This is a genomic window from Bacillus sp. SH7-1 (genome assembly GCF_008042405.1).
GTDB classification, from domain to species: domain Bacteria; phylum Bacillota; class Bacilli; order Bacillales; family Bacillaceae_G; genus Bacillus_A; species Bacillus_A thuringiensis_N.
This window is the reverse complement of record NZ_QNUD01000050.1, coordinates 1-43,872: the sequence shown is the minus strand read 5'-3', so window position 1 is coordinate 43,872 and position 43,872 is coordinate 1. Positions and strand designations below refer to the sequence as shown.

The following is a 43,872-nucleotide window of genomic DNA, read 5'->3' as shown; positions in this document are numbered from 1 at the left end:
AAATGTACAAGATAATGTAAAAAATAATGGACCAGTAAGCAGTAATGCAAGTGTAAGTGGAACAACGGTTCAACGAGAAGTGTATGTTCAGGATAATGTGAAAGAGGTAAGGAAATCAGGTTTAAGACAGAGAGGTAGTAGACGAAATCGAACAGATCCATTACGAAGAAACTTATATTAGGAGGGATTAAGTTGAAAGTAATTGATATTGCTGACAGAAGAAGAATTTATTTTGAAATGAAAGAACGCGAATTACAATGCAGTATTTTAATGACATTAGCTGGATTTGTAGCAGCTGCAACTTTACTTGTTTTTCAGATAAGGTTTGATTGGGAGCAGCTATATCATTACATTATCACTTTTTTCCTTTTAATTTATTTTTCATTTAATCTGTATTCGAACAATAAATTATCAAAAGAATGTTCAAAACTAAATAATAAGCGGAAGGGATAACAATATGGATAATTGGTTATTTGCTATCTGCATGTTAGGAGTTGCGATTGTGATAAGCAGGATCGCAACTTTTTTAAAACAAATTTTTAGATTACTAAAGCGAAAAAAGAAGAAAGAACCTAAATGGGTTACGGTAATGAGTGCGGAGTATATCGATAAAGATTTTTTAGGTAGAACTTTTGAAAAGAAAAATGAAAGGTGAATTAAGGCATAAAATTATAAAATGAGGTGAATTTTATGGAAATGCTACGTAATCCGAAAAATACAAAGCAAGAAATTAAATTAGCATTCTTCTATATAATCGATGCAGGAATTGTTGGTTTAATGTTAATCTTAGCAAGTTATATGCCTAAAATCATTCCAGTCGGTGGGTTTGTAAAGATTATGTTTTATGTGCTATTTGGAATTGTTGGACTGTTCTTATGCATTAAACCTGCTAATAGTCCTACCAACCGAAATATAAAAGTTATATTAGATATGCTTAAACAGGATAATAAAAATTATCATCCAATCGAAGTAAATACGATAAGTAGTGAAACAGAAAAGAAATAAAAAAGAGAGTACTTAACTAGTACTCTCTTTTTTTATATCTCATGAAAGGATAGATGAATATGAAGGTTGCAACGGTCGAACCTAAAAAAATGAAACAGAAGAAACGGGGTGATTCTGAGGAGAGCAATGAAAAACAAGGTTTTATCTCAATAATTTTTGCATCTTTTAAAAGTGCAGATGTATCAATACTTGATGTATCACCTTATAAACGAATTGAGAAAGAGACTGGTATTTTAGTAGATAAAAGAGATCATTTACAAGTGTATTTAAAGGTGAAGACAACAGATTTGTACTCTATGAACGAAGATGATTTGAGACGTTATATGAATCAATTAACTAGTCTATGTAAGGTTTATCATGAGCCATTTAAAATTTTATCCCTAACATACTCTACTGAAACAACGGAACAACAAGTTTATTGGAAGAGAATGGCGGTACGATTTCAAGGGAGAATGAATCAGGAGGGGGTGAGTAAAGAACAAGAACGTGTTTATTATCAAAGGTATTCGTTAGCGATTGAAAACCTAAATAGGGCACTTTGGGTAGAAAAAAACTTGAAGGAATTAGCGTTCTTTATTGTTGTGTATGGAAAAGATGAAAAAGAGCTAGTGAAGAACGTGAAAGATATGAAACGCTATGGAGGTCGTCAATTTGATTTGCAGAATATGAGAGCACAAGAAGTTGAAAAACTAATATTTAAGATGCAAAACATGAACTCGGAAATGTAGAAGGAGTGATACTAATGGTGAAATTAGGAAGAAAAGAACAGCAAAAATATCGAAATAAAGGCTACGATTTAGAGTTTATACAGAGGGTGCAGCCACAAGGTGGAATTAAATTTAATGAAAGATATATAGCACAGGGGGACTGCTATGTGGCTTGTTTACATGTTTATTCCTTAGCTGAAGATATCCCTCCACTATGGCTAACTTCCCTTATGAATAATAAGGATACGCTCTCAAGTTTTGATTTAGCTACTGCTAATAAAGAAGAAGTAATTAAAGATATTAACCGTTCGATTGCTGAATTAAGAGATCGATCAGAAACTGAAAGACGTTCGACTGACCGTGATGATGCAAATTGGGAGTTGCAAAACCTGAAATTATTTGCTAATTCTATTACGCAGCAAGGAGAAATTGTAAAACTTGTAACGCTAAGAATTTTTATTTATGATCCAGTCTTGGAGCAACTTGAAAAACGAATTGGTGATTTGAAAAAAGAGATTGCAGGACAGAATTATAAAGCACAGGTATATGTATTTAAACAAAAAGAAGAGTGGCAATCATTGTTTACAAGTTACGATCAGCAAATTGAATACTTGGGAACAAGAGCAGGTACTCCTTTGCCATCTAAAAATATTGGGCATGGAGTACCGTTTCATCACCAGGATTTGAAAGATCCGAGAGGGATATATTTGGGGCAAACGAGTACAGGTGGAGCGTTTATTTTAGATCCATTTTACTCAACGAGTACAAGAACATCATTTAGTGGATTTGTATTTGGAAAGATGGGTGCAGGTAAGTCTACCTTCTTAAAACAACTTTTAGAAGGTTTATTAGCAAAAGATTGTTTTATTAGAGGGTTTGATAAGGCAAAAGATTATTACACAATTGTACAGCAGCAAGGTGGTAAAATTATTGATTTAAGTGGTGCGAAAAGTAGTGGGATTGTGGAGACTGGAATGATTAATCCTCTTGAAGTGTTTGCAACAATCATTAATGAAAGTACAGGGGAAGTTGATCAAAAAGGGTCTTTCTTACAGCATTTATCCAAACTAACTAACATGCTGCGGTTTCTAAGTGTAGATATTTCAGAACCAGCTATAAAAGAGTTTCGAACTTATCTTTTACAATTTTATAGGGACTATGGTTTGTATCCACAAAGCGGAAGTAATGAGCCAGTGAAAATAACAGGACTTTCTCCTGAGCAATATCCAACTATGGAGGAATTCTTTGAATATCTAAGTAACGTGAAACTGGAAAGAGGTGCAACGCAGCAACGACATCGAGATCTAGAAATCTTGCAGGGACAAGTTTACGACATGGTTAATGTGTATGGTGATATTTTTAATGGGCATACAACACTGAAAAATTTCGAAAATGAAAAAATTGTTTTCTTTGATATAGATGGAATTTCAAAAATAGATAAGCCAATTTTTAACTGTCAGCTATTTACTGCACTAACCCTAATTTGGAGCCATGCATTAAAAAATGGACGTAGAATGAAATATTTAAGAGAAGAGAAGAAGTTTCCATTCGAGGATCTTACTTACTTTATGGTGTTATTAGATGAGTGTCATAACGTTATTAACTCTGAAAATAAATTTGCTAATAGATATGTATTAGAATTTGAAAGAGAGATGCGAAAATTCTTTGCAGGGATCTTCTTTGCAACACAATCACCGCAAGAAATGTTACCGCCACCTGGAAGTAACGTGGATGTATCGGACATGAAAGCGATTTTTGAATTAACTCAATATAAGATCTTTTTGAACATGGATAACTCTGTATTAGAAACTTTAAAAAATGTTTTAGGTGAGAGTTTAACAGAGTCAGAGTTTCGTATTCTACCTGAATTAAAACGAGGAGAAGCAATTGTACAAGTCAGCTCGACTGAAACATATAACGTTATGTTTGATCCTGATGAGAAGCAATTAGAACGTTTTAAAGGAGGTCAGTAATATGCAGTCTACACAAGATGCACAAGGATCAATAGTAGATAAATATAAAAAAGTTAAGAAATTGAAAAAGTTATTTAGTTTATTAGGTACGTCAGGAGTACTAACTATTGGAATGGCTATTCTTTCCTTAGTTGTGATAATAGGAATATTTGGGGGAGGAGATTCCAAAAGTACTTCAGGTAGTGGTAGCATTAGTGGAATTGCATCAGTGCAAAATTTACCACCGGAGGTTATGCGCTGGAAGGAGATGGTTGAAAAGGAATGTGCAGCTCAAGGTGTACCCGAGTTAGTTCCTTATGTGTTAGCAATCATCATGGTAGAGAGTAATGGTATTTCAGAAAAATTGCCTGATATTATGCAGTCAAGTGAGTCGCAAGGTTGGAAAATGAACACAATTTCTAATCCAAAAGATTCTATTTATTATGGTGTTATGCATTTAAAGGGAGCTTTTGATGATGCAAAAATGCTAGGGATTAATGATTTGTTAGCCATTGTACAAACGTATAACTTTGGTCGTAATTATGTACATTGGTTAGCAGCGAATAATAAAACGCATTCCTTAGAAACTGCGGATAATTATTCTTTAACAGTTGTTGCACCTGCTGGTGGTAATAAAAATGGAACAAGAATTGGATATAGTCAAGCTGTAGCAGTTGCTTACAATGGTGGTTATCGCTATATAAATGGCGGTAACTTTTTTTATGCAGAAATGGTTAAACAGTATTTGAGTTTTGGTAATGGAACTGCACCAGTTAATGGATCAGAAACTTTTAAGGCAATAATGAATGAAGCTTTGAAATATAACGGAAACCCTTATGTTTGGGGCGGTAAAACTCCCGCACAAGGATTTGATTGTAGTGGATTAACTTCGTGGGCATTTAGGGCAGCAGGGGTTAATCTAAATGGTTCAGCAGCAGAACAATACGCTGCTACTGTAGAAGTTGATCCGAAAGATGCACAACCTGGCGATTTGGTTTTCTTTAGAGGGACATATGGTGGGCCAAATCATGTAAGTCATGTAGGGATATACGTTGATGCAAATACGATGTATGACTCTGAAAGTGCAGGGATTGGTTATCACCAATTCACGTCACCAGGATGGCAAAAATACTATGCAGGAATTAGAAGAGTTGCAAGATAAAAATAGAAATGGGGCGCAGAATAAATGAATATGCCAACGAAAATTTTAACAGGATTGCTAAGTATATCATTAGTTTTAAATGGGGTTATTATTTATAACACCATGAAAGAGTTTGATAAGAAAGATGAAAAATATCAAGTAGATATTGCTAAAAAGGATAAGACAATAGGTGAATTGAAAGCGAAAATGGATCGTTTAAATTCAAAAGCTGTTGCAAATAATGCTGATTCAAATAAAGGAAATGTGAATTCTGTAGTGGATTTACAAAAACAGTATAAAGAAGTATCTAATCAATTTATTCAAGCTTATTTAAACTATTCAGTGAAGAATAAAGGGGAAAGAAGAAACAATTTATTAAAAATGACAGATAAAAAAGTAGTGGATATGGTAGCCCCTGAAACAGAAGATATTGGAGATCCAAATTTTAAATCCACTGTTAATCAAACGGCAATGTTTGTGGATTCAGCGGATGATATTTCTAATCAGTGTAATGTCTTAATAGATGTTGATTACACAATTGAAGGATTGGAAAATAAACATACAAAGATTAAAAGCTTATTGAGAGTTACATTAGAGAAGAAGGGAAATGAAATTAAAGTAGTAGATTATAGTCCATATAGATTAGGTCGATAGCCTGAAAATAAAACATCCCCTGCATGAAAGAATGTATCAAGCGGGGGATTTTACTTTAGAGAGGGAGATATCAAAATGAAAGAACGTGTATTAAAAATGCAACCTTTAAGAGGAAATTTCAAGTTAATAGGAAAAGAAAAAGATTATCTTTTTCAAGCACTAGCTTACATGGGGGAAGCTAGTGCTCAAATAAGTTGGGCAAATACGGTGCTAGAAGATGTCGATAAAGTCCCAAGGGAATTGAAAGATTCGATGATACAAGTGAATCAAGTAATACATGATTTACAAGATAAATTAAGAAAAATCAACGCTAAATAAGTTTTTTTAGATGGAAAACAATTTTTACAAAATTAAAGAAAGGGGTTATATGTCATGCGTTTGAGTGATTTAAAACCGAATTATGATTATTCACAAGAGGGAAAATATATGATTATTAAACTTTGGAAACGGAAAAATGATTACCAAGAAATTATGATTGATTGGTTTGATTACAATCCAGGTAATAAATTCGACTGGCTAATCGTACGTGAATGTCAAAGCAATCAATCAGGAAAAAAGAAGTATACAAATTATAAATTAAAAAATATACATCCACTAGTTAGGGTGCAAGTTCAAGTTTTTAGAAAGGGAGGAAAAGAAGCATGCGTTTGAAATTTTGGGAGAATAAAGAAGGACGGAAGGCAGCAAATTCAAAAAGAAAAGCATATTTATTAACCCTTGGAAGCTTTGTGACAATGTTTTTTGTACTTTGTATTTCGCCAGTATTTAGCGGTGCAACATATAGATTTGAGGAAATGAAACCAGGTGAATATCAAAGTATTACACCATTAGTGAGAATGTCAATCGCAAAAAAAGAGTATAATCCAGCTAATAAAACACTTCGAATTGATTATGAACTGAAGGCTGATAATGATCCGCAAATTTTAAGTAACATGATATATAAAGTAGAAAACAAGTACATTAAACAAAAAGATAATGATGTTAAAACTAAAATATATCGTGCAAATGATAACTATATAGTTGTAATTAGTGAGAATGTCCCTGAAGGATTTGGTGTGGTTTTATCAACTATAAAGCCTGAATATATTCACCCTGAATTGCAAACAGATGCGAATGATCTAAAAGATAGAAGCGTAAATACATATGTTTTAGAGAGTAATAAGATTATTAATAAAGATTTAAAAGTAGAGTCAAAAGAATTTTATGAAAAAGATTATCTTGGTTTTTCTCAAAAAGAACTTGGTAAAGAAATCAAAGATATAAAGCAAAAAATTGAGAATAAAGGTTTTGCTATTGAACAATTAAAAATCAAAAATGACAAGTTAACAAAAGAGATGAACTTCCAAACTGAAGCAGAAAAAATGAAAACGCAAAATATAATTAACTCAAATATATCAGCAATTAATAAGCATGAAAAAGAAATTAATGAGTTAAAAGAAGATATTAAAATGAAAGAACAAAAAATTAAATTGTTGAATGAAAAGAAAAAAACGGTCTAAAAAAGGGGGGTTTTGGTGACCACTGAGTGACCACCGAGTGCCACCAAATGACCACTATCCTTAAAAAATGACCACTGAGTGACCACTCGGTGAAAAAATGCGTCCCAGTTAGAGAGCTTTAGAAACCCAATAGGCACAGCCTATTTCACCACTTTGCGCGCAAGGTGGGACGGGGTTTCCTTATGCTCTTTTCTTTTATTACATGTTTTTAGTAGAGTTTGTACTTCAATATTAGAAGGTACAAACGATCTGTGGATTTAGAATTTAAGTTTTTTATTTGTTGTATACGAAATTGAAACTAATAAGTTGGTGAGTTTATGGATATGCATGTTAGAAATGTTGATCCTCATTATGTAAAAGAAATAGATAAAAGGTGTAAGCAGATTAGTCAACGGTTAGGGAAACGTTATTATCGTTCGGATTACATTAATGATATGTTTGCGAAACATTTTGAAGAAGAGTATCAAAGAAATAAGGAAGATAAATTTGATGAAGCAATCGGCAATGTTACTGTAACGTTAGAAAGACAGGAGCAGAAAATCCAAGAGTATATAGATGCAACAAACGAATTGGTGATGAAGTTAGCTGAGCGTGAATAAGGAGAGGTAATATGAGTGAAGTGATTTTATCAGATACTGCTAAGTTTAAAATTACAAAAATCCATAATGATATTGTGGAGAGATACTTACAGATGCATCCTGAATATAAAACGAAAGCAGATGCGTTTAGACGTGCAATTGGATTGTTAGATGAAGACATGAGGAAGGAAAGAGGGGAAGATGATGTATCACTTTTGAAAAAAGAAGTGATAAATTTAACGCAATCTGTTAATACGATGAAGCAACAAATGGATGTGTTAATTAAATTGAATATGGAACTTATCTCACGGTCAGGAAGTGATTTGAGTATAGAAGAAATGCAGCAAGGAGTTAAAAAGAAAATTGGAGCTGCTGTTACAAAAAAATCGGAAGGGAATTTCTCGCGAAATTCAAATCGTGTATCGGTGGAAACAAAGAAAGAAGAAACGGTGCAACAAGAAATAGAAGTACAAAATGAAATTAAATCAACATATAAAACGGATAGGAACTTACCAATGGTTACAGATGATGAAGAAATATTAATGATTAATGATAAACCGCATAAAAAGATTTGGAAGTTTAATAGGCAGTTTAATGAAGAAATAAAGTGGGAACAAATACCTGAACATAGGCTGAATGGATTGAAATGATTTGAAGGAGAATTAATTTATGGGGAAGTCACCAGGTATTATATTAACGTCTCAATATACAATTCCAAAACAAAAAAGTTTTACAACGTACATTGATTATTGTACAAGGAAACAAGCGCTTTTGAAAGATGGACATACTCTAACGAGTACAGAATTACGAGAGTTAAACCGTCTTGATTTTGCTATTGATTCTTTTGAAATGGAGATGGATAGTGCATCTTCTAGCAAAGGGAAAAAAGACCTTTCAAAAAAAGAAGGAGAAGCAAAAGCAATTTTGACATCTCCTGAAAGTTTTAATACAGAGGCCGATTTTGTGAAATATGTTAGTTATATGGGTAGAAAGTATGCGCTGGAAAGTAAAAATAAAATATCGAAAACTGAAGAAGAAGAACTAAATCTTCTGAACAAATATATTGAAAATCTATCTCCTGAACAAAGTGAAGATGACCAGCGAATTGCAAATAAAACAGAAGAAATTTTGCCTGGCGTTTTTTCAAAAGATAAAAATGTAATTACGCAAAACGACTTAACTGATATTAAAGAATTGATGGAGAAAGCACAAAATAGCGGTTCAGTTTACTATCAAGATGTTATTTCGTTTAATACCGATTTTTTAGTGAAACACAAACTTTATGATCCAGAAACAGACACTTTAGATGAAAATCGTATCCGAATTGCCAGTAATAAAATGATGCAGCAGTTATTTAAAGATGAACAAATAGAAGAGAATAATGGTTTTTGGTTTGCATCGATACATCGGAATACAGATCATATTCACATTCACTTTGGAACTGTGGAAATAGAAAGTAGAAGGAAAGTTGTAAAGAAAGAAGTGAATGGAAAAACGTATTATGAACCAAAAGGGAAACGAAAACAAAATACGTTAGATCACATGAAAACTACGTTTTCAAATTCCTTAGTTGATCGGACAAGCGAATTAAGTCGCATCTCAAATCTAAGAAATGACTTGGTGCAAGAAGTTAAAGAACAATTTCAACAATCGAAAGAAAAGAAACAAGATAGAAAGCTAGTTTTATTACAAGAGATATACGATGGGTTACCAAGTAATAAAAAAGATTGGACTTATGGCAGTAAAAAGGTGCCGAAACAGACTAAGGATAAAATCGATGAGTTAACGGAATTGTTAATGAAAGATAATCCTATTTTCAAAGAATATAGAGAAGCAGTGGAGAAGGAATCTGATTTTCAAAAAGAATTATATGGAGAATCAGGTCGAGAAGATAAAGATTATGCAAAGAATCAACTGGAAGATATAAATAAGCGTATGGGGAATTCTTTGCTAAAAGAATTGAAGAAAAAGAAACCATATGAAGAAAATCCGTTGTATCAATTCCAACAAAAAAATGAACAGATAAAAAAGAAATATGAAAGGGGGCGGTCGAAAAATAGGGGGGCAAATTATAAGTATTCTCAATACAAAGAACCATTAATACGCAAGAGAGATGTACGAAACATTGAAGCAGCATTGAACGATGATTTATCAAAATGGCGTGCAGAACGCGAATATGAACTTGTGCAACAACGTATAGCACGACAACAAGAAGTAGGTTATTGATTTGAAAGTAGATGTTGAATGAGCATCTACTTATTTAAATTGGTTTTGGAATTCAAACTAGGACTATTGATTTAAGAACGAAAATAGGAGGTATTAGTATGAATAGCAAAGTTTATTACTCAATCGTTTCGACCGTGAGATTTAGTCGTAATGAAGAAAATAGAAGACTAATTGAAGAATACATACAGAAAGGTGAAACGCATTTTATAACACGAGAAGATGATTATGGTGATTGTTTCGAAGTGGATCTTGTAAAAGAAATGGCTGAAGAGGTAACTGAAAATTGGATGCTGGAAACGGTTATTGATTTTGCTAAGAAATATAAAATTACTGAATTTGAATTGTGGAAAAAACATGAGGGCGTTTCTACTTATGACAAAGGTTTTGGAATTGTAATTGAGGGATCGATGGATAATCCAATTATAAAATTTAAAGAAGTTTATTCAGGATCATTAGAAGATTGGGATTTATCCTGGAGCAAAGGAAAGCAAACTTACGAAAAGATTTATTTTAAATTAGCGCTGTGATAATAGAAAGGTAGTGTAAGAAATGTCTCAAAAAAGTCTATATATGATTGATCATGTGGATCAAGTAAAGAATGAGGTTCATCTAAAAAATATTTATTTAATAAGCAAATGATTGTAAAGGTTTCTGCAGAAGAAACAGCAGCTTATGTGGAATCCGTAAATGAAGCAGTAGAACATGGAAGTGTTCCATTTGTTGAATATGATGAAGAAAGAGGAGTAATTTGCGAATGACATATACAAAAAAGAAATATACACCTAAGACGAATGAACAAATAAAAGAAGAAACAAAAGAAATTATGGACAAGGTTCTTACTGATATTACTAAGTATTATAAATCACCGGAGGACATGCTAGAATTAGCAAATTTCATGTCGCAGTTAAGTAATTATTCTCCTAAAAACATGCAGTTAATTAACTCGCAATTTCCACATGCTCATGCTTGTGCAAATTTTAAAGCGTTTAAAGAGGCTGGATTTCATGTGAATAAGAGAGAAAAAGCAATGAAGGTTTTTCATCCTTATGTAAAAGAATATGTGAGAGATCCAAAGACGAAGTTAGCAATTCCACTTGCGAAATTAACAGTGGAACAAAAGGAACAAGTGAAAAATGGTGAATTAAAAGTGGAAAAGCAAACGAATTATTACTTAAAATCGACAGTTTTCGATATATCACAAACAAATGCAAAGCCTGAAGACTTGCCGAAAATATTCCCGAATCGTCAGTTTAATTTTGAGGTGAATGAAGAAAATAAAAATTTACTGAAAATCGGTATACAGGCATTAGCAGAGAAAGAAAATATCGAAATCAAAATGATGGGTGATCGTGATGCATTAGTTGATGAATTAGGTAATGCTCATGGTATACATTTACAAAGGATTGATGGTTCTCATTCTGAAATTGTTATGAACACTCGAAATACCGAAACAAAAGAACTGGCTGTAGTAATACATGAATTAGCGCATGAGAAATTACACAATGTTCATGTGGACCATTCGAAACATACTCCCACAAAAGAATTTGAAGCGGAGCTAACTTCTTATATTGTGTGTAAGCATTATGGTATGGATACGAGAGAATTTACTATTCCTTATATCGCTGAATGGACGAAGAATGGACAGGATATAGAAGAGAAAGATAAATCAATTATGCGTGTTCATGAAACAGCAAGTGGCTTTATTAATACAATTGATAAGAAAATTTCAGAATTACAAAGGGAGATGGAAAAGGCTTTGGAGCAAAGTAAAGGTGAGATTACGGACGTATATTTAGTGCGCTATGACGCTTTAGAGGAAATTGTCGCTGTGAGCGATTTGCGTGATAGGGCAGGTAGAGATAAATCTTATAATAACGTAGAAAATGCCCAAGAATTAAATGATAAAGAATTTATTGAAGGTTTTAATAAGGTGAATCAAGAAAACTTGATTGCGTTAGATCACAATGAAATTAAGAAACCAATGGTAGTTATTCAGTGGTCTGAAGCGGATTTAGAGACGAATAAAGCAATTCCATTTGGTCAAGCGAATGCAGTGATGAGCAAACGGATTGCGGAAATAGATATTGAATCCGAAAAAGCGGAAGATAAAGGTGAATATGTTCCTTATGAAAAAACTCGCTATCATTTAATTCTTCCAAAAGAAATGGATAAAGATTTCAATCGAATGGAAGTCATTTCAATGGATCGATTAGATTTAGGTGATGGTGGATATAAATCTCCATATGAGCAAATATTGAACGAAAAAGGATACTTATCGGGTGAAGTAAAACAAGCATTGCAGCAAGAAATAAATGAATATGAACTAACAAGAGGTCAATCTAATCCTGAAAAACTAAAAGCAGTAGATCCTACTGTAATTGGTGAGAAACATCAGGATAAGGTTGACCATTTTTCATCTAAAGGGATGGAACAAAATGAGGATGCAGCTGCCAGTAATAAGCAGGAAGCAAGGAATATGGCACGGATGGCATATATGCAACAAATGGAGAGATAAAAAGAGCATCTTTACAGGTGTTCTTTTTATTATAAATATTAATCGATAAGGAGACATGAAAATAATGGATAACTTTGAAGTGGTAACAGACATACAGCAAAAAGCCAACCAGGAAGTTTTTGAAAAAGTAGGGATTAATTTAGAAAGACATTGGAAGGAATATGAAATTCAATTATCTGAAGATAATCGAGTTATAGAAGAAATTAATCCTAACATGACACTAAATCTAGGCGAATTATATACTGTCACTAATAGATACGGGACAAAACAAGAACAAAAAGATATAGACGAGATTGACAAATATCTTGAACCATATTATCAAGCAGATCTAATTAAAACAGAATTTTATGAGACACCTATTGCAAAGGTTTCATTTGATAAGCAGCATCATTTAAAAATAGATTGTACGTCTGAATATGTAAAAGATAGTGATATTAATTTTGATTTTAATAATTCAATAATTCATACGTTAAATCATATTAATCATTCTATTACAGAAGCACATAGAGATGTAATGAATGGTGATGTAGAATATCAAGGGCTGTATCCTGTAGATGAAAATGAAGTTATTTATTGTGAGAAAACAGGGAAGCCATTTGAACAAGATGAGGAAGTGTTTTATAACGAGAGTTATGGTTGTTATATTGTACCTGAGAAAATAGATCCGAAAGAAATTGAAGATGGAAGTGTCTTTTATACAACAATTGGTTATGAAAATGTAGAAGAAAAACGAATTGCACCGCTTAAATATATTGAGGAAAAGACATATCAAGATGGTAATCTTCGGTTTGATCTATTAGAAGAGATTACAGGTAATGGTGAAATCGAAAAAGAAGACGAGGTATATCAGATGGAATCCGCAAAAACAATTGAATCGGTAAAGAACGGCCATGGCGCTATGCAGCTCAAAGGTGCGGCAATCAATCCTACTGCTGGGAAACGATATGTTGGAAAAGATACAGCTCATCATGAAGAACATTCGCATGTATCCCAGGATAGAGAACAGGCAAGAAGACAATACATGATGCGACAAATGGGCGGTAGGGATTATTAAGGAATGAAAGAGATGTGATTACACATGAAATATAAAACTCACCTTACAACGAGCCTGGCGGTCGCCCTACCTGTCCTCGCTTCAACAGGTAACCTTACGGTCGGAAATGTCATAGCGGTTAGTTTTGGGGCTTTATTACCTGATATAGATGAACAGCATTCATGGATCGGCCAAAGAACACGTGGAGTATCAGATTTAATGAATATGGTATTTGGTCATAGAGGAATCACGCATTCACTACTTGGATTAGTGCTTGTGTTGATTCCTATTTTATTTGCAGTAGGTATGACGCCCTTATCGTTTACAAATGGTATGTGCATATTTGCTGGCTACTTTCTGCATTTGGTGGAAGATAGTTTCTCTAAAAAAGGTATTAAGTGGGTGCTGCCATTATCAAATAAAACATTCCAAAGTGGATTTAATGTTATTTACTACAGCTATAACGGTATAGCCGAAAAAGTGATTTTAATGATTAGTACGATTGTAGTTGTATATGAACTTTATTCATATGGAATGGCAAGCTTCCAACCTGGGAGTTCAGGGATTACGGCGGCTTTTAAATCATTATTTAGTTGAGAACTGTTTTAGAAAAGCTAGATCAAAAATAACAAAATTGAGAAAGACCGTGTGAAAAAACGCGGTCTTTTTTTTATGGAGGAATCGCTATGGAACAGCAAACGAAAAATACAAAGAAATATACAAAAGAGGAAATTGAAAAGGCTGCATCGCTTGATATTGTAGATTATTGTATGCAAAATGATATTCCTGTAAAGAGCGACAGTGAGCGTTATTATCGTCTTACCGATCATGATAGTCTAATTATCGATAGAAAGAAAAATCAGTTCTACTGGAACAGTAGAGGAGTTAACGGCAATATTATTAATTTCGTGCAGAAAGTAGAGGGCGCTTCATTCCCAGGAGCTATGCAAAAGTTACTTGATGGAGAAAAAGATTATGAAAAATCTTCCGATGTTACATTTGTAAGTGAACCATATGATTATGAACAGTTTGCTCATAAAGAAGTGGACCGATTCGATAGAGCAAAAGAGTACCTGGTGAATGATAGGAAAATTGATTCTCAAGTTGTAGATGCATTGCATAATAAAGGGTTGATTAAGCAAGATAAGTACAATAATGTATTATTCCTATGGAAAGACCGTGAAACAGGAGAAGTTATGGGTGGATCAGAGCAAGGCGTTGTGAAGTCTGATAAATACAAACGTGGTGCGTGGAAAAACATTCAAAAAAATTCTACTGCTAATTATGGTTTTAATGTATTAAATGGCGAACCGCGAAATTTAAAGTTTTTCGAATCATCTATAGACCTATTGAGCTATGCATCGTTACACAAACAAGATTTGCAAGATACACATTTGGTTAGTATGGAGGGACTTAAACCACAAGTGATATTTAATTACTATATGAAGAGTCAAGAAAGAATTGGTGATGTTCCTGATAGCCTTTCCTTATGTGTAGACAATGATAAAGCAGGAAAAGCGTTTGCGGAGAGATTAATACATTTCCGATATGAAAAGAATGATGGTAGCATCGTTGCATTTAAACCAGAGTATCCTAAAGCGCCGGAGGGCGAACAGAAATGGGATTGGAATGATGAATGTAAACGTGTAGCTAAAAAGAAAGAGCAAGAACAAGTACAAACGAGAAAAGCTGCTTATTTACAACAAATGGGCATGGAGAGATGATTGATGAAAATGAACAATATACCAGGGGTATTATTGATAAACAAATAATAATACTATATAATAAATATAGAAATTGAGCGGAGTTCTTTTCTGATTCACCTCCGCAATGACATAAATGAAAAGAACAGGCATATATTCAGCGGAGTTCTTATTCGTTCACCTTCGCAATTATATAAACGAAAAGAACGATGATTAAATTTAATGCATTACAGTTTAAAGGCAACCATTATTGGTTGCCTTTTTTTGTTGAAGGGGAAAGCCATAATGACTAAAAAAATAGAAGTTGTACATTTAAATAGAAAATAGTCATTTTAAAAATATGTTGGATGAAAATAATGTTCCGAAACAAATAAAAAGACCTTATGTATATGTGAAAGTAAGGGTTGAAGATAAAGATTTTTTATTACCTTTAAGATCAAATTTGAATCATCCTAACGGATTTCATGCACCTTCCAGTAAATCAGCGAATGCAGGGATTGACTACTCACATGCGTTGATACTACCTAATCGTTCTTATATAAAGAATCAGACACATTTAGATAGAGAGCAACTATATCCGAGATAATTATGAAACGATTAAAAATGGATTTGGTTCATATTTAAAAGATTATATTCGTAAAGAAAAGCAAGGGGTAGCTTATAAAATAGGAAAGTTTAAAAATTCCACTCTGTTGAATTTTAATGAAGAACCTGGATTAGTGAAAAAACAGGAAATATCAAAAGAAAATACAAAGTTACAAGGTAAAGAAGATATTAAAGGGAAATCTGAATTGCAAGATCAAAAAGGGATTCAGGATAAACAGAGAGAACAAGCAAGAAGGCTTGCATATATGCGCCAAATGGGGCGTGAGAGATAACAAGGACAACATAGCGCTATGTTGCTTTTAAGTCCAATGTGTAAATGTACACAAATACACAAATACACAATTACACAATTACACATGTTCACGATATTTTCAGGAGTAGCATAATCAATGCTGCTCTTTTTTTTATAAAAATTTTAATAGTGAGAGGAAGTTTAAAAATGTCCGTATTAATCCTAGCAGAGAAACCGAATCAAGCGAAAGCATATTCTGAAGCATTCCCGAAAGTTGAAAAGAGAGATGGTCACTTTTATGTTCCACCATGTTCTTTATTACCAAGTGGAGGAAATATCACATGGGCTTATGGGCATCTAGTAGAATTGAAGTCTCCTCAAGAATATAAACAGGAATGGGAGAAATGGGATTTGTCACAATTACCAATTTTACCATCATGCTATGAATATAAAGTATCGGCTGATAAGAAAAAACAATTTAATATTGTGAAGAAATTAATGAAAGAAGCTGATACAACGATCGTGGCTGTCGATATAGACCGCGAGGGTGAAGCAATTGCAAGATTAATCATCCAAGAAGCAGGATGTACTCATAAAAAAATTAAGCGTTTATGGATCAACAGTTTAGAAGTAGATGAAATTAAAAAAGGTTTCCAAAACTTAAAACCAGGAGAAGATTTTGAAAGTATGTTTGAGGAAGCGCAAGCACGTCAACTTAGTGACTGGATTGTGGGCATGAATGCTAGTAGGTTATATACGCTTCTTTTACGTCAGAAAGGCGTTCAAGGGGTCTACAGTGTGGGACGATGCCAAACGCCAGCATTGTGCTTAATAAATAAGCGACAACTGGAAATTAAAAACTTTAAGCCAACGCCTTTCTTTGAATTGGAAGCGCAATTTACTTCTCCAAACGGTGTATACAGAGGACGTTATAAAGAGAGATTTACATCTAAAGGAGAATTAATGAACTTGCTGCAGCAACATAATCTTTCTGAAAACAATAGCCAGCAAGGTATGGTTAAATCTGTAGAAGTAAAAACAATGCAAAAAGAAGCACCAAAATTATTCTCTCTTTCTTCTATACAAGCTTTGGCCAACAAAAAATATAAGTATTCACCAGCTGACGTTTTAAAAGGGATCCAGGAGCTATATGAAGCGAAATTAGTAACATATCCCCGTACAGATTGTAATTACATTACAGAAGGTGAGTTTGAGTATTTAAAGAACAACCTGATTGGTTATCAGACTATTGCAGGTGCGAATTTCCAACCGCACTCATTAACTGCAAATAAGCGCTATGTCGATAATAATAAAGTACAGGAACACTATGCAATTGTATTAACTAAAAATGTTCCTTCGAAAGAAACGATTGCAAAATTACCTGATAAACAAAGAAATTTATATATGGAAGTTTTAAAGAGTGTATTAAGCATGTTCCATTCGCCTTATAAGTATGAAGAAACAGTTATAATAACTGATTTAAACGGATTTTTGTTTAGTACAAAAGGAAAAGCAGAAAAATCCTTAGGTTGGAAAGAATTATTTGTGACAGATAAAATTGAAGAAGGTGACGATCAAGAGAAAGTATCTATGTTACCAATAGTCAAACAAGGTGAATTTGTCCAGGGCTTAGTAAAAACAAAAGAAGGTGTGACTACGCCACCTAAACCATATACAGAGGGTCAATTGATTACTATGATGAAAACGTGTGGTACTGCAGTAGAGGACGAAGAAAGTAAGGGGATTCTTAAAGATATAGAGGGTCTAGGTACAGAAGCAACTCGTGCCGGCATTATAGAAACATTGAAGAATCAAGGTTATATAGAAGTGAAACGAAACATTGTGAGTGTTACACCGAAAGGAGAAATTCTTTGTGAAGCAGTCCAAGGAACGTTGTTAGCAAAACCTGAAATGACAGCGAAATGGGAAGGGTATTTACGTAAAATCGGTAAAAAACAAGGGTCTAAGGATGTATTCGTGAGTCAAACAGGTAAATTTACAAAGGATCTAATTGAAAGTGCTACTAAATGTATTGGAGAGTTACAAGTCGATAACAAGATACAAGAAATGAAATCAAAAGATACAATTGGAAAATGCCTGAAATGTGGGAAAGATGTTGTGAATCGTAAAACATTCTATGGGTGCAGCGGTTATAAGGATGGATGTAAATTCTCAATTCCAGGAGAATATTTGACTAAGAAAATTTCAGAAGCAAATGCAAAGAAATTATTAGATGGAAAGAAAACAGGATTAATTAAGAAAATGAAGGGGAAATCAGGGAAAGAATTCGAGGGTCACTTGAAATTATCACAATCGGGAAGGTTAGAACTTGAATTTGCAAGTAAAAAATAAATGGTCAGGATTAATAAAAAACCTACAACGGCTGTCGCAGGTTTTTTTATTAAAGTGACTTTAATAGTGCATCTAATAATGTAGATGCACCAAACATTAAGGAAATAATTTTTTCAAAATCACATGAAAACTTGATTTCTAAATTATCCCCGCTTTTTTTCAAGTGCAAATTAATCATAATAGCTCCTAACTCGCAACTTATAAGAGTGAGTATAGATTTATGTTACTAAATTCATCTATGTTAGTAAATGAAATTCAAAGTTTTTCACAATATGTTGATTTTTAATGATTCTTTTTTTCTGTATATTGTAATTAAAGGTTTATTTAGTGAAGTATTCTTTATACAAGGAAATCAAAAAAACAACCAGGGATTAAGGTAGAGAAAGGGAGAAGAAAAATTGAATGTGAAAGCTGTTTTGCATAAAGGTAAATGGGTGGTAATAGCAACTGGACTAGCGATTTTGTCCAGTTTGCTATTTTCTTATATAAAGGCAAGCCTATCAATCGGAACTGGAAATGTAGAGAATGTAAATCAAAAGATAGAGATGAATTTCTTGTATCTATTAATACCTGCATTGGTTGCTCCTGTGATAGAAGAGTTCATATTTAGAAAGATTTTGCCACTTGGATTAGAGAAATTGTTGGAACAAATCAATCGAACGACAGCAATTATTCTTGCTAATGGTATCTTTGCAGCGGTGCATTTTGATTGGTTCTTCTTTCCCTACTTTGTAAATGGTTGTTTATATGCGTGGAGTTACGAAAAGACAAAAGATCTGAAAGTACCGATGTTAGCTCATATTTCATATAATTTGTTTGTGTTTTTAGCAACAAGCTTGTTAGTTCATTAACATGGCGCTATAGCAATTATTTAAAAAGGACTTCATAACGATTTAATTTGAAGCCTTTTTTTATTTAATCACAATGATGTGAACTTGTGTAAATGTCCACATTTACACAAGTGGAGGGAATATAGTGGAAGAATATGAAATCGGATATGAAGAAATATATGCATGTGAATGCTGTGGAGTTGGGTTTATGGAAGGTGCATATAACAATGAAATTTGTGATAACTGTGCAATAGAACAAGGTTTGTTAGATTAAAAAGTATACATAAATATTGAGCCGACACTATAGCTCGATGATGAATTCGGGCTATAGTATTTCAGTTAAAGGGGTAGCGCCATATCGCTATAAATCTAGTGCTTGCACTATCCATAATGTGTTTTATGTTTGTTCCTGCGTCTGACTAATTACAACTATTTTCCTAAAAACATCTTCTATTTTAAAATATTATCTACTTGTATCAACAATAAATCTGTAAGTATTCGTCTTGCTTTTATCAAACGCTTAAAATCTACCATCTAATTTAGATTTGTCCCCTATTTTATTGCCAATTTATTTTGAATATAAAATATTCCTTCTTTTAAATAAGGAGTATAGCGCTATGTGTAGATTTGAAATAAAGTCGTGATATTTATAAAAGAGATGTGAAGATTCCCACCTATGAATATGGATTGTAGTTGAATCTATTTTTGTTTGAGTACCACGTGTCCCCTTTTTAATTCTCCACTTCCAGATAATCCCTCTAATAATTTGTTATTTTATGGAACGCATATTCATCATGAACTTTTATTGATGGTATTTATATATATATTTACTCATAAGAATAGAACTAGCTTGGTATTTACTGGGGGATGATTAAGAATGAATAGGGATAAAACCTCATTACATCCTGATACGGGTGTTACGTCTGTAATGTTTGTTGAACGATCATTAAATGAAATTCGTTTTTGGTCTAGAATCATGAAGGAGCATTCTTTTTTTCTTCGATTGGGGTTTAGATGCGAGGATACCCAACTAATCGAAGAGGCTAATCAATTTTATCGATTGTTTGAACATATCGAACAAATAGCGCATTCTTATACAAATGAAACAGATCCTGAGCAAATCAAAAGGTTTAATGCAGAAGTACAACAAGCCGCAACTAATATTTGGGGATTTAAACGAAAAATTTTAGGATTGATTCTCACATGTAAATTGCCAGGACAAAATAACTTTCCATTGTTAGTTGACCATACAAGTAGGGAAGCTGATTATTTTAGAAAACGTTTAATGGAATTAAATGAAGGTAAATTAGATGCCCTTCCTGATGCAATTATTAAAGAAAATGTTTTCTTTTTAAGGATTATGGCAGACCATGCTAAATTTATTGGTCATCTTCTTGATCCATCGGAAAGAAAGCTTGTAGATACAGCACGGAATTTTAGCAATGATTTTGATGCATTAATGTATCAAGCAATTGACTTAGAATCTATGAAACCACAATCCAAAACAGTCCCTCTTTTAGATCAATTTTTAGATCAAAATCGTGTGTCGGTTACATCTCTTCGGGATTTTAAGAAAACAGCACGTGACTTAATTGAGCAGTGTAAAATAAAGAGTATCATCCATCCATTATTGGCAGACCACGTTTTCCGTGAAGCGGATAGATTTCTTGAAATCATTGATATGTTTGATGTTCACCTTACAAATATTCAATCACAACCTAGATATTAGAAGATAAAGAAAGATACTATTTTTCCTTAAGTTGAGAAGTTAACAATTAATTGTTAACTTCTTTTTCTTGTGATGATTTTATATGTATTGTATTAAATATTCCTAAGGGGCTGTTTCTCCTTTTTTATTTATAGAATTTTGAATGTACACTTTTTTCGTGTACTTTGAAGATATTTGAGGGATTGTTGTGAGGTCAATATTTTAGGTGATTTCAAGGTAAACTAACAACAGTAATCTATAAAATTACTATTGTTTCTTGTAAATAAGTTATTTAAATTCTTGCTTATATAATTTAAACGAATAAATAGCTCTAACGAAGAATACAACGGCTCGAAATAATATAAATTTTTGACGGGGATTTTTAATATTTTTATTAACTGCAGAAATAAATATAGCATTCTTAATTAGGTGATATGACTTAAGTTCAACCTAAATGTATGATTATGCTAAATTTTATAAGGGATATTATAAAGGGCTGTGCTTAAATTAAAGCACAGGTTAGGTTAAAATCTATGCTGTTCAGATCGTAGTTAAAACCCACTTACTTATTTTTCTACCCGGAACCTGCTAATTTTAAAATTTTAATGAGAAAGCCAATTAAATATCTACAAAAAATAAAAAAATTTGAAAAACTATTATACAAGCTTATACATCGATAAAAAAAAACGAATATATTGCCATTGAACGGTTTAAAAATTTAAAGCGATTTAAAAAGGAGATTAGATAATATGAGCGAACAATGTCCAATCAATGTACCATGTCAAACAGCAGGACAAACTCAAACACCATTAAGTGATGAGACTGCAACACCAATTCTTACTCCAGGAGCACCCATTGTAAAAATACCAGTTGTATTAGCTGAAAGAACAATTCAAATTGTTGTAGAAACTGATATTACATTAGCACCTGTAGCAACTGAAATTAAACGTGTCCTAAAAAATGTATTTTTAACACAATGTAAGTTAGTTCCTGTAGCATTTACTCCAGTACCAGGTACAGCTTTCCGCCGAGTTACAAGAGCAAAATTATTTGTACAAGGGTATATTCGTAAAAACATTGAATATGCAGGTGATGGATGTAATTCAGTGCTATTTGATCGTATTGCAAATGTTCCGTTCTCTGGTTTTGCAGATTTAACAGAGGGGGATTTTCTAACACTACCTTTAATAGCAGCTTCCTCAGACACAACATCTCACTTTATTAATCCAAAAAACGGTGATTTACCACGTTTGGACAAATACTTCTTCGAAAATGCAGTTGTTTATAACGAACAACCATATTGCGAATTAGTCAGCGCTAATTTCTTTGAATTAGACTTTTCGCCTTGTCCAACAGAATTAAACGAAACATTTGATACACTTCGTGAAAAAATTGTACTAGATCTTACTTTAAAAGTTTTACAAGTACAACAAGTACAAATAACATTATAAAACAAAGAAGCACTCATTTTGAGTGCTTCTTTGTTTTATAAATTTGTAACTAAGAAAACTTCTTATTTTTCAAAATCTACCTACTTAAAAAGAACACCAATGTCCGTTGGTGTTCTTGAAAGGAAACTATAAAATTGAAATAAGTGAGTGAAACCAATTCCAATACTATAATATATGCTTGACTAACATTTATAGTGTTAAAAATTAAATATTATCATTAATAATAGACGGAAAACCCACTTCTTATCTTTTTTTAATAAAAAGCAAATTTTTCTTTACCATTTGATTTTAATTTATTTACCAAACAAGCGACTTCAAAACGATTTCTTCTGTTCTGAGTTTGCTATAAGGCGCATGCTATCTTGTATTTCTGTTAATATCTACATTAATTGAACATCTCTTTGTTCTTTACTATATTATTCTTTGAGCATCTGTTTCCTTTGATACTCCCACGATAGACCATTTAGATTTGTGGGCTACGGTACCGTTCCATACTTTACTGTACCGCCTCATATATGTCAATAACCGGAGCGTTAGTGAAAGGCTTTAGTTAGATACATAAATACAAAATTGCTGTTCATATTTAAGCGTTTTTGTATAAGCTTATATAATCGAAGCTGAAATATTTAAAAATAATCACTACAGTATTTTTAACGAGGACAGACGGAAGCAAAACATAAGTCATCTAAATCAACGTCTACAATCTTATTATCAACTTTTATTTTTATTTTAGCTGGAGGACTTAAAATGTCATCTGCATCTTCCTCTCCCTCCTGAACACTAATTAAAACTCCTTGTATAAGGTTTTCTTCATTTTGCAGTCGAATTGTAATTTTCTTTCCGATAAATCCTTGTAAGTAAAGTGCTAAAGAAATACCAAAGAAAGTATTAATTAAAAGGGGATTTGCTGCTACTGTTTTTCCAAAATGTAATATTAAATTTTGGCGAATAGGTGGAGTAAAGTTAAACGGTAAAGGTTGAGGTATAGGATTTTGATTACAATCCCGTTTCAATAAACAAAGTTGTAGATATGGGATCAGTATTTTTCCTTTTTTTTCGTTGGTTAACTCAATGAAATCCTTCCCTGCATTTGTTAAAGTGCCTATTTGCTTTTCCTGAGTATTGTCACATGCAATAATTGCTTGTACTTTTAAACCACGAAGTGTTAAAAGAAAAAGCTGTAAGGCTCTTGTGTTTTCTGGATTTCTTGGATTTGAAATAATATGGAGTAAGTTATTTGCTTCTTCAATGCACGCTTGTAATTGATCTAATTCTTCTTGTGGAAGTGAGCTGTTAGGAGAAGGGAAGACCGGTGGGGCATCAGGAAAGCAAGTAGATGATGGAGGACAGGGAGTGGTATTAAAATAAGTTGGAGTCCATATTGGGTTTGGGTTGTCCATTTTCATAATTTGAGGGCTCCTTTCGTTTCATAAAATATGATTAGTATAATAAATGCGTTTGTCATACTTTCTGTGTCATCATTCATCCCATTGTATACGAAAAAAAGGCTATCACCTGTCCTTTACAAGTGGAATAGCCTGTTAGCTTAAACTCCTGGGATTTGTTGAATGTTTGGAATCTTAAATTTCCCGTCTTCAATAAAGAATACTTCAATCTCGTCAATATGTACACGAGCCGTTATATTATCAAATTCATTAATATGAGTTGTTTCAATTTTAATAAAAGCGTAATCCCCCTGGACTTCAACAATGGTACCGATAATCATAAAAGGAAATTGTGCAATTAGAATGAAAACCCGAGAACCGATGTGGTTTGCAAATTCTTGTGCAACATTAGCACGGCGTAATTCATTAATTAAAGGATTGTTAACTGAGCTTTTACACACTGGAGGAAGCGGATTTTTTTCTTTGAGTTGATCTTGCTTTTCCATTTTTTACACCACCTTTATTATTATGGAATTGGAAACTTAGTATTAGGATCAAAGGGTAAGAAGAAGACGATCATTTCAATTGCAAAATCGAGAGGTGTAGGGAATTGAAAAAATGGTGCATTATTCATTTTAATGATGACAGGATAAAGTGTAATGAAGCCATCCGTTACCCTTACAAGTTTCCCAGTGAAAATAGGACGAAATGTTTGCCCTAAAATATTTAGTTGATCAGAACTTGTAGACAATAAAATATTTTTTCCTAATAAATCGACAAATACTTGATTTTCAGGTAGAGTTGCTGTATTTTCTAAAGGGATTTTTTTGGGTGGTGAACAATCTACTGTTTCAGGTGGTCGTTTTCCGTGTTGTTGTTTTGATTTATTTTTTGGCATACGTATAGCGTGAAATCTCATGGTATGTACCAAGAGAAAATACGCATATCCCCCTTTCATTATGAATTTTTACTATCAATTTATTATTATGCAGGGGTTTGTACCTTTATTTCCATAAAAAAGAAAAAAACACCTTTTGTTTTTGGTATGTCTCTTTTTGATTCTATTTTTCATAAGCTAAGAAGAGAATGAGTCAAAGGAGAGGTTGTCTTTTGCGGTCTGATAAACAAAATAGTGGGGGGTCACGCCCTTTATTAAATGTTCCTGGAGCAGTAAAAAAGAAAGAAGGTTTAGAAGGTAAAAATCGGAAAATGGAACAGAATACTTTAGAGAAAAAAATAGAAGTCCCCATTGTTAAAGAATCACAAGTGAACAAATCGATAGGTAATAGAAATCCTATATGTAAAGAGTTGGTCCCATTAAATTTTAATGGTTTAAAGGAAAGATTAAATTTCCAGCTTTTAAAAAATATAGGCAATAGAATAGAAGTAACAATACGTTGTGATGAGAATGATGAAAAGGTTATTGTTGGGAAGATTCAAGAAGTGGGAACAGATTTTATCGGCGTATTGCAGAAACGAAAAGTAATAGTGACAATATTATGGGTAAATATAAGAGAAATTCGTTTTAAAGATGGAGATGTAATTGTGATTGATCAACCTGATGCAGAAGAAGTGATTTAGAGTATATTTGATACAATGAATATGAAGGCTATCCCTACAAAGCGGGGATAGCCTATTTTTTAGGGATTTCGTAAAGGAGGGAGTTTGTCATTACTCTTTCCTAGTACCCGAAGTATCCCCCACATACCAAGTTCAATGTCCCAGCGAATATTACCCGAACGGTACATATAATCTCCAGGTCTGCCGTTTAGACCACCAGCTCCATGTGCAAGGACTATATTTGCTCTGGAACCAACGCTGTTTTCTCCTTGGAGATCGATATAGGTTGAGTTTAAATTATTCTCATTTCGAAGCCATGAATGTCCGTGTATTGTAAAAGCATGTGCTCGAGGTTTGTCAGCAGGGAAAGTATAACGAAAGATAATTGGATCATTTACATGTGCTAAAAATATCGGTGTAGCAGGATCTCCGTGAATTTTTGTACTAAATACTGCTGAAACATCTGGATTTTGCTTTAAGCGATGAATGATACGTTCTGAGCGGTAGTTAAAGCCGCGAGATCCTTGATCTTCTGGATCTTCTAGTCCTTCTTCCGGTGCTATAAAAATTGCTTCGGGATCAATAATAAGATTTCCATTTTTATCTACAAGGCGAACACCATCATGCATTAATAAAGCAAATTCGCGAAATTCTGGGAAAAGTGGATGTGAAATAATTGCTTGATTGCCCGTTCGGATTGGTGTGCGCTTTATAGGATCGAGATGAAGAGCGCCAGTTTGTTCTGTAATTAGCATACCAAAAGCTCCGTGGTGCCGGTGATTACGTAAATCAGCCATATCCCAGAGATTACAAGCGCCAAAATTACGATCAATAAACCAACGATACGTAATACTTTCCCCTGGTGCCACGGTTTGATCTGGGTTAAATCCAACTGTAGCACCATCTGAGCCAAGAACGTCATATGCAATCATTTGTGCATGAAGAGAAATTCGTCTGGATGGCGTGAAAACAATGTCTTCATCGGGCACTTCTGGATAACCATGAAGTTCTCCTTCGTTATGAAATGGCTCTGTTAATTGATTGTGGAGAGTAACTTCTACACATTCACCGGTATTCGCACGTAATATAAGTGGTTCGGGATTTATTTTCCCGTTCTTTATATTTTCAACATCTTCTTTTAAAGCGAAAATAATACCAACGGGATCATTATCACCAGCTTTGTTATATTTAATTTTAGTTTGAAATGCAACAACTTCAAATTTTCGAACTGGTGCATTTGGTGGACAAGGCTCACCAGGATCTGTTGCTGGTGGAGGTTGTTCCTCAGTAGGTTTTGGCAATGGTTTTGTTCTTTTTGGTGGTTGCGGTCGGTCTGGTAGAGGGAATAGCTTTGGAACCCGCTCTTTAAATGTCCGGAAAATTCCCCAAGCTCCGAGCCAAATATCATCAATTCCACCGTAATAGTACAGCATATCAAAATCGCCATCGCCTTCAACCGCAAATTCCGCTGTAAAAGCTTCTGATATTCCAATAGTTTGTTGTTGAGTAAATTCTGATTCTAAATCCGGACGATTTCTACGCCAACTTTGTCTGTGTAAGTTAAAGCTATGAGATTCCTCATGAGCGCCTTGAAATAATCGAATGCGTACTGGATCACCATTATAAGTTTGTAATAATGGTGTCACAGGATCGCCATGAAGGAAAGAGCTAAAAACAAAAGCTGGGTCAGTTTCAGGATTTGTTAATCGTGCTGATAGCGGTTCATTTCGGTAATTAATTGCCATAACGCCAGGGTCACCCTCAGAACCTGAAAATTCAGGTGCATTAAGTGGTTTACCCCTACGATCAAATAAAAGCGAAAAATCATGAACAAACAAGGCAAATTCACGAAAATCAGGTATGAGTGGATTTGTAATGATTGCTTGTGTACCAGACCGTAAAATTTTTCCTGTACGAGGATCGAGAAACTGGGATCCCTTTGGTTCAATACATATTCCTGCAAATAAACCATGCTGTTGGTGTGAATTCGCAAATAAATGATCATGAAAGAAAACAGCCTTCAATTCAACATCTGCAAACCACTGCATTCGAATTGTTTCACCTCGTAAAGCGCTACTATCATAATTCCAGCCAACATTAGCACCATCGGCAACGAGAGGATCGAATTTGACGAAGTGTACGTGAGTAGCTGCTTCATATGTTCGTTCTACAAGTTGAAATGCATTTCCGCCTAATGTTTCTGGAAACTTATTTGTAAAGTTAATACGAATACATTCACCGGCATTCGCACGTATGACAAAGGGTTCTGGTTTTTTACGACCAGATAACACATCTTCTTCATCTTCTTCTAATACATATATACGACCTTCTGGATCATTCCAGCCTTCTTCGTTATATATAATAGGTACTTGAATACCAACGACATTAAAAACCCGTTCTACTTTTGTGCCTTCGGGACAAGGGTTCACAAATACGGCACCCGGACGAGCATTCGGATCAAATTGATTGATTTCAAGCTCTGTTGATTTGCGGCCACCTACAATTCCAAGTGGTGGACGGGGAGCTTTACAACCAAAAACACCAGGAATAAAGTTTGGAAATCCGGGCTTTTCGCGTGTAGGCGCAGGTGGAATTGGTCGATCAGGAAGCGGCTGTAATGCTGCAATAGGTACACCATTTGGATAAAATTGGTTTCCGTCTTGTAATGTATTAAAAATACGATTCATTCCCCACATTCCCTCACCAAAATGAGGATAAAGATGACAATGAATAATAACATCGCCAAATGCACCTTGTGAGCTTCCAGCACCGTATAAAGGTGAAACGGTAATCGAATTTTGTGGACTTATAGATAATGAATCGACCTCTAACGAATCGACATTGTTACGTTCAAATAGCCACTGATGGACGTGATAATGAAAGACATGTGTTTCTTTTATCCCGCCATGAATAACACGAATTTTAAGAGGGTCTCCTACGTAAGCACGTAAAATAGGGCTGGATGGATCACCAAATACCCAGGAATCATGATGAACTTCTTCACCTTCACAATCAGGACAGACAATACCTTCTTGGATAAGGCGAGCACGATTTCGCATTGGTTCAGACCGGTAGTTAACGGAGTGTGTCGCACTGTTTTGTAATGTATGGGGATCAATTGGTTTTGCTCCTGTTAAATCTTTTACTTCCATCTCATCATGAAAAAACCATGCGAACTCCCGAAATGAAGGTAATAGTGGATTATGGATATCAGCGTAAACGCCGCTGTTAATAGGTAAGCCTGTTATAGGATCTGTCCATGTAGATCCTTTTGGTTGTGCGAGTAATGCCCCAAATAGGCCATGTACATTACTTCCTTCTTCGCTGGAAAGTGGATTACCTAAATCAGAGAAAAGGTGAATCTCTTCACGGATGATTTCCCAAGTGTAGATTCGTTTTTGACCAGGTGGAACAGTAGTGTTTTTGTTATTTCCAACAAATGCTCCATCTGAAGTCTGTACATCGTACTCTGCTAATTGAATGTGCATGGAAGTGCTAAAAGGTAATTGGTTTTCAAAGGTTACTTTTACGGTATCTCCTACATTGGCACGAATAACGAGTGGTTGCACGAGGTCTACTGTTGAAAAAGGATTTTCCTCTACGAGCTTTTTTATTTTACTGACATTTTCTTTTAAAACATATATTTTACCCTCAGGGTCGTGATCACCATAGTTGTTAATAACAATGCGAATTGGAATGGCAACCACATGATATTCCCTCAGCATTATATCAAGCCTCCTTCCAGTTAAAAAGAATTGCATTCTATCTCAAATATAAAAAATGATGTGAAAAAATATTCGTAATTTATTGGTGTTTTTTTACATAAATAGATGATTATATACTCCTATCCAGTCGTGGATTATTATATTACATAATAATAGAATTGCCTGAAAACAAAGCGAAAGAAAGGTGTTTTTTTTCTGTTTGATAAACATGTATAGGTGTATCGAACAAAGGAGAATGGTTAGTAATTGAATTGTGAAGAAAGTTGCTCCAGATGTATTTAAATTTATATAAGTAAGATAAATAAACAGATTATAGGTGAATAAAATGGCTGCCAAAATACAAGCATATAGATGGAATTTAGGGAGAAGTGATCGAGCAGAGAGTTGCTTTTGAAAAGCAGCCATAAATAAATAACCTCCTCCTAAAACAGTAACAATATATAAATAGATATTTTCAAAAAATATTGTAAAAGGAGATGGGAATATAGTTAAAGTATAGACTGTCATACTTTTAACAAACAGTATAAGGATTACCCATAAAATACGGACTACATTTGAGCGAGTAAGAAAGAAAAAGCCCAGGAAAGCAAGTGAAAGTAAGGAAATCCAGGAAATTCCATATAATGTATCTATAGGTATTGCTAATATTTTTTGATTCATGTTGAAATCAATGGTACTAATAGATTGGATTATAAGTAAAAGCAATGTCGTGAGTAAAAAAAATAAGTGGAAAATAAACAGATTAGTTTGATAGACTTTGTGGTTTGTAGAATCATTAGATTTAAGAAAACTTCCCCAAATAATCCATCCAATTAACATAACGATACTAACGTAATGAAATATGTTCATCAAATAAAGAAGTGTAATCCAGGTGTTGTTTGAAACGGTTGCGAAAATATTTCCACAAAATTGAGAATCATACTTGAGTTGAAAGAGTGAAAGATATGAAAAGATGGACTGTTTTTTTTTGTCTTTTGACAGTGTATCAATTGTAAATATGTAAGAATCACGAATTATTTCCCCATTTTGCAAAGGTATATAGTAAATAACTGTATAAACGCCGCTTGTTAACGGAGGCAAATGTATAGATAAAGTTTCTTTGTTATTCGAAAATTCAATCGAGTCTTTAACCTTATTCGTTCCTTTTTCATCAAAAATTTGAACAGTAGCTTTTTCTGTATTGATTTGAGCTGAAAAAGTCATTGAAAGATTCGATGGAGAATTTGTTAATTTCTGATTTGGCTTAGGAGTTGTTTGTATGGTGTTTGTTTCTGCAAAAACATGTTTTGTTTGCAAAAAAAGACAGATAAAACTAAATAAAATGATTATATGTTTCCATCTAAAAAGTTTGCACATAACTAAATCGCTCCTCCACTAAAAACTCGTTAATTTCGGACGGAAAAGCGTAGCAAAATGAAAGATAAAAATACGATTATAGTTGTGCAAATAATTAAGAAAGCGGGCTGTGTTGAATGTAAACCGAGCATAGGTCCCATGAGTCCAGACATAATACCGCTTGCTACACCTGTTAGCAGTGTTTGATAATCAACTAATGCTCCAAATATAATGCCAACAGTAACAGCAATTATCGTTGTGCCAATTGTAATGACGCCTTCATCTAATGGGAATTGTGATCCGAGAACGGCACCGACAGCTAAACCAATAGCTGTACTAGATAACATTGCAATATTCATACCTAAGTGATAACCAATGAGATGCCGAGATTTGTATAAGTAGAAGTATGAAATAGCTGCTATAAAAAAATAGCTAAATAAAAGAATTGTATTTAAAAAATTCATTCGTGTTTTCACCTCCATACTAAACTATGAGTTACCATCATAAAATATCTATGATGAATGAAAAAATAGGAGGTTTTTATGCAGAAGGACATAATAAAAGTTCGTGATAATGATCGTCTTGTTTTCGATTATAGGGAAAAAAGAGAGGAAGGATATACATCTCCAGCTAGTGCTTTACCGACTCATGAATTAAAGATGCTCCAAGAATACATGCATGGTACTAATTTAAAAGTACTTGGTGAATGCTTACCAGAGCGAAAACAAGTCATGATGCTAATGAAGTTTTTTAAGCATAAACGTTATCAGCGCGTGGAAGTTTTTTCGGATAGGGGTGGGAGTAGCTTACATACAGTAGCTAAAGTAAATGAAATTGGCCGAGACTTTGTTGTGCTTACAACATTAATGGAGCGTATTTTTATCCCATATACAGCGATTCAAAACGCGAATATCCCATATGCAATACCTAATATTTCTACATCTCATCAGCACTTAATATATGATGAAAATCTCCGAAAAAAATTGATGCTGCAGTTTGGAAAAACCGTAGCAGAACAAGTGAATTTAAAACAACAATTTTTTGAAGAAGCATTTATAAATCATTTGCAATTATGGGAAGGGACATATATAAAACTATACGATCAAAAAGAAGTTTATACAGGACGGATTACAAAAGTTACGAATGAACATGTTTATCTAAGAAAGCGTAGTAATACACAAGAAATAGCAATAAGGGATATTACCTATATTAATATCATGCGTGTTTCCACCCTTTTTTCAAGTTTTGTAAAAGGGGTGAAGAAAAGGCTTCATCAATTACGAAAAAATAAAGTGAAACTTTAATCAATGAGGGTTTTCTCCATCACACACTAATTATTAGCTATTGCCAATCGGGCTTTTACGGGCATTTTATCTCCAAATCGGGACCTTTGTCTCTTCAAAAATTTTTTGGGATTGAAGAGAAATGTAAATTATGTGGAGCCTCTAATAGACGCTTTGCTGATAGCAAGTCATATTAAATCGTGGAGTCGATCTAATCATAAAAAAGGTTAGAAAGAACAGTAATTGCAAAGTTAGTCCCTGGCATGAGCTTAATTAATATTTAAAATAAGAAAAAATTAATTTACTAATTACTCATTTTTATGGAAACTTTTACAAAATCGGTCTCTATAAAATTGAAAGCAAGGGGAGATTTGTATATTTGGCATTCTTTTGGGTTTTCAAAGTTGGCTCCACATACAAAAGTATCAGAGAGGATGCTAAATTGATGCTCCTTTTTAATGTCTTTTGATTCTATAAGACCTTGAAAGGGAATGTCACCTTGTATCCTATAGTTTGGTATTACCTTGTTATAAGCTAATGCCGTATAAGTAACAGTCTTGCGGATAAACCCCGAAATAGTGACTACTTCTGAACACACCTTTTCAATCATAGTAAATATCTGTCTATCAACTTTGATGGTTCCTTTTTTTGCAGGAGGAACTAACTGGATTTTATGCTCTATAAATTGCCTAAAGCACAATGTTTTTGATTTGGGGGATTTTGATGTTTTTTTCGTTTTTGGAGTTTTAGGAAAGCATAAAGATATTCTTGTTACTTCAGGAAGGCCTGATAAATTAATATGTGGAAAATAAGGCGTGCTTGTTATAATGGAATTTTTTTTGTAGTGTAAATTCATATACGTTTCCCCACCTTTCCATTGGAATATAGTTTAAAATATGTCCTCCTCATCATTTATGCTTCTTTTTAAAAAGGAATTTTCCAAAATGAGCTCATGTCATATATCGATGCTATGTATTGGACGCCGAGTAAATATCATTGTATTACGCAATAATACTACTTTTTACTTCGCTACTTTATCTATAATTTCTTTATATTTATTAATCTCTTTATTGTTCATATCGCCATTCATCTGTAAAAGGAAATTCCCCTTAGCATAGGTATGTGAGAAAAGCATTGGAGCTGAGTTTCCTAGCTCATCATAGTATTTCTTAACCTTCTCTAAATCTTCTTTTTTACTAAATTCAAACACAAGGTCACCTTTATCCCAAATTAATTTCGGAGTAAGAATACGTTTCCTATCTTTACGCATGTTTCCAAATTATTTTTGTTCTAAATCCGTAGCGTTCTCAGCTTCTAATCCAGCTTTCATGAATTAGCTAATTAATGATGTTGTAGTAACCGGTTCGGGATTCTTAGCCTCTTGTTTTGGTTTTGATTCACTTGCAGTGTTCTCATTTGAACTACAAGCTAATGCTATAAGTAATTTAAGTTTCATTTGAAAGAGGTATACAGGGTTTTAATAAAACCTGTTCTTATGAGAATCTCACAAAATGCCTATCAATTTAACGAATTTCCCGAAAGAATTCTCCTTCCTCAAGCGTGTGAAGGGCATAGTCCAACGATAGGTGGGAGATGAATTTCGGTTTGGCGCAGCCAAAAGGCTTTACCTTTTGTTTTCACCTCCGATATAATCAGTCTTATAAAGGGTAAAGGTTGGTATATCAATGAATTTAGACAGCAATAATCATTCAGTGTTCTTGTTGTATTATCACCTTGTATTGGTCGTGAAATACAGAAGAAATGTATTTGATGATGATATGTCGGACTATGCAAAAGACATGTTTGTCCGACTATCTGAAAAATATAACATCACATTAGTTGAATGGAATCATGATGTAGACCATGTGCATATCTTATTCAAGGCACATCCGAATACAGAAATGACAAAGTTCATTAATGCTTATAAAAGTGCAAGTTCTCGACTCATCAAGAGAGAGTTTCCCCATGTGAGAAAGAAACTTTGGAAAGAAATGTTTTGGTCAAGAAGCTTTTGCTTGATTACTACGGGTGGTTCACCGATAGATATAGTAAAGAAATATATTGAAAATCAAGGGAAAAGTGAGGTGTAGGAAATGTTAAAAACATACAAATATCGTATCTATCCAAATAAAGAACAACAAATGTTTTTCTCAAAAACATTTGGATGTGTTCGATTTGTATACAACAAGATGCTTGCAGATAGAATCAAATTTTATCAAGAATTACAGGATAAACTTGATAAATCTGTTAAATATCCTACGCCTGCACAATATAAGGCTGAATTTCCATTCCTAAAGGAAGTGGATAGCCTTGCGTTGGCGAATGCTCAAATGAATTTGAATAAAGCATACGCTAACTTTTTCCGGGATAAATCTGTTGGATTCCCGAAATTCAAAAGTAAGAAAGATAACCATCGTAGTTATACAACAAATAACCAAAAAGGCACGGTTTACATTGAGAGTGGTTATATCAAGCTGCCCAAACTAAAGACCTTGGTAAGGATTAAACAGCACAGACAATTCTTTGGATTAATTAAGTCTACTACAGTGTCTCAAACACCTACTGGTAAATACTTTGTATCGATTTTAGTAGAAGAAAATGTGCAATTGTTTCCTAAAGTTGATGCAAAAGTTGGTATTGATGTTGGGCTAAAAGACTTTGCAATATTGTCTAATGGCAAGAAATATGAGAACCCTAAATGGTTGAGAAAAGCCGAAAGAAGATTAGCCCTTCTGCAGCGCTCTTTGTCGCGCAAAAAGAAAGGTTCAAACAATAGAAATAAGGCCAGGTTACAAGTTGCAAGACTTCATGAGAAGATTGCGAATCAACGCAATGATTTTCTTCACAAGATAAGCAATGAAATCACAAACGAAAACCAAGTAATTGTGATTGAGGACTTGAAAGTGAAGAACATGCAAAAGAATCACAAATTAGCAAAAGCAATCAGTGAAGTATCTTGGGCTAAATTCAGAGAGCACCTTGACTATAAAGCAATATGGAAAGGTCGCGATTTGATAATCGCACCTAAGAATTATGAGAGTAGCCAATTGTGTTCTTGCTGTGGTTATAAAAATAAGGAAGTCAAGAATCTAAGCCTTAGAGAGTGGACCTGCCCTGAATGCAATAGCCATCATGATAGAGATGTAAACGCAAGTATAAACTTACTAAAATTAGCCATGTAATTGGTATTTTCTTTAGGGGTAGGTACTACCCTTATAGCTTGGTAAATATAGATAGCTAATAAAAGTATCTACTTCCCAAGAAGCTCCCACTTCAAACAGTCCGTAAGGACGTTAAGTGGTGAGTAGTTCACGCAATTTTAATATCCCTAAGTAGCAAAAAATACGTTGTTCTTTCTGTAGAATCATAGGAAAGGATGGCGTTTTAGTATGTCTATTTCTGTATCTAATGAATTATAACTATTCGTTCAAAAAGCTCAAAGTTTCTTCTCGCCAAATATCTTACGAGATTCTGCTAGAGATGTTGTTTTTGTGCAACGAACCAGTAAATAATTAAAAAGAATTATGGTGATACCACAGGTGAAGTTGCTGAATCCTAGCTTTCATACTGCAAAAGTTATTTGAGGGTGAGCGGAACTCTCATGGTAAAGGAAATGCTGAATAAAGAGTATAGAATCGATTATATGGAAGGGAATTAAAATCCTATTATCAATATAAATTGATTTAAAATATTAAAAAAGAACCTAAATTCTTGACAGATAGAAAATAAGTTCTTTTTTGTTAGTGGAGTTTTATTTAGCAGTGTGTTGGAGCACTATATAATATATGTATTTATTAGTAAGGGGTGTTTAATTTCCAAAATATATATCTTTGTAAATAAGAAAAAAGGCCAGTTGAAAACTGGCCTTTTTTCTTATTTTTTAAAGATAGTTAACGAACAGGTAATTTGGGATTTGGAGTATAGTAAGATGTTGATCATCTCACTGTTAATGTATGTAAGTAATACAAAATGGCTTGTACAATTATTAAAATTAGTGATTTTTTTTTGATAAATTAGTTAATTGGATGTTTGATAGAGGAAGTAAGTCTAATCAATTAATCTATTTCTTTCATAATATATAATGCAAATAAATTTTTTAGGGCGAAGGGGGTATGTTAAATGTCTTTTGAACGTAGATGTGAATGTGATGTATGTAATAGAAACCGAAGAAGAGAACGCGAGCAAGTAAGAGAACTGAGAAATCTTGAAGGACGAAGAAGATTAAATGGTTTACGAGAAGGCGACAGAATTGAAGTTTTTTCAGGCGGAGGTCAGATCAATGGAACAGGCGTCTTTATTCGTATAGAGGATGGATTTCTTATTTGGGTGGATGATGCTGCGAACATTAATGTGACAAGCTTAGACGTGATTAGTGTTCGACGCATAGCTTAATAGTATTTAAAATAATGTGAATGTGTTAAACGTAATAGAAGCCGATGAAGAAAGAACTGTAAGGAGGTGAGAGAATTGTCGAATTCAAGATTAAATGGTTTACGAGAAGGCGACAGAATTGAAGTTTTTTCAGGCGGAGATCAGATCAATGGAACAGGCGTCTTTATTCGTATAGAGGATGGATTTCTTATTTGGGTGGATGATGCTGCGAACATTAATGTGACAAGCCTAGATGTTATTAGTGTTCGACGCATAGCTTAATAGTATTTAAAATAATGTGAATGTATTAAACGTAATAGAAGCTGATGAAGAAAGGACTGTGAGGAGGTGAGAGAATTGTCGAATTCAAGATTAAACGGTTTACGAGAGGGCGACAGAATTGAAGTTTTTTCAAGCGGACTTCAGATCAATGGAACAGGCGTCTTTATTCGTATAGAGGATGGATTTCTTATTTGGGTGGATGATGCTGCGAACATTAATGTGACAAGCTTAGACGTGATTAGTGTTCGACGCGTAGTTTAATAACACTTTAAATAAATATAAGTAAAAGATAAGAGGGGAGGGCTCTTATCTTATTTTTTTTTTAGGAATTATTATTTTATGTAGATTATATTAGGTATTTAAATACTAAAAAGGGATTTATATAAAATAAATCCCTTTTTAAGATGATAAGAGAGGTAGGATACATTATATGTGTGAATTTTTAATTAGGGTTGTACATTTTTAATAATTTTTTTATTTTATGTAAAAGGTGCCAAGAAATACTTTGTAGTTTTATTTCTTGGCGTGGGTATTTATTTGGGTCATTTGGATGCCGACCTTACATATAGTATATGTCTGATATATGGAATGGCTTGTTATTTATGTTCAGTTCAGTAAATTTTGGAAAGAAAAAAAACCTATTTTTTAATAGGTGTTTTTTCTGCAAAGTGGCTTATAAAATTAAAAGAAAGGTATTTCTATTCATTTTTAATAATCATCGTTATGATCATGTTTATGCTTATCTTCTCTACAATGCTTACGCTTGCAACAGAAACGATCACAATCAGGTGAATTTATAGAGATTACGTTAATTTTGTTAATTGCAATACGTGCTAATCCTGGGAAACAATCAAAGTCAGATAAAATAATTACGTTGTTTCCTTGAAAACCTTGGAATGTTGCACTTGTAGGTGGTTGACAATCATATTGAATAACAATACAAGTACCAGGAGTTAATGTTCTTAAGAATTGTAATAACTCTGGATTGTTATGCTTTTCTCTTCGATCGTCTTCTCTTTCTTCTTTTCTGTGATGATCTCGTCTATGATGATCACATCTGTTAAAATCACAACCTCCACCAAAACCAAAACCCATAAAATTACCCCCTTTCGTTCGTCAGTACATCTTATGCTCGTCTAGAAAGGATGGTGTGAGTATATGAGTCTAGTTAAGTGTGGATTTTTTATGTAAACATGAAATTTGTTTAATAAGAATTTTTTTATGGATTGTTTCTTAAATACCATACCCTAATAATGTATGACTAGAAAAAATATTTGCCAACTTGTCTATTTCATTTATTAGTCTTGAACATATTCTATTGTGATAAGTAATGATGAACTAATTTAATAGAATTTCATAGTTATTTATTAATATTTAGTAGGGAAGGAGTGTATTAAAATATGGCTGCAGAAGAACTAGACACTGAAATTCTTACTTTGTTAGAAGCATTTCAATTGGTAGGAGCAAGAGTTGGATTGTTTTTACCGTCGTTTCATGTAAAGGGCCTTATTACACGAATTGGAGAAACTTTAGTTACTCTTGAAGGCGTTGAAGTGATTAGCAACGATAGTGGTGAAGCTATTGAAAGTCCAAATCAAATGAGTGTTAAAATTAACGATATTTTATCGGTTAGTGATGCTCAAGAAGCAGAAGAACCAGAATAATAAATTTAAAAATGTACTAGGTAGTATAAATACCTGGTACATTTTTTTATAACTTGTTTATTATATAGTACATATCTTTATAGGGGGGATACAGTTGTGTGAGTTTTGTTCTAATTTTAAAAATAAAGAACGTAAATTTAGATTATTTGAGGTAAATCCTATTCCTTTTTTTACTCCGTATAGATCAAGAAGAATGGTTTATTCTTCAGCTGAATCAGATAAATCTTCTAACGTTTTATTAAAATCAAAAATGTCCCCTAACACTTCTTCAGAATTAAAGGGATCTTCTTCTTATCATTCAGTAGTGAATAGTTCTATCAATAATTTTACAGGGGTAACAAAAGAGATTAGAGAACTTTTATATGCCTATCAGTTACTTCATTTACGTACTGGATTGTTTTTAGAAGGAATTCATATTAAGGGCATTATAATGAATGTGAGTCAAAATTTAGTTACTGTTAGTGGACCAAATGTTGAAGTAACAAGTAATTCAACTGGTAATATTATAGGTTATCCGAACAGAATTAATGTTAAACTAGAGTCTATTCAAGCGATTGGTGATGTAGAATAGTTTTCTAGTTAAAATGTAAAAAACAATAGGATAACGATTGAATTTTAATGTTGATTTATATTATATGAAAATATTAAATCAAAAATGTATCAAGAATATTATCTTTTTTCTTTGTTACTTCCAATATATTTTAGATTAACACTCCTTACTCCTTTAGGACTGGATGCATATTAGATAATTCTAAGCATAGAATAGCAGTAACATCGAGAAATATTCATCTACACGTAAGAGTTATCAACTATTTTGAGAAGGCGCTTAAATAAAGCGTCTTTTTGCTTACACCTTTTGAGAAGGACAAGCATACAATGGAGTGTGGGGAAACCACTTTATATATGAGAGCATCTAACAATAGTTGATGCTCTTTTTATTTGCACGCAAAAAATTACTATATTGAGGGGGCTATTCTACAAACTCTTTTTAGGGGGGCATGCATTAAATAAAGTCAGCTTGTACATATTTTGTTTGGAAGTGTATTATAATTTTGAATTGAACAGTCTGTGTAAGTTCTATGCCTCTATTAAATGCTTCTCGTTACAGAACCTTGCTGAAACAATCTTCACTTAACCCCCTAATGGATCTAATCAATTAAGCTATCCCTGTAGTTAAGAGAGGGATAGCTTCGTTTTTAAGATTTAGTCCTGCGTTAACATATCTATCGTTATGTGTACTACAAGAAGGGCAATCACACTCACGAAGATTAAGATTTTTAACGTCTTTATTTTGGTAAATGTAATTTGAACATAGCTGACTAACAATAAACGTTTTTGATATAACTACATCTTGCTTCCCGTACCATTTTCTTTTTTGATTGAGTAAGCTCGTCAGTGAAAAAATGATACGTTAACCTTTTCCCCGCTTTCTTATAAGTATGATTCCATATAGCAAGAAAACGATTAAATACAAAACAACTTCAAACAATGATTCGCACAATTAAGGCTTCTTATTCTTGCTTCTAGTAAAAACGAAAAAACGTAGACTTCTGCCTACCAACATTTAACCTCCACCTAAAATTGATGTTTCATGCCTTCACATTTTTGAGGAAGCGTCATTCTGTCGGAAAAAGATAACAGTAACCTTTGCATCAAAACGGTTTGTATTGCGTATTAAAATTCCTCTATTAACATATTTAAAGCTTTTGACTTTATTCTTTCATATTCCATAGCTCCAGCAAGTTCTTCAGCAAGTAATGGTGATTTTCTGACGTATTTTTCACGAATCACATCATACAATTCGTAAGGAAATAACATATCAATAAACATAATTTTCTTCTGCTCAGCTGTTAAAGGAGAAACTGACTCATATGCGTTAATCATAATTTGAAATTGATCTGCATTCCAAACACCAGTTGTATCTAGGAGAGGAATAATCATTTTACGCAAGTCTCGAATAGGAAGATCGTAAGAAACTGTATCTAAATCAATTACCCAAATTTGATTACTTGGATCTAATAAGGAATTTCCTGTTCCATAATCTTGATGACATAAATTAGGGAATTCTTGTAATTCATCAGTCCATTTTGTATATTCAGATTCCAATAGTCTTTGGTGTGTGTGTTTTGCTTCTGAAATGAAAGCATCGATTTCAGTCAAGTACAATTGTGAAAATGGGTCATCCGGCATAGTTGCGGATAAAGTTTTCCAAATCTCCATCTGTTGAAATCTTTTAATGTAATGATTGGGCCAACGTCCCAGTTTTGTAAAGATAGGTATGCCTGGTGGCGGTTTGTAGCCAATAGAAGCTACATGAAAATCCGCTAACCCTTTCATAATCATTTCAAGGTCTTCTTGCATTGTAAGCTCAAATGGTCTTCCCTCAATCCATTCATAAGCAACAAATAAAAATGGACCGTGTTTTGTATATAACTGATTCACTTTGCTTGGAATTATGCTCGGTACACGCATGCCTTTTTTTGCAAGATAATCTTGAGCGTGAATAGAAAATAAAGCCTTTTTTTCAGGGCGATGAATTCTCTTTAAGCAAAATGGTCCATCTGCAGTATGAATTTTCCATACTAAGGCTAGTTGTCCACCTTGTATTAATTCAATTGTAGTCGCTTGAATGTCCCAATGTTGAATCATTGTCTCTGCCAATGCTACTAATTTTTGTTCCTCTTCGGGCGATAATGTATACACCGCTTCTTCATTATGATTCTCCACATATACCACCATCCTTTTATACTCTCTTATTACTGTATGGTACATGACCATTTTTGCTCTAGCCATTTGCCTTTAAGAAGAAAAAGTACTATTTACCAAATTCAATTATAAAAGATGAAATAATGCTTGATAACTCACAAATATAAGGGTTCCTTCGTAACATATGAAGAAAGTTGTATTTTATGAAACAGGGAGGCGATTTAATGAAAATTGCGATAATATCCACAGAAAAGCTACCTGTACCAGCTGTACGGGGTGGAGCTATTCAAATTTATATAGATTCTGTTGCTTCCATTATTGCTTCAAATGGAAAAAATGTGACAGTTATTTCTATAACAGATCCTAATTTAAAATCAGAAGAAAAAAACAAAGGTGTAAGGTATATACGTTTTCCAGAAGAGGAGTATCTGCCTTATGTTATTAAACATTTGAAACAGGAAAAATATGATGTGGTTCATTTATGTAATCGTCCCAATTGGATTACAATTTTACGTGAGGCGGTACCACAGACCAAATTCGTGTTAAGTGTGCATAATGAAATGTTTGCATACGAAAAGATAAGTGATAAAGAGGGCGAAGCATGTATTGCTGCTGTTTCCAAAATTGTAACAGTTAGTGATTATATAGGAAAAACAATTACCTCGCGCTTTCAAACTGCAAAAGCAAAGACAAGAACAGTATATTCTGGTGTAGATGTAAATGAATATTATCCTTCGTGGACCGCGAATGGTACAAAAGTTAAAAGTCATGTGCAAAAACAGTTGAATTTACAAAATAAAAAAATAGTTTTGTTTGTTGGACGCTTGAGCAAAGTAAAAGGTCCTCATATTTTGCTACAAGCTCTTCCTAAAATAATTGAGAAGAATCCAGACATTGTAATGGTTTTTATTGGTTCAAAATGGTTTGGAGATAACAATGTAAATAATTATGTAAAACATTTATATACTTTAGGTGCAATGTTTCCAGAACATGTAGTCTTTATTAAATTTGTTAAGCCAAAGGATATTTCAACACTTTATGCTATGTCAGATATTTTTGTTTGCTCTTCACAGTGGCAAGAGCCTCTTGCTAGGGTACATTACGAAGCAATGGCAGCGGGTTTACCAATTATCACAAGTAATCGAGGCGGTAACCCTGAGGTTATTGAAGAAGGAAAAAATGGATATATTGTCAATGACTTTGAGAATCCTGATGCATATGCAGAAAAGATAATTAATCTATTAAATAACGAAAATAAAAGAAAACAGATAGGGAAGTATGGACGTGCGAAGGTTGAAAAAGAATTTAATTGGAACCGAGTCGCTATGGATTTAATGAAAGTGTATGGGGAAGTTTTATAAAATTTAAGAGGAGGGTGATGAAAGTTGGAAGAAACAACTGGATTAGAGAGTGAACATTTAAAAAAGGTCCTTAGCTTTTATCCATTTGAAGTAAGTAATATCATTTTACAATCAAGCAGAAGTGGGAGAACAATGTGGGAAGTTGAAACAGAAGAAGGATTAAAAATATTAAAACAAGCACATATGCACCCTAAAAGGATGCTATTTATTGCTGGAGCACATTTACATCTTCTTCAAAATGGATTACCAATTACAAACATTCATAAAACAAAAAGAGGGGGCTTTTGTATCGGATCTGATGGGTATGCGTATGTACTATATGATAAGCATCAAGGGAAAGAAGTCATCTATTATAATAAAGAACAATTAGAAAAGGTACTCATATATGCAGGTAAATTTCAGCAAGCATCAGAAGGATATGTTCCAATGCAAGAAAGTAAAATTCGGAGTCGATTAGGAAAATGGCATAAATTATACAGATGGAAATTACAAGAATTAGAAGGAAACAAAAGAATTGCACTCTCCTTTCCAGATGATGTATTTTCAACGATGTTTTTAGAGTACGTCGATAAGATGTTAGCACGTGGTAAGAGAGCATTACAAGAAATAGATGATCCATATTATGACCAATGGACAAAAGAAGTTATTGCATCTAATAGTTTTTGTCAGCAAGATTTTACTTTAGCAAGGTTTGCAGAAATAGATGATGCTGTGTTTATGAAAGAGCTACATTCTATTACAAGTGATTTACCCGTGAGGGATCTACGTATCATTTTAAATAAAGTGATGAAAAAAATGTCAGTTTGGGATACTAATTTAGCAATTCATATGTTGAGTGCATATGATTCGGAAAATTCCTTATCAGAAAAACAATTTCGTATTCTTTGGACTGATTTATCGTTCCCTCACTTATTCTGTGCAATTGCACATAAATACTATCTAGGACAAAAGCGTTCGTGGTCTGATGAAAAGTATATTTGGGCATTGCAAAATATCATAGCACTTGAAGACTCTAAGGAAGAATTTTTACAAAGTTTTTCTGATATTTACCACGAAATCAAGAGCAATAGCGGAGGGAAATAAAATGAGTTCAGAACAAGAAGAAATAATAATACCTATTTTAGATTTAGAGAAATTTGTGTTTTCTCCACCCGGTCCAATGGGATGGGAATTGTCAGAGTATGAGCAGCAAAAAAATATTGTACTAAATGAATCCTCGGTGCTAGAGAATTTAGCGATTATTAAGGAAATAGAATTGGAAGAGTTACCCAAAATCGGATTGCTAGATTTAGAAGAGCAATCCTCACAAAAACCTACAATAATTGATGAAGTAAAAGATGAAGTAAAAGATGAAGTAAAAGATGAAGAAAAAGGTGAAGTAAAAGATGAAGTAAAAGATGAAAAGATTCAGAAGACGAGAAAGAAGAAGAAAAAGAAAAAGAAGAAGAAGACAATAGAACTAGAAGAGCAATCTCCACAAAAACCTACAATAATTGATGAAGTAAAAGATGAAGAAACTCAAAATGCAATAGAACTAGAAGAACAAAACCCGGAACAAGATGAGGTCGTTCCAACTCCAATAGAAAAGCCGAAAGTAAAAGTCAAAATTATCACTCCCGATCAGCCATTAAAAATCCCATGGATAGCAAACTTAGTACAGAGTGCTAAGGAAAATGGATAATGAAATTTCCGCAAATAGATTAATCTTTTCATATTCTTTCAACATAGTATATATAAAAATATATTGAAGGAGTTAGGTAAATGGCTGATGTGAAAAGAGCAAAAATAAAATTAGATGTTGAGAATGGATTTAGTGTTAATTCAGATGGTGATTTACAGGAAGTTCTAAAAGCTCTAGCTGAAATAATTCAATCTGGTACACATAATGGTGTAGAGGTTGAAATTCAATATGTTGATGAAACAGAAGTTATCTTTACAGACGAGGAAGAAGACGATGATGAGAACGAAGAAGAGGACGAAGACGAAGTAGAAGAAGAGGACGAAGACG

The 43,872-nt window shown here is 33.5% G+C and carries 45 protein-coding genes and 7 pseudogenes; 39 read left to right on the top strand and 13 right to left on the bottom strand.

The annotated features are described in order from the left end of the window. The 22 genes and pseudogenes from DN390_RS28090 to DN390_RS27985 form a co-directional block, all read left to right on the top strand. On the top strand, positions 1 to 181 hold a 181-nt coding region (locus DN390_RS28090), incomplete at its 5' end, for a hypothetical protein (RefSeq protein ID WP_147809078.1). Positions 182 to 192: 11 nt separating this feature from the next. Further along, a complete protein-coding gene (locus tag DN390_RS28085) occupies positions 193 to 453 on the top strand; it encodes a hypothetical protein (RefSeq protein ID WP_147809077.1) in 261 nt (86 codons plus the stop codon). Positions 454 to 457: 4 nt separating this feature from the next. Continuing rightward, entirely contained in the window at positions 458 to 655 is a 198-nt protein-coding gene (locus tag DN390_RS28080) for a hypothetical protein (protein ID WP_147809076.1), read from the top strand. A gap of 35 nt (positions 656 to 690) precedes the next feature. After that, on the top strand, positions 691 to 1,005 hold the full coding sequence (locus DN390_RS28075) for a DUF5592 family protein (RefSeq protein WP_147809075.1): 315 nt from the start codon (positions 691 to 693) through the stop codon (positions 1,003 to 1,005). 59 nt (positions 1,006 to 1,064) lie between these two features. After that, positions 1,065 to 1,733, top strand: a complete 669-nt coding sequence (locus tag DN390_RS28070) for a hypothetical protein (RefSeq protein WP_147809074.1) — start codon at positions 1,065 to 1,067, stop codon at positions 1,731 to 1,733. A gap of 14 nt (positions 1,734 to 1,747) precedes the next feature. Next, complete coding sequence (locus tag DN390_RS28065; RefSeq protein WP_147809073.1) at positions 1,748 to 3,685, top strand: VirB4 family type IV secretion system protein; 1,938 nt, start codon at positions 1,748 to 1,750, stop codon at positions 3,683 to 3,685. 1 nt (position 3,686) lies between these two features. After that, the gene (locus tag DN390_RS28060; protein ID WP_147809072.1) at positions 3,687 to 4,826 is read left to right on the top strand and encodes a bifunctional lytic transglycosylase/C40 family peptidase; all 1,140 of its coding nucleotides are present in this window, start codon (positions 3,687 to 3,689) and stop codon (positions 4,824 to 4,826) included. Positions 4,827 to 4,850: 24 nt separating this feature from the next. After that, positions 4,851 to 5,459 carry a conjugal transfer protein gene (locus DN390_RS28055; RefSeq protein WP_147809071.1) on the top strand — a complete coding sequence of 203 codons (609 nt, stop codon included), beginning with the start codon at positions 4,851 to 4,853 and terminating at the stop codon, positions 5,457 to 5,459. Positions 5,460 to 5,534: 75 nt separating this feature from the next. Further along, the gene (locus DN390_RS28050; RefSeq protein WP_147809070.1) at positions 5,535 to 5,777 is read left to right on the top strand and encodes a hypothetical protein; all 243 of its coding nucleotides are present in this window, start codon (positions 5,535 to 5,537) and stop codon (positions 5,775 to 5,777) included. A 54-nt stretch (positions 5,778 to 5,831) separates the two neighbouring features. Further along, positions 5,832 to 6,110, top strand: a complete 279-nt coding sequence (locus DN390_RS28045; protein ID WP_147809069.1) for a DUF5513 family protein — start codon at positions 5,832 to 5,834, stop codon at positions 6,108 to 6,110. Then, a complete protein-coding gene (locus DN390_RS28040) occupies positions 6,101 to 6,958 on the top strand; it encodes a DUF342 domain-containing protein (RefSeq protein ID WP_147809068.1) in 858 nt (285 codons plus the stop codon). Before DN390_RS28045 ends, DN390_RS28040 begins: the two co-directional genes overlap by 10 nt. Before the next feature lie 317 nt (positions 6,959 to 7,275). Then, positions 7,276 to 7,557 carry a hypothetical protein gene (locus DN390_RS28035; RefSeq protein WP_147809067.1) on the top strand — a complete coding sequence of 94 codons (282 nt, stop codon included), beginning with the start codon at positions 7,276 to 7,278 and terminating at the stop codon, positions 7,555 to 7,557. Positions 7,558 to 7,568: 11 nt separating this feature from the next. Further along, positions 7,569 to 8,186 carry a hypothetical protein gene (locus tag DN390_RS28030; RefSeq protein ID WP_147809066.1) on the top strand — a complete coding sequence of 206 codons (618 nt, stop codon included), beginning with the start codon at positions 7,569 to 7,571 and terminating at the stop codon, positions 8,184 to 8,186. Between the two features lie 19 nt (positions 8,187 to 8,205). Next, positions 8,206 to 9,762, top strand: a complete 1,557-nt coding sequence (gene mobP2 / locus DN390_RS28025) for a MobP2 family relaxase (protein ID WP_147809065.1) — start codon at positions 8,206 to 8,208, stop codon at positions 9,760 to 9,762. A 98-nt stretch (positions 9,763 to 9,860) separates the two neighbouring features. Continuing rightward, positions 9,861 to 10,289 (top strand): DUF5514 family protein, encoded by a 429-nt coding sequence (locus tag DN390_RS28020; protein ID WP_147809064.1) that lies wholly within the window; start codon positions 9,861 to 9,863, stop codon positions 10,287 to 10,289. A gap of 22 nt (positions 10,290 to 10,311) precedes the next feature. Then, positions 10,312 to 10,520 (top strand): annotated as a pseudogene (locus tag DN390_RS28015) (DUF5511 family protein). Beyond that, on the top strand, positions 10,517 to 12,277 hold the full coding sequence (locus DN390_RS28010; protein ID WP_147809063.1) for an LPD25 domain-containing protein: 1,761 nt from the start codon (positions 10,517 to 10,519) through the stop codon (positions 12,275 to 12,277). Before DN390_RS28015 ends, DN390_RS28010 begins: the two are co-directional and overlap by 4 nt. 64 nt (positions 12,278 to 12,341) lie before the next feature. Continuing rightward, on the top strand, positions 12,342 to 13,331 hold the full coding sequence (locus DN390_RS28005) for a hypothetical protein (RefSeq protein ID WP_147809062.1): 990 nt from the start codon (positions 12,342 to 12,344) through the stop codon (positions 13,329 to 13,331). A 24-nt stretch (positions 13,332 to 13,355) separates the two neighbouring features. Beyond that, the gene (locus DN390_RS28000) at positions 13,356 to 13,907 is read left to right on the top strand and encodes a metal-dependent hydrolase (protein ID WP_147809061.1); all 552 of its coding nucleotides are present in this window, start codon (positions 13,356 to 13,358) and stop codon (positions 13,905 to 13,907) included. Positions 13,908 to 13,996: 89 nt separating this feature from the next. Beyond that, on the top strand, positions 13,997 to 15,034 hold the full coding sequence (locus tag DN390_RS27995) for a DUF3991 and TOPRIM domain-containing protein (RefSeq protein WP_147809060.1): 1,038 nt from the start codon (positions 13,997 to 13,999) through the stop codon (positions 15,032 to 15,034). Between the two features lie 264 nt (positions 15,035 to 15,298). Then, a pseudogene (locus DN390_RS31725) lies at positions 15,299 to 15,891 on the top strand (hypothetical protein). 167 nt (positions 15,892 to 16,058) lie between these two features. After that, positions 16,059 to 18,203 carry a type IA DNA topoisomerase gene (locus DN390_RS27985; RefSeq protein WP_147809059.1) on the top strand — a complete coding sequence of 715 codons (2,145 nt, stop codon included), beginning with the start codon at positions 16,059 to 16,061 and terminating at the stop codon, positions 18,201 to 18,203. A gap of 49 nt (positions 18,204 to 18,252) precedes the next feature. On the opposite strand, the gene DN390_RS31420 is transcribed toward DN390_RS27985, so the two are convergent. Then, the gene (locus tag DN390_RS31420; RefSeq protein WP_255444255.1) at positions 18,253 to 18,381 is read right to left on the bottom strand and encodes a hypothetical protein; all 129 of its coding nucleotides are present in this window, start codon (positions 18,379 to 18,381) and stop codon (positions 18,253 to 18,255) included. Positions 18,382 to 18,601: 220 nt separating this feature from the next. Here DN390_RS31420 and DN390_RS27980 point away from each other — a divergent pair, with 220 nt between their 5' ends. The 3 genes from DN390_RS27980 (at position 18,602) to DN390_RS27975 (ending at position 20,762) form a co-directional block, all read left to right on the top strand. Further along, the gene (locus tag DN390_RS27980) at positions 18,602 to 19,054 is read left to right on the top strand and encodes a CPBP family intramembrane glutamic endopeptidase (protein ID WP_147809058.1); all 453 of its coding nucleotides are present in this window, start codon (positions 18,602 to 18,604) and stop codon (positions 19,052 to 19,054) included. 124 nt (positions 19,055 to 19,178) lie between these two features. Further along, complete coding sequence (locus tag DN390_RS31415; RefSeq protein ID WP_255444254.1) at positions 19,179 to 19,307, top strand: hypothetical protein; 129 nt, start codon at positions 19,179 to 19,181, stop codon at positions 19,305 to 19,307. A 603-nt stretch (positions 19,308 to 19,910) separates the two neighbouring features. Further along, positions 19,911 to 20,762 carry a DUF2935 domain-containing protein gene (locus DN390_RS27975; protein ID WP_147809057.1) on the top strand — a complete coding sequence of 284 codons (852 nt, stop codon included), beginning with the start codon at positions 19,911 to 19,913 and terminating at the stop codon, positions 20,760 to 20,762. A 267-nt stretch (positions 20,763 to 21,029) separates the two neighbouring features. On the opposite strand, the pseudogene DN390_RS31410 reads toward DN390_RS27975, so the two are convergent. Further along, positions 21,030 to 21,170 (bottom strand): annotated as a pseudogene (locus DN390_RS31410) (6-aminohexanoate hydrolase); the annotation flags it as partial. A 320-nt stretch (positions 21,171 to 21,490) separates the two neighbouring features. Between DN390_RS31410 and DN390_RS27970 the strand changes: the two are divergent. Next, positions 21,491 to 22,192 carry a CsxC family protein gene (locus tag DN390_RS27970; protein WP_061401395.1) on the top strand — a complete coding sequence of 234 codons (702 nt, stop codon included), beginning with the start codon at positions 21,491 to 21,493 and terminating at the stop codon, positions 22,190 to 22,192. A 650-nt stretch (positions 22,193 to 22,842) separates the two neighbouring features. Here the strand turns inward: DN390_RS27970 and DN390_RS27960 are convergent. From DN390_RS27960 to DN390_RS27950, 3 genes are all read right to left on the bottom strand, one after another. Next, positions 22,843 to 23,598, bottom strand: a complete 756-nt coding sequence (locus tag DN390_RS27960) for a hypothetical protein (protein WP_147809056.1) — start codon at positions 23,596 to 23,598, stop codon at positions 22,843 to 22,845. A gap of 140 nt (positions 23,599 to 23,738) precedes the next feature. After that, positions 23,739 to 24,083: a hypothetical protein gene (locus DN390_RS27955; protein ID WP_147809055.1), complete on the bottom strand. Its 345-nt coding sequence runs from the start codon at positions 24,081 to 24,083 to the stop codon at positions 23,739 to 23,741. Positions 24,084 to 24,103: 20 nt separating this feature from the next. Further along, positions 24,104 to 24,496: a hypothetical protein gene (locus DN390_RS27950; RefSeq protein ID WP_147809054.1), complete on the bottom strand. Its 393-nt coding sequence runs from the start codon at positions 24,494 to 24,496 to the stop codon at positions 24,104 to 24,106. 191 nt (positions 24,497 to 24,687) lie between these two features. On the opposite strand from DN390_RS27950, the gene DN390_RS27945 reads away from it, so the two are divergent. Further along, a complete protein-coding gene (locus DN390_RS27945; RefSeq protein ID WP_147809053.1) occupies positions 24,688 to 25,158 on the top strand; it encodes a hypothetical protein in 471 nt (156 codons plus the stop codon). Between the two features lie 59 nt (positions 25,159 to 25,217). On the opposite strand, the gene DN390_RS27940 is transcribed toward DN390_RS27945, so the two are convergent. The 3 genes from DN390_RS27940 to DN390_RS27930 all read right to left on the bottom strand — a co-directional run bounded on the left by DN390_RS27940 (position 25,218) and on the right by DN390_RS27930 (position 30,661). After that, a complete protein-coding gene (locus tag DN390_RS27940; protein WP_147809052.1) occupies positions 25,218 to 28,862 on the bottom strand; it encodes a multicopper oxidase domain-containing protein in 3,645 nt (1,214 codons plus the stop codon). 93 nt (positions 28,863 to 28,955) lie between these two features. After that, on the bottom strand, positions 28,956 to 30,218 hold the full coding sequence (locus DN390_RS27935) for a copper resistance CopC family protein (RefSeq protein ID WP_147809051.1): 1,263 nt from the start codon (positions 30,216 to 30,218) through the stop codon (positions 28,956 to 28,958). A 29-nt stretch (positions 30,219 to 30,247) separates the two neighbouring features. Continuing rightward, complete coding sequence (locus DN390_RS27930; protein ID WP_147809050.1) at positions 30,248 to 30,661, bottom strand: hypothetical protein; 414 nt, start codon at positions 30,659 to 30,661, stop codon at positions 30,248 to 30,250. A gap of 78 nt (positions 30,662 to 30,739) precedes the next feature. On the opposite strand from DN390_RS27930, the gene DN390_RS27925 reads away from it, so the two are divergent. Next, positions 30,740 to 31,501, top strand: a complete 762-nt coding sequence (locus DN390_RS27925; RefSeq protein WP_147809049.1) for a hypothetical protein — start codon at positions 30,740 to 30,742, stop codon at positions 31,499 to 31,501. 283 nt (positions 31,502 to 31,784) lie between these two features. Here DN390_RS27925 and DN390_RS27920 read toward each other — a convergent pair whose 3' ends face one another. Both DN390_RS27920 and DN390_RS27915 read right to left on the bottom strand, forming a co-directional pair. Next, positions 31,785 to 32,336 carry a hypothetical protein gene (locus tag DN390_RS27920; protein ID WP_147809048.1) on the bottom strand — a complete coding sequence of 184 codons (552 nt, stop codon included), beginning with the start codon at positions 32,334 to 32,336 and terminating at the stop codon, positions 31,785 to 31,787. A gap of 165 nt (positions 32,337 to 32,501) precedes the next feature. Further along, positions 32,502 to 32,936: pseudogene (locus tag DN390_RS27915) on the bottom strand (stress protein). 229 nt (positions 32,937 to 33,165) lie between these two features. On the opposite strand from DN390_RS27915, the gene tnpA reads away from it, so the two are divergent. The 5 genes and pseudogenes from tnpA to DN390_RS27890 all read left to right on the top strand — a co-directional run. After that, positions 33,166 to 33,570 (top strand): IS200/IS605 family transposase, encoded by a 405-nt coding sequence (tnpA, locus tag DN390_RS27910; protein ID WP_147809047.1) that lies wholly within the window; start codon positions 33,166 to 33,168, stop codon positions 33,568 to 33,570. A gap of 3 nt (positions 33,571 to 33,573) precedes the next feature. Continuing rightward, positions 33,574 to 34,662: an IS200/IS605 family element RNA-guided endonuclease TnpB gene (tnpB, locus tag DN390_RS27905; RefSeq protein WP_147809046.1), complete on the top strand. Its 1,089-nt coding sequence runs from the start codon at positions 33,574 to 33,576 to the stop codon at positions 34,660 to 34,662. Positions 34,663 to 35,599: 937 nt separating this feature from the next. Next, the gene (locus DN390_RS27900) at positions 35,600 to 35,872 is read left to right on the top strand and encodes a hypothetical protein (RefSeq protein WP_147809045.1); all 273 of its coding nucleotides are present in this window, start codon (positions 35,600 to 35,602) and stop codon (positions 35,870 to 35,872) included. Positions 35,873 to 35,938: 66 nt separating this feature from the next. Further along, on the top strand, positions 35,939 to 36,133 hold the full coding sequence (locus tag DN390_RS27895; RefSeq protein WP_147809044.1) for a hypothetical protein: 195 nt from the start codon (positions 35,939 to 35,941) through the stop codon (positions 36,131 to 36,133). 48 nt (positions 36,134 to 36,181) lie between these two features. Beyond that, positions 36,182 to 36,394: pseudogene (locus tag DN390_RS27890) on the top strand (hypothetical protein); the annotation flags it as partial. Positions 36,395 to 36,841: 447 nt separating this feature from the next. Here the strand turns inward: DN390_RS27890 and DN390_RS27885 are convergent. Next, the gene (locus tag DN390_RS27885) at positions 36,842 to 37,228 is read right to left on the bottom strand and encodes a hypothetical protein (protein WP_147809042.1); all 387 of its coding nucleotides are present in this window, start codon (positions 37,226 to 37,228) and stop codon (positions 36,842 to 36,844) included. A gap of 305 nt (positions 37,229 to 37,533) precedes the next feature. On the opposite strand from DN390_RS27885, the gene DN390_RS27880 reads away from it, so the two are divergent. Beyond that, positions 37,534 to 37,797 carry a hypothetical protein gene (locus tag DN390_RS27880; protein ID WP_061401380.1) on the top strand — a complete coding sequence of 88 codons (264 nt, stop codon included), beginning with the start codon at positions 37,534 to 37,536 and terminating at the stop codon, positions 37,795 to 37,797. Positions 37,798 to 37,891: 94 nt separating this feature from the next. Next, positions 37,892 to 38,368 carry a hypothetical protein gene (locus DN390_RS27875; protein WP_147809041.1) on the top strand — a complete coding sequence of 159 codons (477 nt, stop codon included), beginning with the start codon at positions 37,892 to 37,894 and terminating at the stop codon, positions 38,366 to 38,368. 585 nt (positions 38,369 to 38,953) lie between these two features. Here the strand turns inward: DN390_RS27875 and DN390_RS27870 are convergent. Continuing rightward, a pseudogene (locus tag DN390_RS27870) lies at positions 38,954 to 39,187 on the bottom strand (zinc ribbon domain-containing protein); the annotation flags it as partial. A 284-nt stretch (positions 39,188 to 39,471) separates the two neighbouring features. Further along, positions 39,472 to 40,575 (bottom strand): CotS family spore coat protein, encoded by a 1,104-nt coding sequence (locus DN390_RS27860; RefSeq protein ID WP_147809079.1) that lies wholly within the window; start codon positions 40,573 to 40,575, stop codon positions 39,472 to 39,474. 152 nt (positions 40,576 to 40,727) lie between these two features. Here DN390_RS27860 and DN390_RS27855 point away from each other — a divergent pair, with 152 nt between their 5' ends. From DN390_RS27855 to DN390_RS30905, 4 genes and pseudogenes are all read left to right on the top strand, one after another. After that, a complete protein-coding gene (locus DN390_RS27855; protein WP_147809040.1) occupies positions 40,728 to 41,864 on the top strand; it encodes a glycosyltransferase family 4 protein in 1,137 nt (378 codons plus the stop codon). A gap of 24 nt (positions 41,865 to 41,888) precedes the next feature. Further along, complete coding sequence (gene cotS / locus DN390_RS27850) at positions 41,889 to 42,947, top strand: spore coat putative kinase CotS (RefSeq protein WP_147809039.1); 1,059 nt, start codon at positions 41,889 to 41,891, stop codon at positions 42,945 to 42,947. A gap of 1 nt (position 42,948) precedes the next feature. Beyond that, entirely contained in the window at positions 42,949 to 43,545 is a 597-nt protein-coding gene (locus tag DN390_RS27845) for a hypothetical protein (protein WP_147809038.1), read from the top strand. A gap of 80 nt (positions 43,546 to 43,625) precedes the next feature. Beyond that, positions 43,626 to 43,872 (top strand): annotated as a pseudogene (locus DN390_RS30905) (ATPase); the annotation flags it as partial.

What these genes read in the sequence shown, in the direction of transcription:
- DN390_RS27960 (WP_147809056.1), bottom strand. Translation starts at nt 23,598, where the DNA reads ATGAAAATGGACAACCCAAACCCAATATGGACTCCAACTTATTTTAAT.
- mobP2 (WP_147809065.1), top strand. Translation starts at nt 8,206, where the DNA reads ATGGGGAAGTCACCAGGTATTATATTAACGTCTCAATATACAATTCCA.
- tnpB (WP_147809046.1), top strand. Translation starts at nt 33,574, where the DNA reads ATGTTAAAAACATACAAATATCGTATCTATCCAAATAAAGAACAACAA.
- DN390_RS28030 (WP_147809066.1), top strand. Translation starts at nt 7,569, where the DNA reads ATGAGTGAAGTGATTTTATCAGATACTGCTAAGTTTAAAATTACAAAA.
- DN390_RS27985 (WP_147809059.1), top strand. Translation starts at nt 16,059, where the DNA reads ATGTCCGTATTAATCCTAGCAGAGAAACCGAATCAAGCGAAAGCATAT.
- DN390_RS28000 (WP_147809061.1), top strand. Translation starts at nt 13,356, where the DNA reads ATGAAATATAAAACTCACCTTACAACGAGCCTGGCGGTCGCCCTACCT.
- DN390_RS27885 (WP_147809042.1), bottom strand. Translation starts at nt 37,228, where the DNA reads ATGGGTTTTGGTTTTGGTGGAGGTTGTGATTTTAACAGATGTGATCAT.
- DN390_RS27925 (WP_147809049.1), top strand. Translation starts at nt 30,740, where the DNA reads ATGCAGAAGGACATAATAAAAGTTCGTGATAATGATCGTCTTGTTTTC.
- DN390_RS27950 (WP_147809054.1), bottom strand. Translation starts at nt 24,496, where the DNA reads ATGAGATTTCACGCTATACGTATGCCAAAAAATAAATCAAAACAACAA.
- DN390_RS27955 (WP_147809055.1), bottom strand. Translation starts at nt 24,083, where the DNA reads ATGGAAAAGCAAGATCAACTCAAAGAAAAAAATCCGCTTCCTCCAGTG.
- DN390_RS31420 (WP_255444255.1), bottom strand. Translation starts at nt 18,381, where the DNA reads ATGATTAATTTGCACTTGAAAAAAAGCGGGGATAATTTAGAAATCAAG.
- DN390_RS28060 (WP_147809072.1), top strand. Translation starts at nt 3,687, where the DNA reads ATGCAGTCTACACAAGATGCACAAGGATCAATAGTAGATAAATATAAA.
- DN390_RS28080 (WP_147809076.1), top strand. Translation starts at nt 458, where the DNA reads ATGGATAATTGGTTATTTGCTATCTGCATGTTAGGAGTTGCGATTGTG.
- DN390_RS28045 (WP_147809069.1), top strand. Translation starts at nt 5,832, where the DNA reads ATGCGTTTGAGTGATTTAAAACCGAATTATGATTATTCACAAGAGGGA.
- DN390_RS28070 (WP_147809074.1), top strand. Translation starts at nt 1,065, where the DNA reads ATGAAGGTTGCAACGGTCGAACCTAAAAAAATGAAACAGAAGAAACGG.
- DN390_RS28005 (WP_147809062.1), top strand. Translation starts at nt 12,342, where the DNA reads ATGGATAACTTTGAAGTGGTAACAGACATACAGCAAAAAGCCAACCAG.
- DN390_RS27855 (WP_147809040.1), top strand. Translation starts at nt 40,728, where the DNA reads ATGAAAATTGCGATAATATCCACAGAAAAGCTACCTGTACCAGCTGTA.
- tnpA (WP_147809047.1), top strand. Translation starts at nt 33,166, where the DNA reads ATGAATTTAGACAGCAATAATCATTCAGTGTTCTTGTTGTATTATCAC.
- DN390_RS28075 (WP_147809075.1), top strand. Translation starts at nt 691, where the DNA reads ATGGAAATGCTACGTAATCCGAAAAATACAAAGCAAGAAATTAAATTA.
- DN390_RS27995 (WP_147809060.1), top strand. Translation starts at nt 13,997, where the DNA reads ATGGAACAGCAAACGAAAAATACAAAGAAATATACAAAAGAGGAAATT.
- DN390_RS28035 (WP_147809067.1), top strand. Translation starts at nt 7,276, where the DNA reads ATGGATATGCATGTTAGAAATGTTGATCCTCATTATGTAAAAGAAATA.
- DN390_RS27930 (WP_147809050.1), bottom strand. Translation starts at nt 30,661, where the DNA reads ATGAATTTTTTAAATACAATTCTTTTATTTAGCTATTTTTTTATAGCA.
- DN390_RS28055 (WP_147809071.1), top strand. Translation starts at nt 4,851, where the DNA reads ATGAATATGCCAACGAAAATTTTAACAGGATTGCTAAGTATATCATTA.
- DN390_RS27880 (WP_061401380.1), top strand. Translation starts at nt 37,534, where the DNA reads ATGGCTGCAGAAGAACTAGACACTGAAATTCTTACTTTGTTAGAAGCA.
- DN390_RS28040 (WP_147809068.1), top strand. Translation starts at nt 6,101, where the DNA reads ATGCGTTTGAAATTTTGGGAGAATAAAGAAGGACGGAAGGCAGCAAAT.
- DN390_RS27970 (WP_061401395.1), top strand. Translation starts at nt 21,491, where the DNA reads ATGAGCGAACAATGTCCAATCAATGTACCATGTCAAACAGCAGGACAA.
- DN390_RS27860 (WP_147809079.1), bottom strand. Translation starts at nt 40,575, where the DNA reads ATGGTCATGTACCATACAGTAATAAGAGAGTATAAAAGGATGGTGGTA.
- DN390_RS28020 (WP_147809064.1), top strand. Translation starts at nt 9,861, where the DNA reads ATGAATAGCAAAGTTTATTACTCAATCGTTTCGACCGTGAGATTTAGT.
- DN390_RS27900 (WP_147809045.1), top strand. Translation starts at nt 35,600, where the DNA reads ATGTCTTTTGAACGTAGATGTGAATGTGATGTATGTAATAGAAACCGA.
- DN390_RS28010 (WP_147809063.1), top strand. Translation starts at nt 10,517, where the DNA reads ATGACATATACAAAAAAGAAATATACACCTAAGACGAATGAACAAATA.
- DN390_RS27940 (WP_147809052.1), bottom strand. Translation starts at nt 28,862, where the DNA reads ATGCTGAGGGAATATCATGTGGTTGCCATTCCAATTCGCATTGTTATT.
- DN390_RS27975 (WP_147809057.1), top strand. Translation starts at nt 19,911, where the DNA reads ATGAATAGGGATAAAACCTCATTACATCCTGATACGGGTGTTACGTCT.
- DN390_RS28065 (WP_147809073.1), top strand. Translation starts at nt 1,748, where the DNA reads ATGGTGAAATTAGGAAGAAAAGAACAGCAAAAATATCGAAATAAAGGC.
- DN390_RS27845 (WP_147809038.1), top strand. Translation starts at nt 42,949, where the DNA reads ATGAGTTCAGAACAAGAAGAAATAATAATACCTATTTTAGATTTAGAG.
- DN390_RS28050 (WP_147809070.1), top strand. Translation starts at nt 5,535, where the DNA reads ATGAAAGAACGTGTATTAAAAATGCAACCTTTAAGAGGAAATTTCAAG.
- DN390_RS27935 (WP_147809051.1), bottom strand. Translation starts at nt 30,218, where the DNA reads ATGTGCAAACTTTTTAGATGGAAACATATAATCATTTTATTTAGTTTT.
- DN390_RS27920 (WP_147809048.1), bottom strand. Translation starts at nt 32,336, where the DNA reads ATGAATTTACACTACAAAAAAAATTCCATTATAACAAGCACGCCTTAT.